Annotated in this window: 51 protein-coding genes and 1 tRNA gene (1 of these 52 running past the window's edge); 8 read left to right on the forward strand and 44 right to left on the reverse strand. The window is 56.3% G+C overall.

Annotation, left to right across the window (positions count from 1 at the left end):
- Positions 1 to 398: 398 nt before the first annotated feature.
- The gene (locus tag CVU69_10815; protein PKN11645.1) at positions 399 to 1,106 is read right to left on the reverse strand and encodes a hypothetical protein; all 708 of its coding nucleotides are present in this window, start codon (positions 1,104 to 1,106) and stop codon (positions 399 to 401) included.
- A gap of 117 nt (positions 1,107 to 1,223) precedes the next feature.
- On the opposite strand from CVU69_10815, the gene rpoH reads away from it, so the two are divergent.
- On the forward strand, positions 1,224 to 2,063 hold the full coding sequence (rpoH, locus tag CVU69_10820) for an RNA polymerase sigma factor RpoH (protein ID PKN11646.1): 840 nt from the start codon (positions 1,224 to 1,226) through the stop codon (positions 2,061 to 2,063).
- Positions 2,064 to 2,237: 174 nt separating this feature from the next.
- Here the strand turns inward: rpoH and CVU69_10825 are convergent, their stop codons facing one another.
- The 8 genes from CVU69_10825 to CVU69_10860 form a co-directional block, all read right to left on the reverse strand.
- Complete coding sequence (locus CVU69_10825; GenBank protein PKN11647.1) at positions 2,238 to 2,906, reverse strand: 4'-phosphopantetheinyl transferase; 669 nt, start codon at positions 2,904 to 2,906, stop codon at positions 2,238 to 2,240.
- Positions 2,903 to 3,892: a 3-beta hydroxysteroid dehydrogenase gene (locus tag CVU69_10830; GenBank protein PKN11648.1), complete on the reverse strand. Its 990-nt coding sequence runs from the start codon at positions 3,890 to 3,892 to the stop codon at positions 2,903 to 2,905. The genes CVU69_10825 and CVU69_10830 overlap by 4 nt, the downstream gene beginning before the upstream one ends.
- Positions 3,893 to 3,900: 8 nt before the next feature.
- Positions 3,901 to 5,571: a peptide synthase gene (locus CVU69_10835; protein ID PKN11649.1), complete on the reverse strand. Its 1,671-nt coding sequence runs from the start codon at positions 5,569 to 5,571 to the stop codon at positions 3,901 to 3,903.
- A 4-nt stretch (positions 5,572 to 5,575) separates the two neighbouring features.
- The gene (locus CVU69_10840) at positions 5,576 to 6,472 is read right to left on the reverse strand and encodes an alpha/beta hydrolase (protein ID PKN11650.1); all 897 of its coding nucleotides are present in this window, start codon (positions 6,470 to 6,472) and stop codon (positions 5,576 to 5,578) included.
- Positions 6,466 to 7,509: a 3-oxoacyl-ACP synthase III gene (locus tag CVU69_10845; protein PKN11651.1), complete on the reverse strand. Its 1,044-nt coding sequence runs from the start codon at positions 7,507 to 7,509 to the stop codon at positions 6,466 to 6,468. Before CVU69_10845 ends, CVU69_10840 begins: the two co-directional genes overlap by 7 nt.
- 101 nt (positions 7,510 to 7,610) lie before the next feature.
- Positions 7,611 to 8,273 (reverse strand): site-2 protease family protein, encoded by a 663-nt coding sequence (locus CVU69_10850; GenBank protein PKN11652.1) that lies wholly within the window; start codon positions 8,271 to 8,273, stop codon positions 7,611 to 7,613.
- 52 nt (positions 8,274 to 8,325) lie between these two features.
- On the reverse strand, positions 8,326 to 10,965 hold the full coding sequence (locus tag CVU69_10855) for a polya polymerase (GenBank protein PKN11653.1): 2,640 nt from the start codon (positions 10,963 to 10,965) through the stop codon (positions 8,326 to 8,328).
- Entirely contained in the window at positions 10,966 to 11,433 is a 468-nt protein-coding gene (locus CVU69_10860; protein ID PKN11654.1) for a hypothetical protein, read from the reverse strand.
- Positions 11,434 to 11,641: 208 nt separating this feature from the next.
- Here CVU69_10860 and CVU69_10865 point away from each other — a divergent pair, with 208 nt between their 5' ends.
- Positions 11,642 to 11,905 carry a 30S ribosomal protein S20 gene (locus CVU69_10865; protein ID PKN11655.1) on the forward strand — a complete coding sequence of 88 codons (264 nt, stop codon included), beginning with the start codon at positions 11,642 to 11,644 and terminating at the stop codon, positions 11,903 to 11,905.
- A gap of 53 nt (positions 11,906 to 11,958) precedes the next feature.
- Here CVU69_10865 and holA read toward each other — a convergent pair whose 3' ends face one another.
- The 21 genes from holA to rnc all read right to left on the reverse strand — a co-directional run bounded on the left by holA (position 11,959) and on the right by rnc (position 33,002).
- Positions 11,959 to 12,951 (reverse strand): DNA polymerase III subunit delta, encoded by a 993-nt coding sequence (holA, locus tag CVU69_10870; GenBank protein ID PKN11656.1) that lies wholly within the window; start codon positions 12,949 to 12,951, stop codon positions 11,959 to 11,961.
- 5 nt (positions 12,952 to 12,956) lie between these two features.
- Complete coding sequence (locus tag CVU69_10875) at positions 12,957 to 13,526, reverse strand: hypothetical protein (protein PKN11657.1); 570 nt, start codon at positions 13,524 to 13,526, stop codon at positions 12,957 to 12,959.
- Positions 13,480 to 16,026, reverse strand: a complete 2,547-nt coding sequence (locus tag CVU69_10880; GenBank protein ID PKN11753.1) for a leucine--tRNA ligase — start codon at positions 16,024 to 16,026, stop codon at positions 13,480 to 13,482. The genes CVU69_10875 and CVU69_10880 overlap by 47 nt, the downstream gene beginning before the upstream one ends.
- A 155-nt stretch (positions 16,027 to 16,181) precedes the next feature.
- The gene (locus tag CVU69_10885; GenBank protein PKN11658.1) at positions 16,182 to 16,400 is read right to left on the reverse strand and encodes a translation initiation factor IF-1; all 219 of its coding nucleotides are present in this window, start codon (positions 16,398 to 16,400) and stop codon (positions 16,182 to 16,184) included.
- A 97-nt stretch (positions 16,401 to 16,497) separates the two neighbouring features.
- Positions 16,498 to 16,878: a response regulator gene (locus tag CVU69_10890; GenBank protein PKN11659.1), complete on the reverse strand. Its 381-nt coding sequence runs from the start codon at positions 16,876 to 16,878 to the stop codon at positions 16,498 to 16,500.
- Positions 16,879 to 16,898: 20 nt separating this feature from the next.
- Positions 16,899 to 17,723, reverse strand: a complete 825-nt coding sequence (locus tag CVU69_10895; GenBank protein PKN11660.1) for a diguanylate phosphodiesterase — start codon at positions 17,721 to 17,723, stop codon at positions 16,899 to 16,901.
- Positions 17,724 to 17,770: 47 nt separating this feature from the next.
- Positions 17,771 to 18,838, reverse strand: a complete 1,068-nt coding sequence (locus CVU69_10900; protein PKN11754.1) for a chemotaxis response regulator protein-glutamate methylesterase — start codon at positions 18,836 to 18,838, stop codon at positions 17,771 to 17,773.
- The gene (locus CVU69_10905; GenBank protein ID PKN11661.1) at positions 18,838 to 19,719 is read right to left on the reverse strand and encodes a chemotaxis protein CheR; all 882 of its coding nucleotides are present in this window, start codon (positions 19,717 to 19,719) and stop codon (positions 18,838 to 18,840) included. The genes CVU69_10900 and CVU69_10905 overlap by 1 nt, the downstream gene beginning before the upstream one ends.
- The gene (locus tag CVU69_10910) at positions 19,720 to 21,696 is read right to left on the reverse strand and encodes a hypothetical protein (protein PKN11662.1); all 1,977 of its coding nucleotides are present in this window, start codon (positions 21,694 to 21,696) and stop codon (positions 19,720 to 19,722) included.
- A gap of 59 nt (positions 21,697 to 21,755) precedes the next feature.
- On the reverse strand, positions 21,756 to 22,658 hold the full coding sequence (locus CVU69_10915) for a hypothetical protein (protein PKN11663.1): 903 nt from the start codon (positions 22,656 to 22,658) through the stop codon (positions 21,756 to 21,758).
- A gap of 15 nt (positions 22,659 to 22,673) precedes the next feature.
- Complete coding sequence (locus CVU69_10920; GenBank protein ID PKN11755.1) at positions 22,674 to 23,168, reverse strand: chemotaxis protein CheW; 495 nt, start codon at positions 23,166 to 23,168, stop codon at positions 22,674 to 22,676.
- A 44-nt stretch (positions 23,169 to 23,212) separates the two neighbouring features.
- A complete protein-coding gene (locus CVU69_10925; protein ID PKN11664.1) occupies positions 23,213 to 23,584 on the reverse strand; it encodes a two-component system response regulator in 372 nt (123 codons plus the stop codon).
- 18 nt (positions 23,585 to 23,602) lie between these two features.
- A complete protein-coding gene (locus CVU69_10930; GenBank protein PKN11665.1) occupies positions 23,603 to 24,364 on the reverse strand; it encodes a hypothetical protein in 762 nt (253 codons plus the stop codon).
- Between the two features lie 3 nt (positions 24,365 to 24,367).
- Entirely contained in the window at positions 24,368 to 25,183 is an 816-nt protein-coding gene (locus CVU69_10935) for an ATPase (protein PKN11666.1), read from the reverse strand.
- On the reverse strand, positions 25,176 to 27,242 hold the full coding sequence (locus CVU69_10940; GenBank protein ID PKN11667.1) for a chemotaxis protein CheA: 2,067 nt from the start codon (positions 27,240 to 27,242) through the stop codon (positions 25,176 to 25,178). The genes CVU69_10935 and CVU69_10940 overlap by 8 nt, the downstream gene beginning before the upstream one ends.
- 5 nt (positions 27,243 to 27,247) lie before the next feature.
- Positions 27,248 to 27,619 (reverse strand): response regulator, encoded by a 372-nt coding sequence (locus CVU69_10945; GenBank protein ID PKN11668.1) that lies wholly within the window; start codon positions 27,617 to 27,619, stop codon positions 27,248 to 27,250.
- Positions 27,620 to 27,637: 18 nt separating this feature from the next.
- A complete protein-coding gene (locus tag CVU69_10950) occupies positions 27,638 to 28,909 on the reverse strand; it encodes a diguanylate cyclase (protein ID PKN11669.1) in 1,272 nt (423 codons plus the stop codon).
- Positions 28,910 to 29,033: 124 nt separating this feature from the next.
- Positions 29,034 to 30,344: a ribosome biogenesis GTPase Der gene (locus CVU69_10955; protein ID PKN11670.1), complete on the reverse strand. Its 1,311-nt coding sequence runs from the start codon at positions 30,342 to 30,344 to the stop codon at positions 29,034 to 29,036.
- Between the two features lie 28 nt (positions 30,345 to 30,372).
- Positions 30,373 to 31,287, reverse strand: coding sequence for a GTPase Era (locus tag CVU69_10960; GenBank protein PKN11671.1), 915 nt, complete (start codon positions 31,285 to 31,287; stop codon positions 30,373 to 30,375).
- Between the two features lie 12 nt (positions 31,288 to 31,299).
- Positions 31,300 to 32,313: a radical SAM protein gene (locus CVU69_10965; GenBank protein PKN11672.1), complete on the reverse strand. Its 1,014-nt coding sequence runs from the start codon at positions 32,311 to 32,313 to the stop codon at positions 31,300 to 31,302.
- Positions 32,310 to 33,002, reverse strand: coding sequence for a ribonuclease III (gene rnc / locus CVU69_10970; protein PKN11673.1), 693 nt, complete (start codon positions 33,000 to 33,002; stop codon positions 32,310 to 32,312). Before rnc ends, CVU69_10965 begins: the two co-directional genes overlap by 4 nt.
- Before the next feature lie 198 nt (positions 33,003 to 33,200).
- On the opposite strand from rnc, the gene CVU69_10975 reads away from it, so the two are divergent.
- Positions 33,201 to 33,275 (forward strand) — tRNA-Thr (locus CVU69_10975).
- A gap of 71 nt (positions 33,276 to 33,346) precedes the next feature.
- On the opposite strand, the gene CVU69_10980 is transcribed toward CVU69_10975, so the two are convergent.
- Positions 33,347 to 33,988, reverse strand: a complete 642-nt coding sequence (locus CVU69_10980; GenBank protein PKN11756.1) for a hypothetical protein — start codon at positions 33,986 to 33,988, stop codon at positions 33,347 to 33,349.
- A gap of 235 nt (positions 33,989 to 34,223) precedes the next feature.
- On the opposite strand from CVU69_10980, the gene CVU69_10985 reads away from it, so the two are divergent.
- From CVU69_10985 to CVU69_11005, 5 genes are read left to right on the forward strand one after another with little or no spacing between them, the layout of a single operon-like run.
- Entirely contained in the window at positions 34,224 to 34,859 is a 636-nt protein-coding gene (locus CVU69_10985; GenBank protein ID PKN11674.1) for a dTMP kinase, read from the forward strand.
- On the forward strand, positions 34,856 to 35,839 hold the full coding sequence (gene holB, locus CVU69_10990; GenBank protein PKN11675.1) for a DNA polymerase III subunit delta': 984 nt from the start codon (positions 34,856 to 34,858) through the stop codon (positions 35,837 to 35,839). The genes CVU69_10985 and holB overlap by 4 nt, the downstream gene beginning before the upstream one ends.
- Positions 35,840 to 35,892: 53 nt before the next feature.
- On the forward strand, positions 35,893 to 37,200 hold the full coding sequence (locus CVU69_10995; GenBank protein PKN11676.1) for a hypothetical protein: 1,308 nt from the start codon (positions 35,893 to 35,895) through the stop codon (positions 37,198 to 37,200).
- 2 nt (positions 37,201 to 37,202) lie between these two features.
- Positions 37,203 to 38,729, forward strand: coding sequence for a methionine--tRNA ligase (locus CVU69_11000; GenBank protein ID PKN11677.1), 1,527 nt, complete (start codon positions 37,203 to 37,205; stop codon positions 38,727 to 38,729).
- 25 nt (positions 38,730 to 38,754) lie between these two features.
- Positions 38,755 to 40,140, forward strand: coding sequence for a radical SAM protein (locus CVU69_11005; GenBank protein ID PKN11678.1), 1,386 nt, complete (start codon positions 38,755 to 38,757; stop codon positions 40,138 to 40,140).
- Position 40,141: 1 nt separating this feature from the next.
- On the opposite strand, the gene CVU69_11010 is transcribed toward CVU69_11005, so the two are convergent.
- The 13 genes from CVU69_11010 to CVU69_11070 all read right to left on the reverse strand — a co-directional run.
- A complete protein-coding gene (locus CVU69_11010) occupies positions 40,142 to 41,116 on the reverse strand; it encodes a transcriptional regulator (protein ID PKN11679.1) in 975 nt (324 codons plus the stop codon).
- A gap of 587 nt (positions 41,117 to 41,703) precedes the next feature.
- Complete coding sequence (locus tag CVU69_11015; protein ID PKN11680.1) at positions 41,704 to 42,336, reverse strand: flagellar motor protein MotA; 633 nt, start codon at positions 42,334 to 42,336, stop codon at positions 41,704 to 41,706.
- Between the two features lie 87 nt (positions 42,337 to 42,423).
- A complete protein-coding gene (locus CVU69_11020; GenBank protein PKN11681.1) occupies positions 42,424 to 43,863 on the reverse strand; it encodes a hypothetical protein in 1,440 nt (479 codons plus the stop codon).
- Position 43,864: 1 nt separating this feature from the next.
- On the reverse strand, positions 43,865 to 44,362 hold the full coding sequence (locus CVU69_11025; GenBank protein PKN11682.1) for a biopolymer transporter ExbD: 498 nt from the start codon (positions 44,360 to 44,362) through the stop codon (positions 43,865 to 43,867).
- Positions 44,359 to 44,838 (reverse strand): biopolymer transporter ExbD, encoded by a 480-nt coding sequence (locus CVU69_11030; protein ID PKN11683.1) that lies wholly within the window; start codon positions 44,836 to 44,838, stop codon positions 44,359 to 44,361. Before CVU69_11030 ends, CVU69_11025 begins: the two co-directional genes overlap by 4 nt.
- Positions 44,831 to 45,472, reverse strand: coding sequence for a flagellar motor protein MotA (locus CVU69_11035; protein ID PKN11757.1), 642 nt, complete (start codon positions 45,470 to 45,472; stop codon positions 44,831 to 44,833). Before CVU69_11035 ends, CVU69_11030 begins: the two co-directional genes overlap by 8 nt.
- A 74-nt stretch (positions 45,473 to 45,546) precedes the next feature.
- The gene (locus CVU69_11040; GenBank protein ID PKN11684.1) at positions 45,547 to 45,888 is read right to left on the reverse strand and encodes a hypothetical protein; all 342 of its coding nucleotides are present in this window, start codon (positions 45,886 to 45,888) and stop codon (positions 45,547 to 45,549) included.
- Between the two features lie 9 nt (positions 45,889 to 45,897).
- Positions 45,898 to 46,608 (reverse strand): hypothetical protein, encoded by a 711-nt coding sequence (locus CVU69_11045; GenBank protein PKN11685.1) that lies wholly within the window; start codon positions 46,606 to 46,608, stop codon positions 45,898 to 45,900.
- A gap of 166 nt (positions 46,609 to 46,774) precedes the next feature.
- Positions 46,775 to 49,897, reverse strand: a complete 3,123-nt coding sequence (locus CVU69_11050; GenBank protein PKN11686.1) for a hypothetical protein — start codon at positions 49,895 to 49,897, stop codon at positions 46,775 to 46,777.
- A complete protein-coding gene (locus CVU69_11055; GenBank protein ID PKN11687.1) occupies positions 49,894 to 51,783 on the reverse strand; it encodes a hypothetical protein in 1,890 nt (629 codons plus the stop codon). The genes CVU69_11050 and CVU69_11055 overlap by 4 nt, the downstream gene beginning before the upstream one ends.
- 4 nt (positions 51,784 to 51,787) lie before the next feature.
- Positions 51,788 to 52,312 (reverse strand): hypothetical protein, encoded by a 525-nt coding sequence (locus tag CVU69_11060; GenBank protein PKN11688.1) that lies wholly within the window; start codon positions 52,310 to 52,312, stop codon positions 51,788 to 51,790.
- A gap of 36 nt (positions 52,313 to 52,348) precedes the next feature.
- A complete protein-coding gene (locus CVU69_11065) occupies positions 52,349 to 57,481 on the reverse strand; it encodes a flagellar motor protein MotB (GenBank protein ID PKN11689.1) in 5,133 nt (1,710 codons plus the stop codon).
- A gap of 52 nt (positions 57,482 to 57,533) precedes the next feature.
- Positions 57,534 to 57,671 carry the 3' portion of a hypothetical protein gene (locus tag CVU69_11070; GenBank protein ID PKN11690.1) on the reverse strand. Its footprint extends 8,286 nt past the window's final position, so 138 of the gene's 8,424 nt are visible here — the last part of the coding sequence; its start codon lies beyond the right edge, outside the window; its stop codon occupies positions 57,534 to 57,536.

Here is a 57,671-nt window from a genome sequence, read left to right on the forward strand (position 1 = left end):
GCAGTCGAGCACGTCTTTCGGTATGGCCATCGGTTCCTCCAGTGGTTACGGGTTGTAACCGACGATGACCATTTACACAAAGTTTTTTACACCCTCGTTCTTGACTCGAGGCCCGTTCCAGCCAACGTAAAAACGCCGCCGACCAGCATCTAAAGCTGATCAAGGCGGCGTTATCTCGACTGCGTTCCGGTTTTGATACATTTGATCCCTACCTCATCAAAATGCCATTCAATCCATTAAAAAGATTCAAACTTGTACCGCAAAAAAAACAATTATGAAAGACAAAATCTCCCCTCTCACAACCTCACAGTAGGGGCACCCCCCTGTGGGTGCCCGGGTTCATGACACAAATCCGGGCGTCCTGTAAACGAATCGACCGTCGGTGATGCAGCTCGGGATTATAGACCATCGCCCCCTCCCCGTCCCGTCATCTTCTCGTACAACCCCCAGGGATTTCTCCGTTTGATCCAGACCGGAATAACGAGGATAAGGATGACAAATGCGAGGCCGAGGAAGATCTGAAGGAAGATATTTCCGGAAAAGAAACTCATGCCGTAGTAGTTGAGGATGATGGTGCCGGGGGTCATTCCCGCCAGGGTGCTCAGGGCAAAGGCTTGCAGCGACATGCGCGTCAGGCCGGCGCCGTAACTGACGAGGGCAAAGGAGAAGATCGGTTCGAGGCGGGCGAAAAGGACCGCAAAGATCAGATGGCGGTCGGCGATACGGTCGCAGAAGGTGATCTCGCGATGCAGGACACGGGTGATTGCATCGCGGCCAAGGGAGCGGGCCAGAAGGAAACAGACGATTGCGCCGAGCTCACTGCCGATCAGGGAGTAGATCGTCCCCCAGAAAGGGCCAAAGAGGGCACCGCCGGCGATGTCGAGAGGGGCGTTGGGGACGACGGAGACCATGATCGCAACGACACGCAGCAGGATAAAGGCCAGGGGCGCCCACCACCCTGTTCCTTGCAACAACTTCGCAATCCAGTCGGGATCAAAGAGTTCCGGCGGCATCGCCCACCAGACCAGAAGGCCGAGGGCGATGAGAATGAGGATAAGGATTGTCGCCTTGATCCAGGGGAGAAAGTTGTTTGGGGAATGTGCCATCTAGCGACCCGGCTCCAGAAAAAAACAATAAAATTTCGCTCTCCCCCTTGCAAAAGCCTCTGACTCTGACTATATTTAGCACTCAAATACCAAGAGTGCCAACGGAGGTTTTTCAGCATGGAATTAGCGCAACTTTCCTTGATGCCCGACACCCTGGATCGTTACATGAGTGAGATCAATCGACTTCCGCTGCTGTCGCGGGAGGAGGAGACCACTCTGGCACGACGCTGGCGCGATCATCAGGACATTGACGCCGCCCACCAGCTCACCTGCGCCCATCTGCGTTTTGTCGTCAAAATCGCCAACGAATACCGCTCGTACGGCATGCGCCTGCTTGACCTGATTCAGGAAGGGAATATCGGCCTGATGCTGGCGGTGAAAAAATTCGATCCGGAGCGCGGCATTCGCCTCATTACCTACGCGGTCTGGTGGATTCGCGCTTACATCCAGAACTTTATCATCCATTCCTGGTCACTGGTCAAGATCGGCACCACCCAGGCGCAGAAAAAACTCTTCTTCAAACTCTCCCAGGCCCGCGAAGCGATCCGTAACCTCACCGGCGACGCCGATGCCGAAGAGATCGGCCGCGCCTTGGAGTTACGCGGCAGCGCCGTCGAAGAGATGAGTGGCCGCATGTCGGGCCGCGACAGCTCCCTCGACCTCGCCCGTTTCGAAGGGGCGGAAGAGACCTTTCTTGATCATCTTCCGGATGAGCGGGAAAATCAGGAAGAAGCGCTGATGCGTCGTCAGGAAGAGACCCGCCGGGAAAAAACCATCGCTGCCGCCCTCTCGGCCCTCAATGAACGGGAGCGGCACATCGTCCATGAACGCTTCCTCGCCGAAGTGCCGCGCACCTTGCAGGATGTTGCCGATGAATATGGTATCACTCGCGAGCGGGTCCGCCAGCTCGAAAAGAACGCCATGGAGAAATTGCGCAAACTGCTGGCGCCGGCCTGAGAGAATAAAGCTAACAAGACATTTGCACACGGATCTGACGGATATAACGGATCAAGACAGATAAAGCGTGAACCATTCAATTGTTTAAAATCCTTTTCAATCCGTCCAATCAGATTTTATCCGTGTGCTCAATGCTCCAAAAAGGAACGATGGTCCCCTGACCTTCGTTCCTTTTTATTTTTCCTCTGTCGCCTGCCAGCGCCGCAATGTCGGAATCTCTCCCGCACACGCCACTGTCCCGACATAACCCGGTGCAATCCAGAATGATTGCAACCGCCAATCCCCCGCCTCTTGCTCTGCTGAGACAGAAAACCCCCTGCCCTGCCCTTTGAGGAGCGCTTCCTTGCGCGTCCAGAGCCGATAGAATCGTCGCCGGCGCTGTGCCGTCGGGGCGGCCAGGAGGAGTTCATTTTCGGCTGAGGTAAAGAACCGCGCGGCCAACGCTGCATAATCGAGGGCGGGATCGATCCTTTCGAGATCGACGCCGACCGCCGCATCGGCACGAAGCGCAAGGACCGCCCAGGCGCCGGAGTGGGACAGGTTGAATTGCAGGGCGTTGCTTGTCAGCGCCGGCTTGCCGTGCATGCCGCAGGTGAACTCTATAGCAACCGGATCCGAATGCAGATAAGAAGCGAGAATCTGGCGCAGACGGCCGCGGCCGACGATGAAATCCTGTGCTTTGCGGCGATCGAGCAGGCGTTTGGCGCGTTGCCATTCGTCGGCGCAAAGGAGGGTGTGGAGGAGGGAGATTTCTTCAGATGAAATCGTGAGGGGAATGCGCCAGAGGTGAACCTCCCCCGGCGGCAAAGAGCGCGTAACGGGCGGCGCAGGCCAGAGGGTCATCGCGCCAGCCACGCTTGCAGTCTCTCCATCCCGGCATCGAGGGAGACCAGGGGTTGATAACCGAAATCGCGGCGGGCGGCACTGATGTCGAACCAGTGGGAGGTGGAGAGTTCACGGGCGACAAAGCGGGTCATGCGCGGCTCGCCCGTGATCCGCAGCGCCGCGTAACTCTTCTCCAGCGTCCAGCCGATGGCGTAGGCAAGGCGCGGGGAGATGGTGCGGGTCACCGGCGGCAGACCGCCGGCAGCGAGGATGCGATTGACCATTTCCCAAAGGGGGATCGGTTCTCCCTGCGACAGGAAGTAAGCACGACCGGCGACTTGCGAACCGATCGCCAGAGCATCGGCGGCAAGGAGATGGGCCGCAGCGGCATTGTCGATATAGATGGTATCGACCAGACAGGGGCGCGTGCCGATGCGGCGCAGCGCCCCCTGGCGGCCGCGGGCAAGGATGCGCGGCACGAGGTGGTTATCCTCCGGCCCCCAGATCAGATGCGGGCGCAGGGCGACGGTCGCCAGTTCGGGACCGTTGCTGCGCAGGACGAGAATCTCCGCGGCGGCTTTGGTCTGCGGATAAGGGGCATGAAAGTGGCGCGGATAAGGGACCGACTCATCGACCCCTTCCATGTCATGGCCGTCAAAGATGACACTCGGTGAACTGGTATAAACGAGGCGGCGGACGCCGTGACGCCGGCAGGCGTCAATGACATTTTGCGTGCCGACGACGTTGGCCTGATAAAAGTCGGCATAGGGTCCCCAGATCCCGGCCTTGGCGGCGACGTGATAAACGATGTCGCAGCCGGCCACCGCCGCATCGACCGCCACCGGGTCGTGGAGCTCGCCGCAGCAATGTTCGACGCCGAGAGCGGCCAGCTCCGGATGGGGGGTGCGCGAAAAGGAGCGGACAACATCGCCGCGGGCGCGCAGCAAGCGGACAATCGCTTTGCCGAGAAAGCCGCCGCCGCCGGTGACCAGCGCCTTTACCATTGGGCGATTCATGAATCGCCCCTACATTCTTTTTCCGCCCAAATCGCCAGCTTTTCGCGAAAAATCTTGGCATTATGGCGGATATCGACGGGGAAGGCGGGATGAAAGAGGATGGTTGCGATCGACCGGGTCTGGCTATGCTGTTGACCGAGAACGCGGAGTTCGGCAGCAATCGCCCCCTGCTGCGCCGGATCGATCCCTTTTTCCAGTTCGACACAAAGGACCGGACGCTGACTGCCGATGGGGCCGGTGCCGACCAGGGCGGTGCGGTAGACTGCCGGGTGGGTGTTGAAGATCCCTTCACAGGGGATGGTGAAGAGGGGACCGTTTTCGGTGACAACCCGGTGCGACTTGCGACCGCAGAACCAGATTCGCCCGCTTTCGTCGCGATAACCGAGATCGCCCATGCGGTGATAGAAGCCGCCGGCCGGATCAGCGATCTTGGCCAGCGCCGTCGAAGTCGGGCGATTATGATAGCCCCGCGTCACCTGCGCCCCCTTGACGGCAATCTCGCCGATGGCACCGGGGACCACTTTCAGCGCATCATCCCAGCAAGGAATCGGCTGGTCACTGATGGTAATGATCTCCAGCTCGATCCCCGCCACCGGTCGGCCAACACAAACTCCCCGCCCCTGTTCGGTGAGAGCGCGGGTCTCGCCAAGGATCTCGGCACTGCCGATGGAGCAGACCGGCAACGCTTCGGTGGCGCCGTAAGGGGTGAAGATCTGCGCCGGGGCGTCGAGCATGGTTGCAAAGCGTTCCAATACCGTTGCCGGCACCGGCGCGCCGGCGGAGATGACCCGCTGCAAACTCGGCAGCTTGATCCCGTGTTCACGGCCGTAAAGGCTGACGCGATTGATCAGGGCCGGCGAGCCGAACATGCTGGTGATCTGGAAGGTCTGAATGGCGGTGATGATCTTGCGCGGATCGACGAGGGCCGGCCGGGTGAAGTCCATCTCCGGCAGGACCGAGGTCATCCCCAGAGCCGGGGCAAAGAGGGCAAAGAGGGGGAAGGTCGGCAGATCGATTTCGCCGGGCTGAATATTGTAAAGGTCGCGCAGCGCCGCGACCTGGGCGCTGAAGTTGCCGTGACTGTAGATGGCCCCCTTGGGGACGCCGGTGCTGCCGCTGGTAAAGAGGATCGCCGCGGTTTCGTCGACGGCGGTGGCGGCCATGGTATAAGGGCTTGGAGTCGGGATGGTCGCAAGGGCCCTGGAAAGGGCTGTCCCCCCCCAAAAACGGAGCGAGCCGACGGTAAGGAGGATCTTGAGCGTCGGCTTCCCCCAGCCAAGGAGACAGCGGGCGAGGTGGGCCTTGGGGATGCCGACAAAGGCGGTCGGCTCGGCCTCGGCGATACAGACCTTGAGATTCTTGATCCCCATCCCCGGATCGATAAGGATCGGAATCGCTCCGACCTTGAAGAGGGCAAAGGTCAGGGCAAAGAATTCCTCGCTCGGCGGAACCATAAGGACGGTGCGGACGCCGCGAACGATGCCAAGGGATTCGAGAGCGTGGGCGATGCGATCACTTTCCTGATCGAGTTGGGAATAGCTGGTGCGGGTGTAGCGGACCGAGCCGTCGGAATTGCGGCCGACCGGGCAATAGATCGCCGCGGTCTCAGGCTGGAGCCGGGCCATCTCCGGCAGGTGGGCGGCGATGTTGGTGAAAGAGCTCACCATCCTCTTATTCGGGGCTGGACAGGGGGTGGTGACTCAGGAACTTCTGGATCAACGGGATAACCTCTTCCTGGGCGTCTTCAAGGATGTAATGGCCGCAATCGGGGTAGGAATGGACCTCGGCATCCGGGAAGCGCCGCTGCCACTCGTCGCGGAAGTGGTGATCAAAGACAAAGTCGCGCTCCCCCCAGCAGATCAGCATCGGCAGCGTTGCAAAACGGTGCAGCCCGTCCGCCACTTCCTGAATCAGCGCATAACCGGGGTCTTCCGGCTTGAGGGGGATATCCTGGACAAAGCGGAGCGTGGCGATACGATGGTGCCAGGTGTCGTAAGGGCTGCAATAAGCATCGCGCAGCTCTTTGCTCAGCGGGTGACGTTTGCAGCCGACGCGGGCGGCGAGGCGGGCAAAAGCATTGAGCCCCTGCACGAGGAAGACGCCGAACTGGGTGTCGCGGCAAATCTGCAGAGCGAGGGGAAATTTCTTGGCCGCGGGGAGTGGAAAGGCACTTGTGTTAAGAATGACCAGCCGGGCGATGCGCTCGGGGTGGCGCGAGGCATAAGCCATACCGATCATCCCCCCCCAATCGTGAACAACCAGGGTGATCTTCTCGCGCAGGCCAAGAGCTTCGAGGAGGGCTTCGAGATCATCGACGCGCTGCTTGAGAGTGAAGGAATAGCCGGAATCGACCGGTTTATCGGAAAGGCCGCAGCCGATGTGATCAGGGACGATCACCCGATACTGGTCGCGCAGAGCAAGGACAAGGTTGCGGTAGTAAAAGGACCAGGTCGGGTTGCCGTGAACCATGACCACGGTTTCGCCCTGACCTTCATCGAGGTAGTGGTACTTCAAACCACCCAGGTCGTGATAATGGGCCGTAAAGGGATAAAGCGATTTCTTTACCATTGGATCCCCAGCATCAGACAGTTGAGACCGCTGCCGATGCCAAGAAAGCCGACAATATCGCCAGGAAGGAGGACGTCGCGCTCCTTGGCGAGAGCCGCGGTCACCGGCAGGGAGACCGTCCCCATGTTGCCGAGGAATTCGTAGGTGGTGAAGTCCTTCTCCAGCGGTACGCCGATCGTCTGCAAAATCAGCTTCTGGTGGGCATTGCCAACCTGATGGCAGATAACCTTATCGATCTGCTCAGTGCTCAGATCGAGCTCCTTGAGCAGTGCATCCCAGGTGCGTTTGCCGAGTTCGACGCCATGCTTCATCACCGCCACCGCATCGGTCTGCATGTAGGGGACGTGGTTCTCGACGGAGTTGGATTTGATCCCCCAGCGGCAGAGTTTATGGTGCTGCGGCTCGGCGAGATTGACGCCGCCGAGGAGCTTGGGACGCCGGGCCGGGGTAAAGGAGCCATCAGTGAGGAGGACCGCCGCCGCCCCGGAACCACCGGTAAAGGTGGCCAGCGAGGTGGTAAAGAGCTCCATGCTCGGATTATCGTTCATCTTCTTGATCATGACTTCATTGATTTCGCGGGAACTCTCGCAAGCCACAACCAATCCGGCGCGAATCTGACCGAGTTCGATGCGATTGGCAATATCAAGGACGCCGTTGAGAATCCCGAGACAGGCATTGGAGATGTCGTAAATAGCGGCACCGCCGTGGACACCAAGGGCAGCCGCTACCGGACAAGCGGTGGCCGGCTCGAAGTTCTCGCGACAGACGCCGGCATAAACGACGGCGCCGATATCCTGCGGGGTGATATTCCGCCCTTGCAGAGCTTTGCGGGCAGCGGCGATCGCCCCCAAAGAGACCGGGGTATTCGGCTTCCACCAGCGCCGCTCGCGAATGCCGGTCAGGGTTTCGAGTTGCCCCGGCGCAATGTGCAGCGCTTCATACATCGGCTTAAGGCGCTGTTCCAGCTCCGTCGACGTCACAACGATCGGCGCCAATTCATAACCGACTGATTCTATGTAAACTCGTGAATATCTCATGAACCACCATTGAGGGGTAAATTGTTTTGGCTGTTATACCTGTTGCGGCGCCGGCAATCAAGAATTACCGCGAGGAGAAAAGAACTTTTGCAGCTGCCGGCTCAACGGCCAAAGAGAAAACGCATCGCCTGTTCCACGACCACCACCTGCTGTCCGGCAAAGATCACCAAGAGAAAATTCACCATCGGCGCGATCACCGCTTTCCATAAACCGGTAAAATAGATCAGGACAATGACCAGCAAAAAGCCGAACGGTTCAATCCGCGACAAGGTATAGGCCTGGCGGGGCGGAAGGAGTCCCATCAGAACCCGTCCGCCATCCAGCGGGGGTATCGGCAGCAGATTAAAGAGGGCAAGGAGGAGATTGACATACAGGCCAAATCCGAGCATCAGCGAAATCGCTTCGAGGGAACGGGATTGCAGCGACAGCATCCCGAGAAGATGCAGCCCCAGAGCGCAGAGCGTCGCCAACAGGAGGTTGGCGATTGGACCGCCGAGCGCCACCAGAATCATGTCGCGGCGGGGGTTGCGCAGATTACTGAAGGTCACCGGTACCGGCTTGGCCCAGCCAAAACCGAAGATCAGCAGGGTGATCGTTCCGACGAGATCAAGATGTTTCACCGGATTGATCGTCAAGCGCCCGAGCAGCCGTGCCGTCGGATCGCCAAAGTGGTCGGCAACCAGCCCGTGCGCCACCTCATGGGCAGTGATCGCGAGCAAAGCCGGGACGAGCATGATCGAGAGTTTGGCAAAGAAGTCTTCCATAAGTTCCTTTAATCCTTTAGCGATAGATCTTCAAAATCAATTCAGGAGAACATTAAAGCACAGAAGTGAAGCGCTTTTTCACAAAAGATATTTCATCGCTGCGACTCTCCACCTCGGCATCGAGACGGGCAAAGCGCAGGGCATCCAGAATTTCCCGATAAATCGGGCCGGGAGCAAACCCGAGCTTGTGCAGATCGTCCCCACTCAGCTCGGGATGAACCGTGCGCAGATGAATGAGGTACTGCGAAATCCAGCGGCGGATTTCGTCGTCAGCGCGGGCACTGAGATACAGGAGGACGGTCGTCGAGCAGGTCGAAAACCAGTGATAGATTTCACTGGCCCGCGGCACGGGGGAGCGCTTCTTCTTTCGGGTCAAACGGGCCAAGAGTCCATGCGCCTCAGCGCGACCGGCAAGAAGGTCGTGACGCTGACTTTCCGGCATCTGCAGCCGCGTGGTCATCTCCTCCATCGCGGCATCATCAAGATGGGAGGTCAGACAAAGGAAGTAGAGCTGCCACGCCTCGATCTTTTCGCCGGTATACAAGAGTTGGAACCAGTTCAGCGTCTGTTCCGCCGCCACAAAGAGCTTGGCAATCTTTTCACTTAAAACCAGATCCTTTTGCACATAGGGCAGGAGACCGTAGTTCGCAAGCTGCCGGAGAATCGGCAGCGGCTCTTCCTCCTGCAAAATGGTGATGAGCTCGTTACGCAGCCGCACACCGCTGATCCTGGCGACAAAGCCGAGCCGGACCGCACTGCGCAGCAGGGATTCGGTGTGAGGACCGATGTGGAAGCCGAGACGCTGCGCAAAGCGGATGGCGCGAAAAACCCGGGTCGGGTCTTCGATAAAGCTGAGATTATGCAGAATCCGGATCACCCGGTTTTCGAGGTCAAGTTGTCCGCCAAAGAAATCGTACAACTCCCCGAAACGCCCTTGATTCAGGGCGATGGCAAGAGTATTGATGGTAAAGTCGCGGCGGTAAAGATCGAGTTTGAGGGAGGCCTCCTCGACACTGGGAAGCGCCCCCGGCTGCAGATAGTACTCCATCCGCGCCGAGGCCACGTCGATTTTGAAGTGGTCAGGACAGATAACCACCGCCGTGCCGAATTTGGCATGCGTTCGTACCCGCGCCGCTAAGGCCGCAGCCAAGGCCTCGGCAAAGACGATCCCCTCCCCTTCGACGACCAGATCGAGATCAAAATTCTTTTTGCGCAACAGAAGATCCCGGACAAAACCGCCGACGAGATAGACCGCCACCGACAAACGATCGGCGACGGCTGCGACGGCTTCCAATAGCTCGATGATTTTCGACGGCAGACGGTCGCGCAGCAACCGTTCGATCGGACGGCGCTTGAAGAGGGCGCCGCCATGCACCGCGGCCCCCTGCACCGGTAAAGCGCGCTGCCCGGAGACGAGGTGACGCAACAGGTCGGTGCGGGTGATGGCGCCGACCAGTCGCCCGCTCTCGACCACCGGCACAAAACGTTGATCGCGGCGGGTCATCAACTCTTTGAGTTCGACGACCGGGGTTTGTGGCGCCACCGCAAAGAAGTCCCGATTCATGAATTCATCGATGGCGGTCTTTTCAAGTCCATGCTGTGCGGCCTTGTCGACCGTCTGACGAGTGAGGACGCCGACGACTGCCCCCTCAGCCAGGACCGGAGCGGCATTGACGTTGTAACGAGTGAGAAAATCGCGCGCCGCCTGAATCGTCGTACCGCTTTCCACGGTTTTCACCGGGACGCTCATCAGATCCTCGGCCCGCCAGAGCGGAGTGACATGCCGGCTCAAGATCATCGGCAGCATCTCCAGAACCTGAATCAAGGTAAAGTTGCGAACCGTGGCCGAGGCGGCCTGGGCGTGCCCGCCGCCGCCGAATTCAGCGAGGATATCGTTCATCGGCACTTCGCTGCGCCGCGAACGCCCGACGAGAATCAGCCGGTCCCCCATCCGGATCACGAGAATAATCGCGTCCAGACTCTCCATATCCTTGATTTTATGGGCCAGGGTGGCGACATCGCCGACAAAATCCGGCGAACTGGCATGTGCAATACTGACGTCGATGCCGTTGATATTGAGAACCTGCCGGGACTGAATAAGCGCATGCAGGAGCTCAACCTGATCCGCTGTCATCTCTTGCACGAGATTTTCAGCAACGATGCCAAGCTCGGCACCATGGCGAAGGAGAAAAGCGGCGGCAAGATAATCGCGCTCGGTCGTCGAGGTAAACTGCAGGCTGCCGGTATCTTCATAAAGACCGAGCATCATGGCGGTCGCTTCACCCGGTGTCGGGACGATCCCCTGTTCCTGAAAGAGTTCAGAGAAGATCGTCACCGTCGCCCCGACCGGGGCGATCCGGGCGAGTACCGGGCTGAGTTCAGTCTCCTTGCCGGGGTGGTGATCAAAAATATGCAACTCTACCCCTCTCCGGCGAGCAACTTCGGCAAAGGGACCGATGCGCTCCAGTTGGCTAACATCGACGAGGATCAGGCGATCAATGGCCGCCAGATCGACCTCACGGATCTTGCTGAAGAGTGCGGCGCAATCGTCGTGCTGCGCAAGGTAAGCGCTGACTCCCTTCTCCTGTGCGCCGGGAAAGACCAGCAGCGCTTGGGGATAAAGGCGGCGTGCCGCGACCATCGCCCCGAGACAATCGAAATCCGCATTGACATGGGTCGTAATCAGATCCATTCACGCCGCCTTTTCATGATGGAGAAGAAAGATCTTGGTCGCAATACCAGCGCCGCCGGAATAACCGGTCAGGGCGCCGTTGGCGGCGATCACCCGATGACAGGGGAGGATGATCGGCAAGGGATTGCGGGCCATGATCCCGCCGACGGCTCTTGCGGCAGCGGGCTGACCGGCACGACGGGCAAGTTCTCCGTAAGTGATTGTTTCCCCATAAGGGACATCGCGCAAAATCGTATAGACCTGCGCCGTAAAACCCTGCCAGCGGGAAAAATCGATTGGGACCGTAAAGGTTTGCAAACTGCCGGAAAAATATTGCCTTAACTCTTGCCGCGCCAGCAGGAGGTGCGGATTGTCCGGTTCCTGATCAATGATCTCACCTTCATCCCACACAAGAGAATAAAGCCCCTGAGCGCCGGCTACCAGCCGTATCATTCCGATCGGAGTATCAAGGGCGCAGCATGGAGACATAAGTTTTCTTTCTGAAGAAAAATATATTTTCTTGACAACAAAAAAAGAAGGATTATTATTGATTAATTCATTGTATTGACAACGTAACTTACTGTTTAAATGATAAAATTCAAGATTAATTCAATTATTTTAACTTGACAGCGATCCATTCTAATGCTATATGCATACACAACATTGACGACATGTCTACTATTCGGAGGTAACGACCTTGGCTAATCACAAATCATCAGAAAAACGGATTCGGCAGACCGCCGTACGGACCGCCCGTAACACTCATATCCGTTCCACCATGCGGACCTATGTCAAACAAGTTCGTGAAGCTGTCGCTGAAGGGAACATTGACGGGGCAAAACTTGCTCTGGCAAAAGCGGTCCCCTGTATCGACAAAGCCGCGACTAAAGGGGTGATTCACAGCGCCACTGCCAGTCGCAAGATTTCACGCCTGAGCAAACTGGTCAACGATTTGACCTGATCGACAAATTATGCGTGTTGTTCCAGGGTCATTCGCAAGAATGGCCCTTTTTTTTATTCGCTGCACAGGGACAGAACCAGGCCTTCGAGCATTGCCGCCGGGTGGGCGCCCGCCGATTTAAGAGCGAGGTCGGTCGCCAGCAGACGCTCAAAGGCCTGTCGCATCTGCTCGCCAGTGAAATTACGCGACTGACGGATCAAACCATCAAGAAAATAAGGATTCACCCCCGCGACCTTGGCGATTTCGCCCTTGGAACGCTTCTGTGCCACCATCTCCCCGACTTTACATAAATTGCGCATATGCCGCGTCACCATATTAAGAACCAGGAGAGCGGCAAGTCCTTCGTCGAGGATGCGCCCTACCAGCGCCACCGCCTGGGCTGTCTGCCGCTCACCAATGGCATCATTCAGCGCAAAGACCGTCTCCTGCCGACTCCCCGTCACCACCGCTTCAACATCGGCGACATCGGCGAGTTTTTTCTCACCGAGGTAGAGAGCCAACTTGATCAGTTCAGTCTCGACTTCCTGAAGATTGGCACCGACACGACGACAAAAAAGGGTAAGGCCGGCATCGGTCAAAGTCAGATGATTTTGCCTGGCCAGATCACGAATTGCTGCCGGCAGCTGGTTGTCATACAACTTCTTAAACTCAACCAACTCGCCATGCTTCTTGAAATCGATGAAGAATTTTCTCCGGGCATCGATCTTTTCGCCGACAAAGATCAAGAGGGTCTCAGGCAAGGGATGTTGCAGATAGCTCTGCACACCTTCAAGCTCGGCGGCAACAATCTGGTGGGCGCCTTTGACAATCACAACCCGGCGCGCAAAGAAGACCGGATAAGTACGAACCGTATCAAGGAGTTTGGCGGCAGAAAATTCTTTGGGGTGGAAGATGGTGAGATTAAAATCCCGTGCGTCCAAAGGGATCGCTTTGTCGAGAAGGTGATGGAGGGTGCGTTCAAGGAGGAACTGCTCCTCCCCGTAAAGGAAGAGAAGCGGAGGGAAGTGCCCGTTCGCAATAACCCGCTCAAGCTCGGCGACAGTCATGCTCTTTACTTGCCTCCGCTCCAGAAGAGCGCATCTGTTACCTGAATATAAAGATCATTCGCCAATCGCTCGGCACTCTGCTGCAAGACCAGATCGGGATCGTTGCCGGTATAATCCTGGCTCGTCGCTAATGTCCCGCGCCAGACCATTTCGCGCGCGGCGCCAGGATGGCGCAGGGTCGAGCGTACGGCCAGATCCGCTTTGTAAGCACTGATGGTGTCAGCCTGACTGTAGGCAATCGGCGCGGTGTCATAAAGGGTGATCGCTCCACCGAGGACGAGATCGGCCTGAGCAGGATTTTCGACGATGGAGAAGAGGGGACTGCGGGCAAAACGTTCAATGATCTGCACGGTCAGGACATCGTTGGTAAAAGCGCGGTGCGTATCGTTGGCAAAGAGCTCGATATAAAGACGCGGACGTTCGGTCGCCGCAGATTGCCGGCCTTCGAGGTGATAGCCGCAAGCGCCGCAAACAAGGAGGAGCAGAATCGGGACCAGCAACTTGATCAGCAAACCCTGTCGCATCCGCTTAACCGATAACGATATTAACGAGGCGGTTCGGTACGACGATGACATTACGGATGGTTTGTCCGGCCAGCGCCCGTGCCACGTTGGCTTCAGCCAAAGCCTGCACCTTGACTTCGTCATCACCAAGATCAGCGGTCACGGTAATCCTGCCGCGCATCTTGCCGTTGACCTGCACAACAATGACCTTTTCGTCGTCGATGATCGCCTCGGCATCCCACACCGGCCAACCCGCCGCCTCCAGGCCCCCGGTATGGCCGAGATGACTCCACAACTCTTCGGTGACATGCGGCACAAAGGGAGCAAGCAGACGCACAACAGATTCCACCGCCTCACGCATGACCGCCGGGTGAGTGGTCTTGCCTTCAAAGGCGCTGATGCCATTGACCAGCTCCATGATGGCAGCGATAGCGGTATTGAAATGGAAGCGGCCGTCGATATCCTCGGTGACCTTGCGGATCGTCCGATGGGTCAGACGCCGCAGGTTGCGGGCGAGCCCGTCCTGTTCAAAACCGTCAGCGACTAGATGACGATGTTCAAAGACCAAACGCCAGACCCGGTTGAGAAAACGATAACAGCCGTCAACACTTTGATCATTCCACTCCAGATGCTTCTCCGGGGGGGCAGCAAAGAGGGAGAAGAGCCGGGCGGTATCGGCCCCGTACTGGGCAATCAGTTTATCCGGATCGACAACATTCTTCTTCGACTTGCTCATCTTTTCAGTGCGCCCTGCCAAAGCAGGAATTCCACACTTCGAACATTGTCCGTCGACGACCTCTTCCGGATAAAGCCAGCCATGGGTGGAGCAGGATTGTGTCTCCTTGCAGACCATCCCCTGCGTCAAAAGATTGGTGAAAGGTTCATCCGCCGCCAGAAAGCCGAGATCGCGCATGACCTTGCAGAAGAAACGGGCATAAAGAAGGTGCATGACCGCATGCTCGACGCCGCCGATATATTGATCGACCGGCATCCAGTAATCGACTTGCGCCTTATCGACCGGCGCATCCGTCGCCTGCGGAGAACAGTAGCGGGCAAAGTACCAGGAGCTCTCGACAAAGGTGTCGAAGGTATCGGTATCGCGCCGCGCTGCCCTGCCGCACCTGGGGCAGGCAACCTCGACAAATTTCGCTGACTTGGCCAGGGGGCTGCCGCCTTCGCCGGTAAAGGGGACATCGGTCGGCAGGATGACCGGGAGTTCCGACTCCGGAACCGGGACCATGCCGCAATCATCGCAGTAGATGATCGGGATCGGTGTTCCCCAGTAACGCTGGCGGGAAACCCCCCAGTCGCGCAGCCGATAATTGACCGTCTTCTTACCGATTTTGCGACGCTCCAGGGCATCAGCAATCGCTTCTTTCGCCGCATCATTGGCCAGGCCGTCAAAGTCACCGGAATTGACCAGATGGCCGGGACCGGTCCACGCCTCGGTCATTGTCTCCGGGTTAAGCAGCACCCCTTGTGGTTCAATGACCACTACCATCGGCAGATCAAACTTGCGGGCGAATTCAAAATCGCGTTGATCATGGGTCGGTACCGCCATGACCGCACCGGTGCCGTAATCCATCAGCACAAAGTTGCCGAGATAGATCGGCATCTTATGCGCGGTGACGGGATTAATGCAGTAAGAGCCGGTAAAGACCCCTTCCTTCTCGAAATCGTCACTGCTCCGTTTGATCTTGTCCTGAGCTTTTACTTTGGCGATGAAAGACTCAACTTCGGCAAGGCGCTCCGGCACTGTCAACTCCAGCGCCAGAGGATGCTCGGGAGCAAGGCTCATAAAGGTGGCGCCGAAGAGCGTATCCTGCCGGGTGGTAAAGACCCGGATCGACTGCGATTGGCCGGCGACGGGAAAATCGATTTCACAACCGGTGCTACGACCGATCCAGTTGCGCTGCATGGTCAAGACCGTCTCCGGCCAGCCCGGGAGATGGTTGGTCGCTTCGAGCAGCTCTTCGGCATAAGCGGTAATGCGGAAGAACCATTGCTCCAGCTCTTTTTGCTCAACCTTACTGTCACAGCGCCAGCAACCGTCATCTTCCACCTGCTCGTTGGCGAGAACGGTCTGGCAGGAAGGGCACCAGTTAACAAAGGAACTCTTTTTATAGGCGAGCCCTTTTTCGAACATCTGCAAAAAAATCAACTGCTCCCAACGGTAATAATCCGGGTCGCAGGTCGCCAGTTCCCGGCTCCAGTCATAGGAAAACCCCATGGACTTGAGTTGGGTGCGCATATTGGCAATATTTTCGAAGGTCCACTTTGCCGGGTGAATGTTATTCTGAATCGCCGCGTTCTCTGCCGGCATGCCGAAAGCGTCCCACCCCATCGGATGCAGGACATTGAAGCCGCGCAACCGCTTGAAGCGAGCCACGACATCGCCGATCGAATAGTTGCGAACATGCCCCATGTGGATGCGGCCTGAGGGGTAGGGAAACATTTCCAGGAGATAAAACTTGGGGAGAGATGAAGACATATCGGCAACAAACGTTGACTGCTCGTCCCAGAATTGCTGCCACTTCTTTTCGATATCCGCCGGGGTATAACGCTCCTGCATCTTCATTTCTCCACTCAACTTTGCTTAAAAGCCCCAGAAAACAGGAATACCGGCCAGGCCGGTATTCTCGCTAGACAATCAGGACAAAGAGAACAGGGTCAATTCATCCCTCGGTGCAATGACAGGCCCCATCATGTTACAGTACAAAATCCTGACTATTTGGCGCGGTAGGTAATCCGGCCACGGGTCAAATCGTAGGGAGAAAGTTCAACGGTGACCCGATCACCGGGAAGGATACGGATATAAAACTTGCGCATCTTTCCGGAAATATGCGCCAAAACAACATGACCGTTGTCGAGTTTGACGCGGAACATGGCATTAGGCAAGGGCTCAATGACCGAACCTTCTACTTCAATTGCTTCTTCTTTAGACAAACGTTCCTCCGTCAAACACAGGGTGTAGATCCAGACAAGGTTGAGTGTATAGCATGATTTTTCTGTAGATTCAACTTGTTTGCTTTACTTAGCACGTTTAGGCGGGCAGATTCAGCAAGCGCCTGGTCACATCGAGGATCTGGGTTGTCTGGATCGGTTTGGTAATATATGCGTTGGCTCCCAAAGCAATCGCCCGCTCTTTGTCTTCGCTGGCGCCCTCGGTGGTAATAATCACGATCGGCACCGCCGCATAGTTGGGGTCGCTTCGCACCAGACTGACCAACTTGAGGCCATCCATAATCGGCATATTGATGTCGGTGAGAATCATGTCAAATTTCGTCGCGGAGAGTTTTTTCAAACCGTCAACCCCATCCCCCGCCTCGACAATATTGAGTCCCCGGATCCGCTTCAATGCAAAGACGATCAATTGCCGCATGGTCGGAGAATCTTCTACGATCAACACATTATAGTTAGACATAGTCTTGCTCCTGGTTACGATTACTTGGTCAGAAGATCAATAAAACCCTGAATTGTCGAGAGCTTGCGTTCCGATTCCGAGTAAAGCTTGGACGAGAAGATAGCTGTCGCCGCATGCCCCGCCAGAAGCGTGAAGAGCTCATAATCAACCTCGGCAAATTTGGGCTTTTGCACCAAAAGTTTATAGATCACAATGACGCCGATCACGCGCTCTTTGATCTTCAGGGGGATAACGACAAGGGGGTGATAAAAATCCCGCTCATAGTTATCCATCTGATCGATAAAGTAATTTTCACCGGTCTTGGCCATCTGCCCGACCAGACCGTCACCGATGGCGATCGAAGGAACTTCGGAGATCTCCAACCCCTCGGTCATTACCGCCTGCAGTTTATTGGTCTTTTCATCGAGCAGCATGATGGCAAATTCTTCGGCGCCAATCAGATTGATGACAATTTCAGTAATGACCTGTAAGACTTCGCGAAAATCGAGGGTGGAATGCAACTGATAGGAAGCGATGTACAGATTTGCCAACATGTTGTTTTCGCTTTCGATTTCAACATAGCGATTGGCAAAGTTGGCATTCTCTTCTTCGACCTTCCGGGCGCGTCCGAGAATCTCTTCCTTTTGCTGTTCGAGTTCCTCGATCCGTTTTCGCATGCGGATGGTTTCCTCGTTATCAACATTACTGCTGCCGTTCTTTAACTGACCTTCAAGCTGAAGGAGAGAGAAACGCAGCCGCTCATTCTCCTTAAGCAGATCCTGGGTAAAATCCGCCCCTCTCTTAAAGACCTGCAGGAACTCTTCGGCGCGGCGACTTGCGCTCTTGTCATCGTCCTGTTCACTCATAAAGTGATCTCCTTCCTTATCGGTACAAGAAATTGGTTGCTATAAATTTAAAGACCGCTCTTGCGCATTATTTCTCCACAGACCAAGGCAAGAGGGACAACCGTATCGACACATCCAGTCGCAATCGCCTCCTTGGGCATACCAAAGACCACACTGCTCTCTTCCGATTCAGCAATCACGGTCCCCCCCGCCTTTTTTATCGCCATAACCCCTTGGTGGCCATCATTTCCCATCCCGGTGAGAACGACCGCAACAGTTTTGGCGGCAAAGGTTTCCGCGGCTGAGGTAAAGAGAATATCGACAGAAGGAACATACCGCTGCTCAGGGGAGGGATTGACCACTCTCATCCGGGTCTCCTGCCCACTTCGCTCAAAGACCAGATTCTTCCCGCCGGGAGCAATAAAGACCTTTCCCGGCAGGACCAGATCCCCATCGACGGCCTCAGAGATCGTCAGTGCCGAAAGTTTGTTCATCCGCTCGGCAAAGGCTCGGGTAAAACCCGGGGGCATGTGTTGGGCGATGGCAAACGCCACCGGCAGAGGCTCACGAATGGCGGAAAAGATCGTTTGCAACGCTGGCGGCCCCCCAGTCGAAGCGCCGATAACGACCATGGCTGTCGTTTGTTTGGTACTCGGAGATTGCCCGCCACTTTTATGGGTGGCGGCAGACAGCGGCACCACGCTCTCAACCTGGCGGTTCCGTTGCAGCACCTTACTCATATCGGTTCGACCACCTGAGAGGACCTTGCGTACCAAATCTTCTCGGATATTAAAGAGTTCGGGAGAGATTCGTGCCGAGGGTTTGGCGACAAAATCGACAGCACCGAAATCGAGGGCACGGAAAACATTTTCATCCTCGGAGCGCGCCGATATGACAATTACCGGGGTCGGACGTCCGGCCATAACGATACGCAGGAAGGTGAAGCCGTCCATTCGCGGCATTTCCAGATCCAATGTAATGAGATCGGGTTGTAAATCAAAGACTTTACGTAACCCTTCTTCACCATCACACGCATAACCGACGACCTCAATGCCGGGGACTGCTTCCAGCATCTTGATTATCGTCCGCCGGTTGAAGGCGGAATCATCAACGACGAGGACCCGGATTGCCGGAATCATAATCCCTCCGGGAACAAAGACACACCGACAGGAGGCCGCTGGTAGACCATGTCATGAGTGAAATGGCGCAAGGAGAATTGATTCGAAATATTCATGAGGGACTCGGAATGGCCGAGGAGTAAAAATCCGTCCGGGCGCAAACGTTGATAAAATGTATCGATAACCCGCTTTTTCCCTGTTGCGTCAAAATAGATAATGACATTACGACAAAAGACAACGTCCATCTTACCAAGAAGAGAAACTTTCGTTGTGTCAAAGAGGTTAAGATGACTAATTGTCACCAGATTCTTGACGCGGTCGACGATCTTGTATTTACCTTCATGTTCGACAAAAAAGCGCCTCAGGTAATCTTCGTCGGTCGTCCGGAAAGACGAGGTTCCGTACACCCCTTTACGTGCAAGATTTAAAACCCTTTGGCTGATATCGGTACCGATAATTTCAATATGCCACCCCTGAAAGGCCGGCATATCGAGGAGGAGCATCGCAAGGGTATATGGTTCTTCCCCGGAAGAACACCCCGCGCTCCAGATCCGCAGACGCCGCTCCCCTTCCTTCTCTTTTTGAGCCCGGATCTCCGGCAGTATTTCCCGGACAAAGGTTTTAAGCTGAAAATCTTCGCGGAAAAAATAGGTCTCGTTCGTAGTCAGGGTATTGACGACTTCAGTCAATTCGTTTTCGCGCTGGGGACTATAGCGAAGAAGATAATAATAATCTTTAAAGTTCTTAAGCTGGAGTTGCTGCAACCGCTTAGAAAGTCTTTTTTCGAGGAGATAGCGGTTCTCTTCGTGAAAGTACAGGCCACAGTGCTGATAGACAAGGTCACGCAGCAAACGGAACTCTTCATCCGGCAAGGGGATATCCGGAGCAAAGAAGAGCATCTAGTCGCTCTCCCCTGCACAGGGGAAGGAACTCAGTCCCTGGCGAAGAGCAATACAGACTATGTCTTCTTCTTCTACCTGCAAGCGCTGATGCAATAGGATCTGTCCCTCTGCTGTCCCCCCGTGACCGATCATCTCCGCCACCTTCTGCCGGACCAACCAGTGCCGGTGTCCCAACAACTTCTCCCCCCACTGTTCAATCCAGAAAGTTTCTGACGATGTTGATAATTCCTTCAACAGTACCAGAACGACATCGTCGTCAGCATGGTCAAGTTGAGCGGCAATCTCCTTCTGATCAAATGGTATGTCCTCCTTTATCAAAGTCTCCACTGCCGCTATCACCACCAGTCCAACCGGGTCACGTAGACCACTGCGGACGGCGGCCAAGGCCTCGACACCGCCGAAACACCCGAGCGCGCGGACAGCTGCAGCCCGAACCCAGGGATCCACGTCCTGCAATACTAACGTGAGCGGCTCGATCAAGGAGCGAACGGCACTCACAGCCAGGGCTTCAATGGCCTGGCGCCGAACATCACTCTCCTCATCTGTTAATGCCAAGGTCAGCGCCGGACAATGATGCGGGTTACGTCCATCGAGGTAGCAAATAGCCGAACGCCTGACCAGCGAGGATTCATCCTTCATCGCCAGCAACACTACGGCCTCTGACTCCGCCCCGCCAAGGCGGCCCAAGACTTGAAGGGCAGCCTGGCGAACCGGTGGCTCAACATGAGTAAAAACATTGCGCACCAGATCGATGACTGAAGCGTGAAACCTCCTCGCAATATCCACCAAACCATCAACCGCCGCCTGCCGGACATCATCTTCAGGAACTTCAAGATAACCCGCCAAAGTGGCAATATCCTCGATCCTTCCCAACTGTCCCAAGGCGCGGAGAAGAATGCTCCGCAGAAAATCGTCCGCCGCTTTCAGTTCAGAAACGAGCAGATCGACAGCACTTTCAACCCCCATTGCGCCAAAGAGATAAGCAAGATACGCTTTTTTCTTCTCGGATGCACCGGCCCAGCATTTGGTGAGATCGGCAATGACATCATGCCCCCTTGCGGCCAGGATGGTGACAACATCATCAGCAAGGCGGTCGTCGTCAAGATAAGACGCCAGAAGAACGGCACGCTCCTGATCACACTCCCTGCCAAGGATGACCAGAGCCGCTCTCTGCACTGGCAGTGACGAGCACGCAAGTAACGCAGCGACCCTTTCCAGGTCGGTTGCGGTCAACTGTCCGGTCAGAATCTTCTCGCCACAACGGGACACCAGGCTCTGTAATGCCAGAATCGCGGCCTCTCGGACATTGCGCATCGAATCATGTAATCCGGCCACCAAGGGAGAAACAGCTGTTTCGTCACCGATCCGGCCCAGAACATCAAAGAGAGGTTTTTTCAGTAATCTATTTTCACCCAGACCGACAAGACCCGCTACGGGAATCGCACTGCCAATCCGACCCAGAGCATCAAGGAGGCTGAACTGCACGAGAAGATCAGGCGTCGACAAGGAGTTGACCATAAACGGAACGGCACTGGCATCCCGAATCTTGCCGAGATTTTCCGCCGCGGCAGCACGAACGTTGGTCTCAACATCATTCTGCAGCAAATGCAACAGTAATGGCGTCGCCTGCCGATTGCCGATATCGCCCAAAATATCAAGAATGAATTTACGTACGTCAGGGTCGGCTGAATCGGCGGACCGGATCAAGATCGGCAGGACCGGACCTCCTAGTTTTACCAGGATTTCAGCCGCCGCATTCCGCAGACCAGCATTTTCTTCATCATAAAGAAGGACAAGGATGCGCTCAGCAGAGGTAACGGCACAAGGTAGGGACAGGAAGAGATTGATCGCCTCCTTGCGAATTCGCCAACTGTTATCACCCAGCGCCGCACAAACCAAATCGACGCGCTCTTCACCATCGTAGCGGTAAAGGCTTTGCAGCCCGCTTAAGCGAACCTCTTCGTCTGTCGACATAAGAGCAGATTGTATCAATTGGCAACGATTCACAACAAATGACTCCGTAAAGCTACAGATTACAAGCGATTTTCACGGCGAAAATGTTCGATTAATTCGTTAAATGCGTCATCGAGAATCGCGATACGACGGGGGACACTTTCTGGAATCCGTGTCAAAAAGTGTTGACGGCCTTCGGCTATCTCCGCAGCAAAGAGTTCAAAGAAATTCCCTGAGTGAATCCCTTCTTTCACCTTGGCCTCATCGTACAACGAGATGTCGGAGGCGATAATTCGTGCCAAGCGTTGCGCCTTCGCCAACTCGACAAGCTCCATGGGAGCAAGGAGACTCTCTGACTCTTCGGCATTTTGCAACCGGGTCTTAAGTTCATCTATCTCCAGGGGGGTCGGTACCTCCTCTTGAGCAATCGCCCCCCCCTTCACTTCGTGACAACTTCTTTCAATTAAGTTATTGATTTTCGTGATTAAATCAAGGGGAATATGGTGTTTTTCTATATAATCATCGGCCCCGTAAAGTGTGGTTGGCCGGCGCTTGTAAGCCATTTTGTTGTAAACCGAGCTTAAAAGCATGATCTTGACACCTTCAAGACCTGGACGTTTGCGGACCTTTTCAACCACTTCAAAAGCAAAGAGACCGGGAAGAGCCACATCAACAATGGCAACCTGTGGGGGATGGCGCTCCATAAATTCCAAGGCGGTTTCACCGTCATGACACGACTTCCACAAAAAATTATGATTGTCAAGAATGCTCCCGACGGTATCACAGAGAACCGGGTCGCTGTGAGCAATAAGGACTTGCGGGGGGGTCGTTGCCGGCCTGTTTTCGCTGCTACTCGCCCTGACCGGGACCTCTGCCATAAAAGATTCGTTGCAGTGACTGCAACGAATCTTTATCCGCTTCCCTGAATACCTGGCAGCATCGATACGAACACGTTTTCCGCAATGGTGACAACTGATAATCATGAAACCCTCGATGGCTTATGGCAGGGAAAGAGCAGAACGGTCATCAGCCATGCCAGATGGAGGAATGAAATCGATCATTCGCGACAAGGACAAAAAACGCTCCAGATCAAGGATCATTAAAAGATCGTCGGCACGGTGTGCGACTCCAAGGAAGATATCAGTCTCCTGCCCCTGAAAAAATTTCGGCGGGGGCTGTAATTCCTCCCGGACATAACTGCTAACCTCGACGACCTCATCGACAACCAGAGCAAAAAGACGGCGGAAGACCAGACAGATGACTATTCGTGTCAAGCGACCGTCAACAGTTGTTGCAACGCCAAAACGCTTACGTAAATCGATGACCGGAATCACCGCCCCCCGCAAATTGATGACCCCCTCAATAAAAGGCGGAGAATTAGGGACCGTGGTCACCTTGATCGGACGAATAATCTCTTTGATGCGCAGAATGTCGATGGCATAAAAAGCGGTGCCAACACGAAACGTGGCGAGTTTGACCTCGACACGAACCATCTTTCCATCCGTTTCCTGCGGAACATTCTCTCCCAAAGGGCCGATCATCGGTTTAAGAACCGCTGAATAGTTTCAATCACCATCGCTGACTTAAAGGGTTTAGTAATGTACCAATCCGCCTTGACCTCTTCCCCTTTCGCCATATCTTCCCGCCCCTTTTTTGCGGTGAGAAGAACGACGGGAATATGACTGGTCAAAGGATTTCCCTTGATCTGGCGACAGACTTCAAACCCATCGATTTCAGGTAACATAACATCAAGGAGGACCAGATCCGGTTTCTCCGTTTCAATGCATTCCAAGGCGTCTCTACCATTGCGCATACTACAAACCTGATAACCGCGGGAGGTCAGTAAAATGCTTTCCAACTTAAGCAGACTCTCCTCGTCTTCTACCACCATAATTTTTTGCTTTGCCATGGTAAGTTCCCTTTCTCCTCATAAACCATTCGAATCAATCGTTAAAACATTTGCTATATTCAGCAATATCAGTACTTTTCCCTGAACCCGCCCAACACCGTCGAGTAATGCCCTATCCTGGCCCGAAAAGATTGCCGGTGGCGGCTCGATCCCCTCTTCTTGAATAGAGGTCACTTGCGTAATCCGGTCGATCAAAAGGCCGGCAAGGAGATCGCCCTCCTGACAAACAATAATCCGTGAATTTTCGTCAACCGTCGCCACCCCCAATCCCAACCTTCTTTTGAGATCGATGATGGGAATAATATTGCCGCGCAAGGAGATGATCCCGAGAAGAAAGTCCGGCACCCGGGGGATGGCTGTAATCTCACGAGGCTTAAGAATTTCACGAATCATACTAATGTCAAGGGCATAATCTTCGCTCCCCAAAGAAAATGCCAGCCAACGTCGCGAAGCGACTTCAACCCTTGCCTCACCGATGGAGCTCTCGAGCAGAAGATCCTCCGCCTGCGGCACCCAGGAAAAGAGTTGATCGAGACGATCGTCGCCAACCGCAAGCAGCTCCCTCTCCCCACCCGGAGCCGCTGCCGAAGAATCCGCAACCGGAGCGGATGCCATCGCCTGAGGGGATAACGGTTGTATCACCAACGGGGACGGGGACAGCGACCCTGCTGCAGACGCGGCCTCCTTAGAAACAACCGCATCAGACAGGGGTTCCGACCCGGATGTTTTGTGCTCAGACATACCATCCCGGGCTTTCTTTCTGATTTCAGCAATATTCATCGATCATCCGCTCTTAGCGACAAGGTTAAGTTCACTGAGGATTGCGTCGAGAATCTTCGGGCCAATGTGTCGGGCTTCACGACCAAAACCCTCAAGCAACGCCAGGGAGGCAATGTGATTGATGCGTCGGGGCACACCGGAGGAAAACCGGTAAAGAAGTTCCACCGCTTCCGGTAAAAAAAGTCCCGGCGCCCCACCCGCCACCGCCAAACGAAAATCGAGATATTCACCGGTCTCGACCAGCGATAACGGTTTTAGAGCGTATTGCATGCCAATCCGTTGCCGCAAGGGTTCATAGGCGTGATGCGCAAGGCGTCGTCGTAACTCCGGTTGGCCCATAAGAACAACACTGAGAAGATTGCGGTCATCCAGCTGGAAATTGGTGAGGAGGCGAATTTCGTCAAAAGTTTCTTTGTAAGGGACGAGTTGAGCTTCATCAATCACCAGGACCGGACAGATTCCTTTTTCATAAGCAGCATAAAGCGCCCCGCCAATTTCTTCCAAAAGATCGGTCTTGAATCGCGACGGCTCGACTATATCAAGGCGAAGCGCCAAGGTTCGCAAAAATTCGATGGGCGTTAAGCGCGGATTGACCAGAAGAAGAACCTTGTAATCGTCGCCGAGTTCATCCATTAAGGCGCGGGAAAGGGTGGTCTTACCGCAACCGATATCCCCGGTCAGAAGGATCAGGTCCCGCTCTTCAACGGCATGGATCAAACGCGCCAATGCTTCCCGATGCGTCCCACTTAAAAAAAGAAAACGCGGATCAGGAGTCTTACTGAAGGGCCGGTCCTGCAAGCCGTAAAAAGCCTCATACATGCCGCGCCAGTTCTCCCCGCAACGCTTCATTCATCAAGCCGCCGACATCAAGAACCAGAATCGTTTTCTGATTGCCAAGATCGGCGGCGCCGGCAATCCCCCGCACAAAAGAAAGTGCCTTCCCCAGAGACTTAATGACGACATCCTGCTGGCCAATCAACTCATCGACCATGATACCGATCCTTTTTTCAGCCATGCCGGTGACGACAACGAAGGAGCGGGCACTCCCTTGCTTCTCCGCAGCGGGGAGGGCAAAGACTTCCGTTAGACGCAACAGAGGCAACGTTTTCTGCCGTAATTCCATCACCTCGCGGCGCTCGATGGTCCGGATCGCCGACGCATCGATCATCAACGTTTCCAGCACCGAATTGATGGGAATGGCGTAACTTCGGCCGCTGACCCGCACAATCAATGCCTTGATAATGGCCAGGGTAATCGGCAGGGTGATCGTCATCAAAGTGCCGCGACCGAACTCGCTGTCGATCTCAATCGCTCCGGAGAGAGCAGCAATGTTATTCTTGACGACATCCATGCCGACCCCGCGGCCCGAGAGATCGGTCACTTCATCCCGTGTTGAAAAACCGGGAAGAAAGACCAGATTGTAAATATCTTCCTGACTCAACTCTGCTTCAGGAGAGATCAACCCGCGTTCGATCGCCTTCTGCCGCACTCGACTGCTATCGATACCGCGACCATCATCACCGATTTCCAGGACGACATGATTCCCTTTTTGCGCCGCCCACAGCGTAATTGTCCCTTTTTCGGATTTTCCCGTAACGACACGTTCTTCCGGCGTTTCAATGCCGTGATCAACGGCATTACGAATAATATGCATGAGCGGATCGGAAAGATCTTCCACGATCAATTTGTCCAACTCCGTCTCCGCACCACGGACATCAAGAGTAATTTTCTTACCTTGTTCGTTGGAAGCACGCCGGATGATCCGCACCATCTTGTCAAAAATCTGCGAAATCGGCACCATCCGTACGTCCATGACCCCTTGTTGCAGCTCTTCGAGACGGCGCTCCAAGCCCCGCGTCGCTTTTTGCAACTCCGCGGTTAAATCATTCGGCACCTGCTGCTTTAATTGCACAGCGATGGTGGTAATTGCACTTTTGGACAGGACCAGTTCACCGACTATATTCATCAAATTATCGAGTTTATCGATGTCAACCCGCACGGTACGACTTAAGGAACGCAAGGAAGCGGCTCGCTCTTCCTCGTTGTTTTCCCCTTCTTTGTTCACGATCTCAACTTCGACAGGCCGTGAGGGGTGTGATTTAGCCGGGAGCCCCAAAGGAGCGACAACTTCGGCCGCAGAGTAAAGACAGACGATCTTTATGTCTTCGGATTGCAAAACCCCGGCAAGCTCTTCGCCCGTACTGCGCGTACCAAAAAGGAGCTGAAAACCGATATGTCCGGGAATGTCTCCAGCCGAGGGCAAAGTACTGAGTACCTCTCCGTACTGTTTGAGGTGGTCGGTCAGCGCCGCAAGCTCCACATCAAAGCTCATCAGGCTGAAATTGACTGCAACCCGCAGGATATTCTTGCCGTTCTTGATGCTTTCGTTAAGACGGTGCTCTTCGTACTCCGTCAGCACCCGAAGAATAGCAGGATCGATCCCTTCTGCAGGAATCAGCGGCGCAGACGGTTCATCACCACGGAGGAGGGCATCGATGCGCTGGATGAAAGGATTAATATCGAGGGTGAAATCTTCGGATTCGGCCTTGCCGTGGACCAGACGGGTCAACACCTCCAGCAAGGAGAAGAGGATCTCGACCAAATTTTCCGAAAGCGGCACTTTCCCCAGGCGTAAACTGTCGAGCAGATTTTCCATGTGATGGCACAACTCACACAGATCGTCAAAACCGAACATTCCGGAGATCCCTTTGAAGGAATGTGCACCGCGAAAGATGGTATTGAGGAGTCCCGGGTCAACTTCTCCTCCATTCTCGATGGCATCACCAAGGGTCACCAGGTCAAGATTAAGCTGTTCAAGAATTTCTTCTGATTCGGCGAGAAAATCCTTGATGGCGCGGGAAGAATTCGAATCGCTCAAGGTCTCTATTCTCCAAGATATTGACGGATCAGGGACTGAAGTTCTTCCGGGGCGAAGGGTTTGACCAGATAGGCGTTGGCACCAAGAGTCATTCCTTTTTCCCGATCGCGAGCACTACCTTCGGTGCTGATAATGAAGAGTGGGGTCGTTCGATAATTCGGGCTCTGACGGATAAAACTTACCAACTCAAGGCCGTTGATGTCGGGCATATTAATGTCCGTAATCACCAAATCTACCTTTTCGTGGGGTAATATCCTTAACGCTTCGAAACCGTTTCCGGCTTCAATGACTGTAAAGTCTCCGAGCGCTGCGATCGTCGAAGCGATCAGGTAGCGCATCGTGGGAGAATCTTCTGCTACCAGAATTTTCTTCTGCACGCCAGGTATCCTCCTTACTTAGACCAACATTTCCTTGCTGCGCAAACGGCGTTCGAGCAAGGCCTTTTCCATCGCCAACCCTGCCTGCGACAAAAAGATTTCCAAAGATTCCGTATCGCCGATGACTTTTTTTTGCGGGGCATTATCTCCGTAAAGAATAGCGACCACCTTCCCCTCGCTGATAATCGGCCCGACAAAAATCTCAGTCGCCACGCCACTACCAAGTTCTTCGACCAGATAACGATCCCATTCCCCCGTACCGGTAACCGTCTTAAGGGGGGTCCAGGATTGGAGTACCTGCTCAAAAACCGAGCCGGCATTGCGGGGAACGCGCATCCGCCGCACTCGCTCATCAGCAGAAATTCCTCCAAGCGCTTCCATTCCGAATTGACCGAGCCCGACAATTTCGTATTCTTTCACCAAAAATATCACGGCACGATTCATCAATTCACTGGCAAAACGCAACACCAGCAGAATAATCCCGCCCCCTAAAGCCGGATTATTCAGCTCTTGCAACATACCGCGCAGCAGATGCAATCCCGGCGTTTCCGGGCCTTTATCACCGCGCTGTGCAGGGCTATCTTCACCAAGTTCCAGACGCAGTTCAGCACCGAGATTAAAGGTCCCCGACTGATCTGCGCCTAAAGAATTCTTGGTGTCGGCGAAGGGGTTGAGAGGGAAAGATTCCTTGGCGGGGGGTGAAGCCGCGACAGGGGCAAAGATACTGGCAACATCAAGGAGCGGCTCATCTCCGACAATATCGAGGGATTCGCCACGGTGCCGCCGTTCGTCAAGGATCCGACTCCCCTCCATCGCCAACCACTGGGGGTTGATCCCCTGATCGAGCATAAATTGTAGTGGGTCGAAACTTGTGGCGGCTTCTTCATTGCTATCGCCAAGATCGAAAACAAACGTCCCCTCATTCCAGGTAAAAAAACTATAAACAATTTTTTCGATCTGTTCCTTGACGAGGGTATCGATAGTCTCCTTGGGTACGCCGTGTTTTTCAGTGATAATGGTGCCGAGACGCTGATCAGGGTAGACAGTACGCTGCAACTCCGCGGCCTGCTTGATGACGTCAATATCGACAATCCCGCGGCGCACCAGGAGGTCCCCGATATTTTCCCGAAAATCGGTGGAGACCGCCCGGTTGACCTGTCCATTTTTGAATATAATTCTCCCCTCGCGATTTGGACCGCGCAGAAGGAGTTCCCCCGACTTTCTGCTGAGACTGACAATTTGCAGGATATCGCCGAGGCCTAGATCTTCAAGATTTCCAACAAGGCTCATAGAGGACCGGACTCGGTTACGGCAGCAAGAAAGAGGTTGACGTTGATGTTGCGTAACGACTTATTATTAAAAAGAAAATAAAATATAGCCTACGCAGGAAGCTAAGTAAAGCATTTTCCCCGGCCTATTGCCGGGCGCGGAAACTCAGTCGCAATGGCACACCGCCAAAGTTAAAGGTTTCTCGAATTTGATTCAGCAGGTAACGCTCGTAGGAAAAATGTACTTCCTCGGCCGAGTTGGCGAAGATCACAAAATGCGGCGGACAGGTCCCGGTCTGGGTCATATAAAAAAGCTTCATCCGTCGGCCGCGCACGATAGGCGGCTGATGCAGACGAATAGCATCTTCGAGCATACGATTGAGCTCCGGAGTGGACGCGCGGCGACTGTACTGCTCGGCGACGACCTCCACCTCCTTCATGATCTTTGTCACCCGCTGCCCGGTCACCGCCGAAACAAAGACGATCGGCACTTGCGGCAGGAACTTGAAAGCGAGACGGAGCTTCTCGACAAACTTGCCCATGCTCGCATTATCTTTTTCGACCAAATCCCACTTGTTGACGACAAGAAGTATCGCTTTGCCCCGCTCGTAGGCATAACCGGCGACGGTGACATCCTGATCAGTCACCCCTTCCTGCGCATCGATCACTAAAAGGACAAGACTGGCCCGATCCATCGCTTTGAGGGCCTGAACGATACTGAATTTTTCCAGGTGCGCCGAGACCTTCCCCTTGCGACGAATTCCCGCCGTGTCGACGAGGAGATAGCGTTTTTTATTATAGGTAAAGGGCGTATCGATACTGTCGCGGGTCGTCCCGGCCAGCGGATTCGCCACCATCCGCTCCTCCCCCAGCAACTTGTTGATCAATGAAGATTTGCCGACATTCGGCCGGCCGATCACCGCCAGACAGGTCATATCTTCGATGTCTTCTGCCGTCGTGGAATGGGGCAGCTTGCTTAAGACCACATCGATGAGTTCACCCACGCCATGGCCGTGCTCCGCCGAGACCGGATAAAGTTCTTCTGCCGCCAGGGCAAAGAAGTCCACCATCTGCTCTTCCTGCCGACTGCCGTCGATCTTGTTGACCGCAAAGAGGATCTTTTTGTTCGAACGCCGCAGAATCCCGGCCACTTCACGGTCCGCCGGAGTCAACCCCTGCCGGCCATCAAGGAGGAAGATGATCAGGTCCGCTTCCTCGACCGCCAACTGCGATTGTTCACGCATCTGTACGAGGAGCCTCTCTTCACTGACCGGCTCAAAACCGCCGGTATCGATCATGGTAAAGGGCGCGCCGTAACGGGTGACCACCGCATAATTGCGGTCACGGGTCACACCGGGGAAGTCATCGACAATCGCTTTGCGTTGCCCGAGAATTTTATTAAAAAGGGTCGATTTCCCGACATTCGGGCGGCCGACGATAGCGACAATGGGGAGCATGATCAAACCTGTCTTTTGCTAATAAGTATTAACTGTGGTAGCCGAATTCGCGCAACATACGCTCCGAAGCTGTCCAATCTTTTTGTACCTTGACAAAGAGTTCGAGATAAACCCGGCAACCGAGGAATTTTTCAATATCACGCCGCGCTGACTGGCCAAGGGCGCGGATCATCGCCCCCTGCTTGCCGATAACGATCCCCTTGTGGCTGTCACGGGCGACATTAATCGCCGCCTTGATCACCACCAGATTGCGCTCTGGCTCTTCGCTAAACTCCTCCACGACCACCGCCACCATAAAGGGAATTTCATCGCGCATCTGCCGCAACAGCTGTTCACGCACCATCTCAGCGACGATAAAGCGTTCAGGCAGGTCGGTGACGGTATCTTCACTATAATATTGCGGACCTTCCGGCAAAGCATCCTGCAGCATCTTTACCAAAAGATCGACGCCGTCCCCCGTCGCTGCCGAGATCGGGACAAGGGAGGCAAAAGGATACTTCGTCGCATAAGATTGCATGATCGGCAAAAGGCGCTCACGACTGAGGGCATCGATCTTGTTGATCACCAGATAGACAGGGCGGCCACAGTTGCGCAGATGTGTAAAGATCTTCTCTTCGGTGGCGTTGTGCGGCGCATGATCCGTGGCATCGATCAGGTACAGAACCATATCGACTTCACCGCAAGAGCTCATCGCCTGTTCGACCATAAACTGGTTCAAGCGATCCTTGGCTTGATGGATCCCCGGGGTATCAAGAAAAAGGATCTGCCCATGATCAAAATGAGCTACACCGAGAATACGGTTCCGCGTCGTCTGGGGTTTGGGCGAAGTAATCGCAATCTTTTGCCCAAGAATACGGTTAAGCAACGTCGACTTGCCGACGTTCGGTCGACCGATGATCGCCACCACGCCGGAATGAAATTTTTCTTTTATTTCTGCCTGCATAGAAAGCTGTCCTTAATCTTTTTCTGAAAAGAGTGAATAGAATACGCCGGCACTCTCGATCGTCTCGCGGGAAAGAGTCTCCGAGCATTCATAGGTTAACGGGCCGTAACAATTATTTAATTCATTAAAATTACTGCGGTGCTGGCCAAAGACATCCGCGAGATCAGCCGGATGGAGGCGAAAAAAGCGATCGCCCCGCTCCGCCAGAAGGGAAATCCGCTCAAACCAGAGACGCGAACGAATCAACTGGCCAAAGGCGGGATGATAAGGGCCGGCAACAACCGCAGCGCCGCTGTCAAGGTTCTCATTCGCCATCAGGCCAAAGCGGATGACCGGAACATGAGCAGCATGCGCGCGCCGGAGCATCGCCGCACCCAGCTGCACTGCTGCAGACAACGAAAGAGGCGTGTACTCTCCGGATTCGTAAAGATTTTCAAGGGCTGTCCCGCGCAGGACAACAGTCGGATGGATCCGTAAAAAATCGGGTTGCAACGCCAGGGCCATCCGTAGCGAATGCAGCGCCTCTCCGGCATCCGCACCGGGGAGGCCGGGCATCAGATGGAGACCGACAGCGATTCCTTCCGCCCGCAGGAGGGGGAGAGCTTGTGCAGCAGCAGCGGCGCCATGACCGCGTCCTGCCCGACGCAGCACCTCGGGATCAAAAGATTGACAGCCCAACTCGACTGTCGCCACCCCGGCCGCGGCAAGTCGTTTGGCAATCGCCGGTGTGACGGCATCCGGGCGGGTTGAAATCCGCAGGGCCGCGATCCGCCCCGCAGCCAGCAACCCGGCACCGAGTTCCAGCCAGCATTCCTGTTCAATCTCCGTTAAAAGAGTAAAACTCCCGCCGTAAAATGCCAACTCACCATCCCCGTTTTGCGGCAACGAGACCCGTAAGCTCTCAAGGGTCGCGGCGGGATCAGGCTGGCAGACACAGGCGCTGGTCAAAACCTGGGCACAAAATATACAACGATGCGGACAACCGGCATGAGGGAGAAAGATCGGGTAAATTGATCTCCGGCTCATCTTTGCAGCATTTTGAGGGCGGCCCCTGCCGCTGCCTGTTCCGCTTCTTTTTTGCTCCGCCCTTGACCAACACCCAGCACTTGGCCGGGAGTACGAGCTTCGACGACGAAGGTCCGTTCATGTTCCGGCCCCTCGGTCTCAATTAAAACATATTCTGGCGGCGTTTGTTGCAACGATTGCAGATACTCCTGCAACTGTGATTTAAAATCACTGTTGCCTTGCTGCAGCGTCTTCTCAATCATTACCTGAGTAAAAAGGCGCAGAATCACCGGACGGACGGCAGCGATTCCTCCTTCCAGATAGATCGCACCAAGCAGAGCTTCAAAAGCGTCGGCCAGAATATTCTCTTTATCGCTTCCTCCGGCTTTAACTTCGCCTCGTCCCAACTTCAGAGCCGCGCCAAGATTGATCTGCCGCGCAAGTTGCGCCAGAGTGCCGGCATTGACCAGTTCAGAACGCAAGCGACTTAATTCACCTTCCGGGCGCTGGATATCCCCGATAAAGAGGGTTTCGGCAATGACCAGCCCAAGAATTGCATCACCAAGGAATTCCAGACGCTCATTATCTGCACATCTTGTCCGCTGTTCGTTGGCATAGGAGCGATGCGTCAGAGCTTCATCAAGTCGTGCTGTATCGGAAAAATGATATCCGATCAACGTCTGCAACTTTTCACGATTTTCGGCTATCATACGATCTCACCCTTTTAAACCTTTATGCATTTAACAGAAAGGCAGAGGAGAGTAAACACCTATTTGGCAAAATCAATCGTCCCGACAAGAGGATGATTGACACGATTTTATCTTTGCTGTAAACATATTGACCCGTTGCCAGCTTTTCAGGGCAACAGGGGAGGAATCCTCCCCGATATTTATATTGAAAGACAGTTCGCCGTTGTGGCTCAGGGGTAGAGCAGCTCACTCGTAATGAGCAGGTCGTCGGTTCAATTCCGACCAACGGCTCCAAAAAAGTAAAAAGGTTACAGGCGCCCGCCTGTAACCTTTTTACTTTTTTGGAGCCGTTCCGAAAAACACATCTACCCTTTGGGGACGACCACGATCTCGATCCGCCGGTTCAACTGACGACCATACTCCGTATTATTGTCGGCTACCGGTTTTCCTTCTCCGAGACCCAAAGTGGTCACCCGGCCGGCCGCAACCCCACGCGCTACCATCAGATTTCGAACCGCTGCCGCCCGCTGTTCAGAAAGCGTCTGATTCGCACTTTCCGAGCCGACGCTATCAGTGTGACCGATCACCGTGACATTGGTTTTATCAAATTCCTTGACCACGTCAGCAAAGCGATTCAAATCGTTTTGCGCCTCGCCTTGCAGCAGTGACGAACCGACTTTAAACTGATTATCAGAGCGAAACGAAATATTAAGATTGTTTCCGTCACGTTCAACATTTACCCCTTCGACCGACTTCAATGCTTCACGCATTTTGGCTTCCTGCTTATCCATATAATAACCGATTCCCGCCCCGGATCCGCCGCCGACCGCCGCTCCTATCCCCGCCCCGAGCAGAGTCCCCTTGGTGTCCCGGCCGGCAGCCTGACCAATCAACGCCCCGGCAGCTGCTCCCCCCGCCGTCCCGTATAATGCCCCCTTCTGGGTCTTGGACAGAGGCTCGGCACAAGCGGTCAACAGCACTAGACTACAAATCGCGATCGTCATGATCTTCATCATTTTTTCAGCTCCTTCTTCACGGTTCAGAGACAACTCCCGAGAAGTGAAACCCTCGGGAAACATTTTTGACTGTTCCTTTTTTAGCACAAAATACCAGTTTCGTGACAAAAAATGTTTGTATCAACCACACGGTCAAGTCCCTATACCTTCTTGCTCCTTGATCTTTCCCTTGATTCAAGTGTACTTGCTCCCTATAATAGGACGATTTACGGGATATGGGCGAACAATGGCAAAATTAATCACATGCGAAGGGATTGAAGGCAGCGGCAAGTCGACGCAGATTCTCCACTTGGCCGCCCATCTCCGCGGCCAGGGACGCGAGGTTGTTGTCACGCGCGAACCGGGGGGCTGCCCAATTGCTGACGCCATCCGCCGCATCCTTCTTGACCCATCCAACCAGCAACTCTGCGCCACGGCCGAACTCCTGCTTTACGCCGCCGCCCGCGCCCAGCACGTTGAAGAGGTCATTCGCCCGGCTCTGGCTAAAGACGCTATCGTCCTCTGTGACCGCTATATCGACGCCACCATCGCCTACCAAGGGTTCGGCCGCGGTCTTGATCTGACTCTGATCAAACAACTGAACCAGGTGGCAAGCTCGGGACTCCTTCCCGATCTGACCCTGCTCTTCGATCTTCCCGTCGCCATCGGTTTAGGGCGTGCCCTGGCCCGCAATGCCGTTGCTATGGAGAACGAAGGGCGCTTTGAAGCTGAATCCCTGGCTTTTCATCAGCGCGTGCGGGACGGTTATCTGCAGGGGGCAAGCCAGGAAGAACGTTTTACCATCATCGATGCGACGGGAATCCCTGAGCAGGTCACCGAACGGGTGACACGCAGCGTTGATGCCTTTCTCGGCGCGTCATGACCTACAGCGGCATCCTCGGCCATGAGCGGCAAAAAACGATCCTGAAACGGGCGCAGAGTTCGGGACGCCTGGCGCATGCCTATCTCTTTGAAGGGCCGGAAGGGGTCGGCAAACGCCTCGTCGCCCTCGCTTTGGCGCGCTCCCTTTTTTGTGCCACCCGTAACGGTTGCGGTGAGTGTCCGGCCTGCCGCAAGGTCGATCACCAGAACCATCCGGATCTGCATATTGTCGAAGCCGACGGTAATACCATCAAGATCGAACAGATCCGGGCACTGCAAAAGGAACTTTCTTTCCGGCCCCTCGAGGGAGAGCGCAAGATTTGTGTCATCGAGGCCGCCGAGAAGATGAATACTTCCTCAGGGAACGCCCTCTTAAAGACTTTGGAGGAACCGGCGGGTCACGCCCTCCTCATCCTTTTGACCTCCCGGCCGGATGCGGTGCTGCCGACCATCCGCTCCCGTTGTCAACGGCTCCCCTTTTCGCGCCTGCCGACGGCAACGATCCGGCGGGCGTTGACCGAGGCCGACGCCGGGAACGAAGCGCACGCGCATATTCTCGCCACCCTTTCCGACGGTTCTTTCCATAAAGCCCTGGGACGGGATCGCGACCTTTATCTGGAGCGACGCAAAGTCATTCTCAAAGCCGTGACGGCCCTCAGTCACGGCAGTTATCTCCCCCTCTTCGAACTGGCGGCGGAGCTTGCCGAAGAGAAGGAGCGGCTGAGTGAAATCCTCGACATCCTCCGCGCTTTTTATCGGGATCTTCTCCTCTGCCAGCACGGTTGGCCGGAAGAGGATCTGATCAATCGCGACCTCATCGAGAAGGTCCGGCGCATTGCCGCCCAGGAGAGCCCGCAAACACTGCTCCGCAAGATCGAAGCGATCAATGCCGCCTATTTTTACCTGGAGCGCAATGTCAACGGCCAATTGGTCTTTGAAGTTCTGTTGATGCGCTTGACTGCAACCCAGAGCCAACATTGAAAAGACGCTCCTTCTTTTCTGTGAATGACTCGATTCCCGGATAATAACTCAACATGCCAGATATTGAAGAGAATACCGATAGCGAGAAAAACACGACTGTGCCCGACGCCTCCCCTTCCTTCTTTACCGAGGAGGAAGAACCGGCGCCGGCAACGACCCGTTTGGTCAAAATCAAATTTCGTCCCGCCGGTCGCCATTATGACTTTGCCGCCGGAAGCATCCCCCTCACCAAAGGGGACCGGGTCGTCGTCGAGACCGATCGCGGCCGCGCCCTCGGTACGGTCGTCACTTTCCCGCGCAATGTGGCCGACCATGATCTTCCGGAAGGATTGAAGGGGGTACAACGCCTGGCCGGTGCTGACGACCTGGCGATGGCTGCCAACTTCAACGCCAAGGAAGAATTCTCTCTCCGTTTTTGCCGGGAACGCATCGCCGAACGGAAGTTGGCGATGAAACTGGTGCGCGCCGAATATCTCTTTGACGGCTCGAAGATTATCTTCTACTTCACCGCCGACGGGCGGATCGACTTCCGGGAGCTGGTCAAAGATCTCGCGCACTATTTTCACACCCGCATCGAAATGCGTCAGATCGGGGTACGGGACGAAGCCAAACTGATCGGCGGCATCGGTATCTGCGGCCGTGAACTCTGCTGTTCCTCCTATCTCACCGAGTTCGCCCCGGTCTCGGTGAAGATGGCCAAAGAGCAGGAACTCGCCTTGAATCCGAATAAGATTTCCGGGCAGTGCGGGCGACTCCTCTGCTGCCTTGCTTATGAGTATGAGACCTATTGCGACATGAAAAAGGCGCTGCCGAAATGCGGGCGCAAAGTGACGATCGAGGGTCGGGAAGGGGAAGTCATCAGCCAGCATATTCTCCGCCAAACCGTCACCGTCAACTTCGGCCCGCAACAGCGGATCGAAATGACCCCGGAAGAAGTCGAAAAGGGGATCATGCCGCAAAAGTTGGCCGCGGCAGGGAGTGCCCCGCCGGAACGGCCGGAACGTTCGTCGGGTCAAGCCGTTCCGGCGCGCGCCCCGGAACGGCCGAGTCGTGACGGCCGGCAGCAGCGCCAGCGCCCCGGCGGCCATCCCCCCGAGGTGAAGGCACAGCCGTCCCAACCTGCAGCCCGACCGCAAGGATCAGGGCGGCAACAGCCTCCCTCCAGACAGAGTCGACCGGCGCCGCCGGTGGCGACGGAAGTAAATATACAGGTCCAGCCGCCGCAACCGATTAAACAGGTCACGGAATCCGCCGCAGAGAAAAAGCCGGGGGAGCAGGAAGTCCGGCGCCGGCGGCAGCGTAATCGCCGGCGTCCACCACGCAAACCGGGCGGCCCCACTACCAACGAATCAGGAGAATAACCATGGCGAAACGATTTTACGTCACGACCCCGATCTACTATGTCAACGACGTTCCCCACATCGGCCATGCCTACACCACCCTTGCCTGCGACGCTCTCGCCCGCTACAAGCGTTCGCGCGGCTATGAGGTCTTCTTCCTGACCGGCACCGATGAACACGGGCAGAAGGTGGAGAAGGCCGCCGAAGCCAAAGGCGAAACCCCGCTGGAATTGGCGGATCGGGTGATGATGCGTTTTGCCGCTCTGTGGGACAAGCTCGATATCAGCCACACCGACTTTATCCGCACCTCGCAGGAACGCCACAAAAAGGGGGTGTGTGCCCTCTTTGAAACGATTCAGGCCAAAAACGATATCTACCTCGGCGAGTATGTTGACTGGTATTGCACCCCCTGCGAATCGTTCTGGACCGAAACCCAGCTTTTGGACGGCAACTGCCCGGATTGCGGCCGGCCGACACAAAAGCTTTCCGAGCCGTCCTACTTCTTCCGCATGAGCAAATACCAGCAGGCGCTCCTCGACCACATCGAAGCCAACCCCGACTTTATCCAGCCCCGCTCGCGGCGCAACGAAATCGTCAATTTCGTCAAGGAAGGGCTGCGCGATCTCTCCATCTCCCGCACCACCTTTTCCTGGGGAATTCCCGTCCCCAAGGATGACGCCCACGTCATCTACGTCTGGTTCGACGCGCTCAGCAACTACATCACCGCCCTCGGCTACCCCGACCAAGGCGGGAACTACGGCAAGTTCTGGCCGGTGGACGTGCATGTCATCGGCAAGGACATCCTGCGCTTTCACAGCGTGTACTGGCCGACCTTCCTCCTCGCTGCCGGTCTGCCGTTGCCGAAGAAGGTCTTTGCCCACGGCTGGTGGACAGTCGAAGGGCAGAAGATGAGCAAGAGCCTGCTCAACGTCGTCGAGCCGAATATGCTCGTCGATCGCTTCGGCGTCGATGCCATCCGCTACTTCCTCCTGCGCGAAGTCCCCTTCGGCCTTGATGGCGACTTTTCACAATCGGCCCTGACCTCCCGCATCAACTCCGACCTCGCCAACGATCTCGGCAACCTGGTCAGTCGTTCCACCGCCATGCTCCACAAATATTTTGGCGCTGCCCTCCCCGCCCCTGCGGCTCTCGCTGAATTTGATCACGACTACGTCGCCCGTTTTCCGGCGGCCGTCAAAAATCTCGACGAGCAGATGGATGACCTCGCCTTCAGTAAAGCCCTGCAAACGATCTGGGAACTGGTCAGCGCTTCGAACAAATACATCGACGATTGCGCACCCTGGACCCTTGCCAAGGATCCGGCCCAACAGGAACGGCTCACCACGGTTATCTACAACCTCATCGAAGCGATCCGCCTTATCGCCCTGATGGTCGGCCCCTTCATGCCGACGACCGGAGCTAAAATCCTGACGATTGTCGGTTGTGATCCCGCCAGCACCCTGGAAGCAAACGATCAGTGGGGCGGGCTGCAGCCGGGAACGCTTATCGAAAAGGCGGCCCCGCTCTTCCCCCGCATTGAGATCGAATAAGGCTGACATGGACCCCGGAAAAGTCATGCCCTTGCTCCCGGCTTTGGTCGACACCCACGCCCATCTCGACAACAGCCAGTACGATAGTGATCGTGCGGAGGTCATCAAGCGTGCCCGCCAGAGTGGGATCAGTCAGATTCTCACGGTCGGCTGCGACCTCGCCTCTTCACAGGCGTCGATTGCTTTAGCGAAGGAACACCCGGACATCTACGCCAGCGTCGGCATCCACCCCCACGATGCTTTAGAAGGAAGCGACACCGGGATCGCCACGTTGCGCCATCTGGCGAAATCGAACCTCAAGGTGGTGGCGATCGGCGAGATCGGCCTCGATTTCTATCGCGACCGCGCCCCCCGCGATGTGCAGCGCGAAACCTTTCGCCGCCAGATCCGTCTCGCCCGCGAAGTCAGTCTGCCCCTGATCATCCACGACCGCGACGCTCACGACGAAGTCGAGACCATCCTGCGGGAAGAGGGGGCAAAGGAGATCGGAGGTGTCCTCCACTGCTTCAGCGGCGATCTCGCCATGGCCAAACGCTGTCTGGAGATGGGTTTTTATCTCTCCTTCCCCGGCACCATCACCTATCCCGCCAATAACGCCGCCCGCGAAATCGTCAAGATGATCCCCGACGACCGCCTCCTCATCGAGACCGACTGCCCCTATTTGAGTCCGGTACCGCAACGGGGCAAACGCAACGAACCGGCCTTTGTCCGCTACACCGCCGCTGTGATTGCCGAACTGCGCGGCATCAGCACCGAGGATATCGCCCGCCTGGTGCGGCGCAACAGCTATGATCTCTTTCAGATCGGCACCCCGGCAGGGGCGCAGATCGCCTACACCATCCGCAATAGCCTTTATCTCAATATCACCAACCGCTGCACCAATACCTGCACCTTCTGCCCGAAATTCTCCGGCGGCATGGTCAAGGGGCATCACCTCCTCCTCAGTCACGAACCGGATGCCGCCGAGGTGCGCCGCGCTATCGGCGATCCGAGCCGCTACGACGAAGTTGTCTTCTGCGGCTATGGCGAACCGCTGCTGCGGCTTGAACTGGTCAAGGAGATTGCCGCCTGGCTGAAAAAACGCGGCGTGCAGGTACGGGTCAACAGCGATGGCCAGGCGAATCTGGTGCATGGCCGCAATATCGTACCCGAATTGGCCGGCCTGGTTGATACCCTCTCCATCTCGCTCAACGCCGCCGATGCCGCCACCTACCAAAATCTCTGTCACTCCAGCTTCGGCGAGGCCGGATACGAAGGGGTCAAAGCCTTTATTCGCGCTGCCCGCGGCATTATTCCGAACGTCATCGCCAGCGTCGTCGCCTTCCCCGATCTCGATCTTACCGCCTGCCGCCAAGTCGCCGCCGAACTCGGCGTCCCCCTGCGCGAACGCGCATACGACAACGTCGGCTGATTCACTCCCCCTGCCCTGAGTAGCATTGCCCCATCCGTTTGATCTCCCCAGCTACCTGCTCCCGCAGCCAGATCGGCGCCAGCACTTCAACCTCGGCGCCATGCCCGAGAATGCTCATGAGGATCTCGGCCGGATGGCTCGCCGGCAGGGTAAGGAGGAGTGCGCCGTCTTTGTCATGGGTAATCTCCTGATCGGGATGCCAGATCTGACCTTTGACCAAGCGACTGCGCTCCGGCGTGAAGCGCAGCGTCACTGAAAAGCTGTCACGATTCTGAAAAATCCCGAAGGTGCCGGTCAACAGGGGCTCCCACTCGGCGCGGGGACGATAGCTGAAGGTCTCGCTCTCAACGACCAGCGCCGCCATGCGCGGCAGGACAAAGTCACGCCAGTCGCGGCGCAGCCGGCAATAAGCGATAAGATGCCAGGTACCGAGATAATTGACGAGATGATGGGGTTCGACGCTGCGCCGGGCGGGATTTAGCTGAGTGGGCGACTGATAGTCGAAGCTTAGGGTGCGCGCGCCGAGCAGCGCCTGACAGACCCGCTGAAAATCGTCATTTTTGGTCGGGACAAACTGGTTCCAGCGAAAAGAGAAGGCTTCATCCGGCGCGAGCGTACCGGGGAGATGGCGGGAAAGGATGCCGCCGAGCTTGTTGACGACACTGGCGAGCTCTCCTTCGAGATGGCCGGCGGAAGCGTCCGCAAGGAGCCGGCGCGAAATGAGGAGCGCCCCGAGTTCCCCTGCCGAGATTCGTGCCGCCGGCAGTTCGAAATCAGCACGATAGTAGTAACCGCGGTGCAGCGGCTCATATTCCAGCGGCGCCTGCAGCCGGTCCCGAAAGTATTCAATCGAACGCTGCGCGGTCTTAGCCGAAATCTCAAAGCGTTCGGCGAGGTGCGCGGCATTGGGATAGAGATTCTGCCGCAACTGCTGGTCGAACCACAGAAAGCGTTCGAGAAAGATCTGTTCACCCATTTAATTCTCCGTAATGTTAAAGATCATCGTGAAAATATCCCCTTTGCAAGCGCAAGCGGGTAACTCAAATTTACCGATAAACTTGATATTTTTTCTTTTTATTTTAACTTTTAACCAGTTGGCAGATGGTGCTGGAGGATAAAATTAATTCAAATAAAGAGAGAAAGCTATGAAGAAACAGATGAAAGAGCTGCAACAACTCAAGGGGATCGGGGAAGTCCTATCACACAGCGTTTAGTCGAATCCAGCTATGACAACATTGCCAAGGTTGCCAGCGCCGAAGAAAAAGGCCTGGAGAGAATTGCGGGGATGAACCCGAAAAAGGTACGGGCCGTTGTTACCGAGGCCAGAAAGATAATGGGGGAAGCTGAAAAAAGTCAGCACACTTGGAAGAAGAACTAAAGACGACAGGTAAACCGCAATATTAAACCATGACGAAAAGGGCCAGGCTTAAAGCCCGGCCCTTTCATTTACTGGTGCTGTCGTGCGCAGTTTTACGACATCGGCGCTAATTCAATGCGCCGGTTCCTGGCCCAGGCGTCCTCGCCGTGCCCCGGATCGAGGGGGACGCAAGCCGAGTGCGGGGATCAGGACAAGTCAACACGCCTGGCAGAATTAGAGATGATATTCAGCGCCTTCACTGAGGCCATTTCGAGGCTGTCGACGATCTGGGCGGTGGTGGTCGTCAGCATGGCGTGGGTGATCAGCAGCGGAATCGCGGCTATCAGACCGAAGGCGGTGGTATTCATGGCGACAGAGATACTGGCGGACAACAGGTCGGCCTTTTCGGCGGGGTTGGCATTGGCGACGGCGGTGAACGCCGCAATCAGTCCCATGATCGTACCGAGCAGCCCGAGCAGGGTGGCAATATTGGAGAAGAGCGCCACATAAGGGGTCCGTTGTTCCAGATCCGGAATGATCTCCATCATGCTCTCTTCCATGGCGATTTCGATGTCTTGCCGCCGCCGGCCCGACCCGTGAACCGCAAGTCCCATGCTCAGCATTTGCGAAAGCGCGGAGTTATCCTTTTCTACCATGTCCCGGGCCTGATCAAACTCACCCTGGACCAGCACCGGATGGAGCAGATTCCACATGTTACGGCTTTTGATCTTGGTGCGGCTCAAATGATACCAGCGCTCACCGGCAATCCCCATACCGACCAGGAACACCAACAAAATTGGCCACATAAACAACCCGCCATCGAGAAAAAATGCAATCATTGTCTTACCTCCTGAATATTGTGATTGGCTCGTTAACTTCTTGATCGCTGCCTAAGGTCTTGTTGTTCTTGTTGCCCCGGTCAGTCCCTAGCCGGCGGGGAGGAAATCAATCGGGTACAAAATGGTGGTGGTGGGGACCTTCTCCTTCGGTCCGAAGTTGAACTTTTTGACGCGGTCGACAATCTGGGCGACCAGCTCCGGTGAAGCGAGATCGGTCGACGGCACCGTACAGGCGGAGACTTCGCCCCCCGGTTCGATGGTGAGGCGCAGGATCATCTTGCCGCGCAGGGTCGGATTCTTGCGCAATTCGGCGTTATAGATCCGGTAAAGCGTTGCCTTGTATTTATCGAAAACGATCTGAATCTCTTCATCGGTGCGGGCCGGACCGGTTCCCGAGCTCAGTGGGCGCGCCTCTTCCGTCAGCCCCGCTACGGTACTTTCGACGCGTGCAACCCCCACACCGCCAAGACGATTGCCCGTGCCGCTGCCGCTACCGCTGCCGCCGCCGGTTCCACTGCCAGTACCCGTCCCACTACCGATATTGCGACTGACGGCAGAATTGCCAATACCACCGGAACCGCCAGCTGACTGCATGGCCACCAGCGAACGACTGGCCTGACCTGCCGCCCCGGATTGACTGATCAGACGGGACTGAACGCCGAGCTTCGGCACGGGAGTGACGTCCATCAGGTCGCTAAAGGTCTCCTTGAAGGCCAGAATCCCTGTACTCTCCGCTTTATTACTCACACTTGCTGTTTCGACGGGCGTTGTGGCGGGTTTGGGCCGCTCATTCTTCTCTTTATCCTGTGGTGCTTTTTTCTGATCTTGGTCGGGCTTCTTTTCTTCTTTGGAGGCCTTCGGTAGCGGCGCCGGTTTGGCCTGCTCTTTTTTCACCAGCATGGCCAGACGTTCCGGAATCTCAACCACGGCGGTGCGGTCCGGTACCGGCAGTCTCCACAGAGGAATCAGTGCGCCAAAACCGATCGAGAGCAGGACAGCGACCAGCAATGCCAGATGGTAACGTTTTTCCCCTTCATCCTTGTTGTTCCAGGGCATAACCATTTCGCGAAAAGGGAGGGGCGAAACCTCCCGCTCCACAAGGAACTCTTCATTTCGGCGCTCCTCACGGGCATAGGCCTGCCGTACCTCTTCGTGCAGAAAATTCAGTTCATGATGTTGTTTGTTGATCTGTAGCTTGAGAGCGGCGTGCTTTTCCTGGGTGCCGCGAATCTCCTCTTCAAACCCGGCAATATGCTCCCGAAGCCGGTGCAGATGCCCGGCGACATACGGTCCTTCGAGCAGTTCATCCCAGAAGAGCGGCCCGGCGCCCAATTCACCGAGCGTATCGAGGGCGGTACAGACGTCGCGCAGGGCGTCGAAGCGGCGTTTATCTGCTGAAAACAGTTCCATTTCTTCCACGATGGTGCGCAGATCACCTTCTAGCCGCCGGAGTTTTTCATCTTCCTGCTTGATCCGGGCCTGGAGTGGAGCCAATTCATCTGCTAAAGATGTCTTTGCGGCACTCATATCAGACCTTTGCCGCTTTCTGGATAACGGCGAGTGAAATCTTCCCGTATCCGGAATCCGTGCAGGTGGACATGACTTTTTTCAGCACGCTGAAGGGAATCGTTTTGTCCGCAAGAATAGTGACTTCCCGGTTTTCCACGACCTCAAGAGTGCTGCTCCCGATAATGCTGCGTTCGAGAGACTTCAGCCGCGCGGTGATCGGTGCGATCAAATCACTCCTGGCGCTCAGCAGCTCGGCGGTGCTGATCACGGCCTCCCCCTGCACAAGCACAAGGTCATGACTGATCATGATCACCACCGTGTTCGCCCGCGGCTTGGCCTCGACCACCGAGTCGGGCAGCTTGATCTGTTTGGGCGCCTCCACCACTTCACTGGCGCCGGTGTTGAAGAGGAGGAAAAAGACCAGGATGGTAAAGACATCCATCAGCGAGGTCAGATTCAACCCCGGCATCTTTTTCCGGTTGCGCCCCATCCGTTTTATGCGTCGGCTATTTATCATGGCGCATCTCCAATGGATATATTGGGGAAGAGTTCTACTCTCTGCGTAGCAACACTTCCGGGGGTTGCTATATCGGTGCTACGGACTGCGTCCATGATCTGAATCAGATAGTCGTATTCGATCTTCGGTTCCATCAAAACTGTCGCATCCTCCTTCTCCGGATATTGGTTTTTAAGGCGGACGAGGAGTTCGGACAGCTTCTTCATATCGTATTGATCGCCTATTTTCGGAATCGCCGCCATGACATTTGAACCATCAGCGATCTCCAGGCCTAAATCACGGATGATCACTTCGATGGTGAAATTCGGCTTATCGGGCGTTCCGCCCGCGCCGGTCGGCACACTCAATTCCATGATGGTGACGCGCGAAAAGACTGCGCTTATCAAAAGAAAGGGGATCAGCACCACCATCAGGTTCAAAAAGGTAGTGACATCCAGCTCCGGGGGGATGTGGGGTTTTCTCTGGCGCTTAGCCATGGTCAACTCGCTTGGCGGAATGGGAGATAATGTTCAGCGCTTTCACCGCGGCCACCTCCAGACTATCGACGATCCGGGCTGTGGTCGTCGTCAGCATGGCATGGATAATCAGCAACGGGATCGCGGCAATCAAGCCGAAGGCGGTGGTATTCATCGCCACGGAAATACTGGCTGACAACAGGTCGGCCTTCTCGGCAGGATTGGCATTGGCGACGGCGGTAAAAGCCGCGATCAGCCCCATAATGGTGCCGAGCAGTCCGAGCAGGGTGGCAATATTCGAGAAGAGAGCGACATAGGGAGTCCGCTTTTCCAACTGCGGAATGATCTCCATCATGCTCTCCTCCATGGCGATTTCGATGTCTTCCCGGCGGCGCACGGCTCCCTGGTACGCCAGCCCCATACTCAGCATCTGCCCGAGGGCGGAGTCGTCTTTGTTAACCATTTCCCGGGCATTGTCGAACTCACCCCCGGCCAGCACCGGTTGCAGCGACTCCCATAATTTCTGGTTTTTGCTTCTGGTGCGGCTCAGCTGAACCCAGCGTTCAAACGCGATGGCCACGCCCACGGCAAAGACGAGGAGAATGGGGTACATGAACACGCCGCCACTCTGAAAAAATCCAACCAACGAATAAATAGAATCCATACGTACTCCTCCACGATGCGGTTAATCAAAAAGCAAACTCCCGAGACACCCCTAGGCCAATGTCATCAGTGCTCCCTCCTTGCGCTCTCCATACTGACTTCGAAAAAATCCAATTGCCGCATAAACACTTCTCGATCCACGGGCATGGCGCTTTCGGTTAACATCATCGCCAGACTTGTCTCCACCCCGATTTCAGAGCTTTTCCAGGGGACGATGTACAGGGCTTTCGGGGCTTCATCGTTGCCGACGATCGACATACCGGAAATCATCTTAGCCTCCGCACTCCCCTCGACCGCAACACTCCCTTCGGCCGCAACACCCTCCTCGACCACAACAGCCTCCTCCGCCTTGACCACGAAAGCCGGCACGAGCGCGAGGCACAGGATGAAAACTAAAGCTCGATACATATCCGCTCCTTAACGTTTTAGCCGCACGTGCAGATCGGCCACCCATATTTTGACTTGCTCATCCATCGGCACAGCGACGCTGTAGTTTTCGTAATGTTCGAGGGCACACCCCGGATCTTGCAGATAAAGATCGCAGAGAATCCCGAGATTTTTATGGAGCGGGCTATAGTCGGGAAAAGCCTGCAGACTCGTTTCATAGATCGTCCTGGCTTCGGCAAAGCGACCGGCCTTACGCAGCAGCAATCCATATTCATTGCTCGCCACCGGGTGGGCTGGAATCAACATCAGGGCGGCTTGCAGAGCGTCTTCGGCCTGCTCGGGCTTGTTGCCATGCATGCTGGCAATCGCCAGATTGATATAAGGGGCGGTCACGCCGGGGTCTTGCTTTATCACTTTTTCCAGCAGGCGACTCGCAGTCTCATAATCACCGGCCTGCATCATGACTACCGCCCGTTCGAAATCTTTGACCGCCGCCGCATCGAGACTGGGGATCTCCTGGATGACAAACCCTTCCCGCCCTTCGTCGAGACGCGCTACCGAGGAGACCGCCGGCACGGGCGGCTCGGGAAGGACGACAACGGGCGGAACCTTGACCCCGCTGGTACACCCCGCCAGGGTGGCCAACGCCAGGACCAGAACGGCGAAGCCGGCCAGGCGGCGCGCCGGGGTGCGCGGAAAGTGTTGTTGATCAATCATCTGCATTGCGGCACCGCTTTCCATTTATTTTCATGCTTTCAATGCTTACATCCAGCACACGGATGACACGGATCTGACGGATAACATCGAAAGAAGCAAAATCAGACGAGTTGTCTTTAACCGTTCAAATGCTTTAATCCGCCTTGATCCGTTCCATCCGTTAAATCCGTGTGAAAAATAGTCCTTCTAATTACTTCACCACCATCTCCGGTGACATCGTGGCCGCCGGCAGCGGTTCAACGCTTGGCTCCTCGGGAGCCGGCACCTCTTCGGGAACCGGCGCTTCGTTCTCAAGCGGCACCGGGACCGGCCGCTCGATTTCGTAGGTGAAGCCGCTGAGCGACGAAAGGATGGTGCTCGGTTCTTCCGGCCGGGAGTAGCGCGCCGGGACGAAAAGGGCCAGTTTCTTAAGACTCTGATCGATCCAGTGGTTGTAGATCCCGACGGTCAGCAGTTTCAGATTCTGCTCATGCACTTCGATCGCCTTATCCTCAAAGGGATAAGCCTGCTCTTCGATGGCTAACTCGTACTGCTCGAGCTCTACAGGAGCCAGCCCCTCGGGACGTTCGGATGCCAGCAATGCTTTGCAGAAGTGAGCGTAGATCTCAGCGAGATAAAAGGTCGCCGCCGCTGTCACCTCCCCGACTTCATAGTCGAGAAGCTTATTGAATTCCTGGATGGCCGTCTTCATGAGATCGCGCTTCTTGCGTAAATTGACATCGAAGGGCTTGACCAGCCTGACTTCCGCGAAACTGGCAAATTTCGGTTCCGTCAACACCAGGGCTGCAGTGGCGGCAAGGTAGCGGGTACGGACAGTTCGCGCCTGGCCTGCTGCCGCGTCGAGGCTGACGATCTCTTGAAGTTCTCCCAGATAACCTTGTTGATCGTCCTGCTCCTTGAGAAGTTGGGCAATCTTGTTGCGGGTTTCGAGGTTAAGCTCCAGCGGTTGCGGGAAAACGGCAACATAGCGGCGATAGACCAGCAGGGTGCGGGGCTTGTTTCCGACTTCCGTATACAGTTCTGCGGCGAGCAGCAACGCCTCCCGTCTGACGTCATCATCAGCGGACTCGCTTTCGATGCGTTCATACTCATCAGCGGCCAGGGCGAGCTGACCGGCCTCTCGATAAACATAGGCGATCTTCTTGGTCACTTCCGGCTGCAGCGCGTCGCCGGGGAAGAGGTCGCGGAAGGACAGCAGCACCGTTGCCGCCTGCTCCCAGTCGTTGAGCTGGATCAGAGCAGCCGCGGCGTCGTACTCCGCAGTCACCCGGATTTTGGACGTTGGAGCCATCCGCCCCACCCGCAAAAAGTGGTCGGCCGCGGCGCGATAATCCGCCACTCCATTCGCCTGTTCACCTTGCTTGTATATCGCTGCCGCCAGATTATCGATCAGCGCTTCGCGACTCTTGTCCCCGGCGGGGAGGAGTGTCAGCACATGAACGTAAGCGGTTTCCGCTTCGCTGTAGCGTTGCAGCTCGTAGGTGGCGTGACCTACCACCAGCCAGGCGGCGCGCATAAACTCCACCCCGGCGGCAGGGAAGGTTGCGATCAGCTTGCGGGCGGCGGCCACGGCCGGTTCATAATCGCGCAGGTCGTAGAGATCATCCGCGGCCGCGCCCAGAACCAGCGCCGCCTTTTCATGCTCCGGATAAGTATCGGCAAACTGCAGCGAGCTGCGGACGACCTCCCGCTTCACCTGATCCCGGGCCGCGGGGGCCGCGGCACCAAGGTGTTCGCGATAAGCGAAAATGGCGGCGTAGCCGGCGGCTGCGGACTTCTCGTGGTGCGGATAGCCATAGGCGGTCTTCTCGTACTCGACCGCAGCCAGGGCGAAGGAGCGGTTTTCCAGAAGAAGGTCCGCCAGCATATAGTTAATCGCCGGCGACTCGGGGTCGCTCGGGAAGGAGGTGAGGAATTCCCGGTACCAATGCATGGCTTCGGCGAAGTTGGTCTCTTTTTCCTTGAGCTGCAGCGGGCTCTGATAAAGCGAGTGGTAATGATTGGCAAGATCGGTGAGGTTCGTTTTCAGCCAGACCAGAACTTCCGGCCGGTCGGCCGGTGCGAAATGCTGCCAGTATTCGGCTTGGAGCCCGTAAGTGCTGGCGAATTGTTTTTTCGCGTCAATGACCAGGCTGGGGAACGCCCCGGCGAGATGGATTTCGATCACCCGCATGGAGAATTGCGGTGATACATTGTGGAAGGGATTACGGCTGACAAAGGCGTTGTAGGTAGCGGCGGCGTCAGCATAGCGACGTTTGCCGTAGTAAAATTCCCCGAGGTTGCTGTAGATGCCGTCTTCATAACTACGCTGGCCGTGGAGGGTGAAGTACTCGACCACGGAGTTGGCACCGCCGAGATTGGAAAAGCTCAGACTGATGATCCTGAAGGTGTCATCGATGCGCTGGCGTTCCGGCACATCTGCGGTCTGGGCAAAGTCGTAGCCGACCGAGACCTTGTAGTCGAGCAGGGCAATAAAGCGGTGCAGCGCCTCGTCATAAAGGTCCTGCTTGTAAAAGGTCCAGCCGAGTTTGTAGAGGGCGAGCTGATAATAGGAGGAGGTGTCACCGATGCTGACGATGCTGCCGTAAGCCGCCTCGGCCTCCAGATAATGCCGGCGGGTGAAGAAATATTCGGCGCGTCGGAACTGCACTTCATCGATATAACGGGATTGGGGATAAGTCCGCACCAACCGGTCCATAACCTCCATGGCCGCTTCGACCTGCCCCAGCTCTTCATAAGCACGGGACATCTGGTACAGCACCTGGTCATTGCGTTCGTAGGCGGGATGATCGTTCAGCAGTTTCTGGTAGAGGGCGATGGCTTCCAGAGCCCCGGCCCGTTCCAGGTCATCCCCACTTTCGGCAAGCCCGTTCGCTGCCGCGACCGGGCCGGACGGCGGGCTCTGGGCCACTCTTTGCTCAAAGTCGGCCGGTGATTCACCCGGCAGCGGTTCCGCTGCCGTGGCCGGTGCCGGGGTGTTGGCCGTCGCGCGTTCAGGAGGCGGCAAAGCCCTGGCAGTGGCCTGCCGCGCGGCGACGGTATCGCCGGCCAGCAGACCGTATTCTCGTTCGACCTTCAGATCTGCCAGGCGACGAATCGCTTCGGCCGTCAGGTCAGAATCGGGCGTTTCTTCCAGGAAGCGCCGGTAACCCTCCATGGCTTTATCGAGGCCGCCTTCGACCTTCTCTTCTTTGATTTCAACCTGCAGGTGACGCAACTTGGCAATCGTATCCTTACCCCCGCCGGACTGACAAGCACTCAGGAGCAGCGGTAGCGCCAATGCGCTCAAGCGAAGCCAATTCGTTGCCTTCATTGCTCGACACCCTTCTGGAGTTGGGTCTTGCTGGCCCGATCGTAACTATCAGCCAGGGCGAAGCGCGCCTTGACCTGATATTCATCCAGACGATCACGCCGTTTGCTCAGTTCATTCACCGCCATGATCTCAAGCATGCTCCCTTGCCGTGCCATCAGCACCTGCGTCTTTTCCCGGGCAGACTGGATCAGCAGCCGCTGCTGGCGGATCGTTTCGTCATAACCTTCATAGCTCTGAGTGGCAGCCTGGCGGGTGCGGACAAAAGCGGTGTATTGCTGGTTGAGCAGATCCACTTCCTGGTTCAATGCGCGCAGGTGCTGATGGGCATCGGTAAAACGCTGGTCATATTCCGTCGCAATATTCCAGGCCAGCACTCCCCGCAACCGTCTGATCCGGTCGTCAATCTCGGGCGCCGCTTTGCTACCACTGGAATTGAGTCTCTGCTCCAGATACGTCAACTCTTCGCGACTGATCCGCTCCCCGGCGGTAGCCAGATAGTCAGGACGAGGCGCCACCAGCATGCTCTGCAACCGTTGTTCGATGCGTTCCCGCTGCTCCAGACGCAGACGCATCTGCGAGTCCAGTCGTCTGAATTCCCGGTCGATCTCGGGAAGCAGGGGTTGATAATAAGCGCGGCGCGACTGAATGAGATCTTCGTAAGCATCGAGGGCGCCTTGCCAGACCGACAATTTTTTCAGTAACTCCTCCAGATCAAAGTAGTTCTTGAAGGATTCCTGGAAGTCGTGCGAGGCCATCAACTCCAGGAGATAGTAGGTCTCGGGGGTCTCGGGCAGCTCGCGCAGCTTGACCACCCAGTTGGCATCCTGCTTCAGTTCCTCCCGCACCAGAGCCCGCAAAAAGTTCCCTTCACGGATACTCTTGATCGAGGCGCTGAGCTTGTCGATTTCACTTCCGAAGGCTGCAAGAGCACTGCTATAAAGCCGGGCCGCGCGACCATGCACATTCAATTTTCCATAGGCAAACGGCAAGGCGAGCAGGGCTTCCTGCACGGCCGGATCAGTGACTTCCCGTTCCGTCAGAATGCTCCAGGGAACCAGCGCTCTCTCGAAGTTCCCGGCAGATGCGTCGGCCCAACCCGATCCGAGCAGCGCCCGATTAGAGAACGGACCATTCAAACGGACCCGGTCCAGGACCAGCTTGGCGCCTTCGTGCTTCTGCTCCTCCAGCAATTTGTAGCCCAATACCAGGTTCGATTTATCCTTGATCGCCAGGGTGGCCGGAAGAGTGCTGACAAGCTGGCCAGTACGGTCGAGAGCCTTGCGACCATCCTGTTCGTTGTTGTTGCGCAACAGAGCAATCCCGAGATTGTACGAACTGAACCCTTCCAGACTCTTCTCACTCTGCAGCTCCTTGAGAATACGGACCGCCTCGCCATTGCGCCCGTTGGCCAGAGCGATATGCGCGCGTAAAAAAGCCAGATCGTCGCGGATCTTGACCGGAACAACGCCGCGAATCCGCTGTACGGCCAGCTGGGCATTTTCCGGCTGGTCTTTCTGGAAGTAGATCCGGGCCAGGCGGAAAATGGCCTCGTTACGGACCACGTCCTCGACATCCCCCTCAATGACCGCGGTAATAGCGCGACCGGCCCGATAGTGCATCCGGTAAGCCAGTTCAAAATCCCCTACGGAAAACTCGGCCTGCCCGACATGGGAGTAAAGGGAGTCGAGTTCGGGCTCATCAAGGCCGCGGTACTGCCAAAGCTCACTGTCGAGTCGGGCAATCGCCTCGAACCAGTCCTCTTGATAAGCGTAATACAGAGCCTCGCCGAAATAGAGGTCCTTCAGGTCTTCAGGCGTGGCTGTGCTGGCCGCCAGAACTGGCGTGACGAACAACAGGGAAGCCAGTAAGACAAGGAGTCTGGACATGGAGCTACCAATCTTTCAGGGTGATGGTTTGCGCACCGGGACCGGCCAGATGAATTTCAATCATCTTGGGGCCCACATCCTTGCTGAACTTGAAGCTTTCGCTGCGGCGCAGGTCGGCGCCGCCGGCGGTTTTTCCGGTGAGGATAATCTGCAGCTCATGCTCGCCGGATTTGATGTTGCCGGTATAGATGCGCTGTACGCCTCCCTTCTGCAGAGCTTCAAGTTCCTTGAAGGTATAAAGGTGATGGGTGACCGGCGCGCCGCCCAGCTGAATCTCCATCGCATCGAGGCGGAACTTCTCGTTGCTCTCCAGCGACACAAAGACGCTCACCTGAGTGGTGGAGGGATAAAGCAGCTTTTCTTCGAGGAGACTCAGCTGCGCCGCGATCCCGAGAACATCGGTCTTGATCTCCTGCACCTGTTCATCCAGACCCTTGATCTGTTCTCTGGAGACTTCCTCCGCAAAAACGGGAAAGCTCAGAATCAATGTCGCAATAGCCAGAACAAACCCTCTTAAAATTTTCCACATGACTGCCACCTGTTGTGAGTGTGTTGTTGAAGGCATTTACATCTTCCCGATGATATTGATGAAGAGTCCCTGGTGCCGATAGTCATAGCTGGTGAGATCATCCGAAAACTTGCTTAAGTTGTAGCCGGCCCCGACCTTGAAGTGATTGCCGAGATGACGGTAAAGACCAAGCAGCGCTCCGTCGAGGCGATCCTCGGCATCAGGCAGATCGAGACGGCGCCACTCAGCGAGGGCATCCCAGTGCGGCAGGAAATTCCAGTCGGCGCGCAGCACCGTCAGGTGCGCCCGACTGGTGAAGAACTCCCGGTCGATGGGATCGAGACTCACCTCGCCCTGGCGATAGGCATACTTCGCCCCGACGGTCCAGCGAGAGGTCAGGTCATACATGACATCCGCAGCCAGAATGTGGCTACGCTGCAGAACCCCGGAGCTGGACGATCTTTCGAGCAACATCCCCTCGGGGGTCTGTACGATGGTCTCCCCGGCGCCGGGGATATTATAGAAATAGGTGTATTTGAGCAGGGCATTGAGACGGTCATGACGCACCGGGCGATAGGCGTAGCCCATGACCGCTTCCGTGTAGTTGCCGTCGTAAAGCTGCCCGAGGGAACTATTGCTGCGGGCGAGGTTGAGTTTGCCGATGAGGCGCCAGTCCGGGGAGAGCTGGTATTTGAGGCTGTTTTTCAGCAGCCAGGTCGTCCGCTTGGCGGTGCTGACAAAGAAATTGCCGGCGGTGTCGGTGCCGAGATGTTCGCTATCGTCGACCCGATATTCCAGGGCACTGGCGATCTTCAGGCGATCAAACCCATAACCGACGCTCACCCCCATTGCTGTGCGCTTGATTTCAGCACCGCTCTGAAAGTCCTTGAGGGTGCCGAAATCGAGCTTGGCCCCGAGGTTAATGCGGTCCGTAGGAGCAAGATCGACGCCGGCGGAATGCATCAGACCGGTCGGGGTATCACCGTGGGTATAGCGCTCTTCGAGGTAGATGCTCACACTGTCGGAATAGCGGTTGCGGAATCCATAGGCCAGGCTCCCTTTCCGGGCGCGCAGACCGTTGTCCGTCCGCTCGTTTTCAAGGGCATAGTTGAGGTAGAGGTTGGTCCGGTCGGAATAAAGATACTCGGTGCCGAGGCGGCCGCTTGCCCCCAAGTCGCCGGTGGAAACCTCACCGGTCACCTTGAATCTTTCCGTCAGACGATAACTGCCGCCGGTCCCGATGCGGAAATTGTCCTCGCGGTTGCCGCTGCTATGCAGGGAATCCTGCACAAATCCATAGCTGCTCCAAAGGGCCCGGGAATCGTACAGCACCTGCACCACCAGATCGGTCCGGTCGCCTTCTTCCTGGGTCGGGGGTTTGACCGGGGATTGGTCATTGCGGTGGTCGTGCCGGACCCCCGAACTCAAGGTCCAGTGCTCGTCTTTGCGGAAATCGAGGTTGACCTCGTTGGCCACGGTCTCGAGGACGTCACGCTGGCGGCGCGTATCGCTCTTGAAACGCATACCCAGACGGTCAGAGAGGGGCAGCATCGCCGTGCCGCCGTAGTTGGTGACATCGCGATCGGTGCTCAGGCCCGGCGCGGCATAGCCCGCTTCCACGTCCTGCCAATACAAGGTGAAGCGACCTTTTCCTTCCGCAAAAAAGTCCCGCAGGCCGATACTGGCATCGACCCGACTCGCCAGCGCCTCTGCATGCGAAGCATCCAGGGGATCAGCGGGCGTGAAGAAGAAGCCGCCGTCCATCGAGGTGGAGGAGAGCAGCCCCGGACCTTCACTGCGGCCGCTCTCCAGTTTGAGCCAGGACTCCGAAGACTTGCGGAGGGTCACATCCGCGGCCTGCAGAGTATTCTCACTCCCGGCCTCCTCAAAACGGCTGCCGGTCAGGCCGAGCTTGACATAGTCGCTCAGCCAGTAATGGCTGCGGCCGCCGGTCGCCAGGGTATCGAGATCTTCGAAGCCGGGGGTGAATTCATAGCGGGCCACCAGATAAACGGGGTGGCCGCTGAAAGAGCCGCTGTGCACCAGCAGGTTGTCGTCTGCGGTTCCGGAGAGGGGTTCGGCCAGCAGGATCCGTCCCTGCAGGTAGTCGATGTCGTAGTCGATTGCCGGGGTGAGATTTTTCACCCCGAGGACCATATTGGAATCCTTGTCGCGGATCTCGATGCGCAGGCGCTCGGAACCGGTCAGGATGTCCTGTTGCCGCAGGTAGTAAAGGGAGCCGCTGGTGCCGCGGAACTCGTCGCGCCCCCCCACCGTCCCCGGTTCGGCGGCAAAACCGTCGAGCAGGAAACGCGCCTCACCAAAGCTGGTGGTGTCAGGGGTCTGATAATGCAGATTCGCCCCGTACAGTCCGCGATCGACGTGCGCCAGGTTGTTGTCGGTATAACCGACCTTGAAATTCCCCCAGAGTCCGTAGCTCCTGTCCTTGCTCAGCCTGGCGTAGAATTTCCCCATGGTCGGGGCATCTTCCGTCACCGTACTGTCGTCACCGTAGGTCGGCATGTGGTAATCCGGATCGATGCGCCGGAATAGGGCTTCCGGGGATTTGTCCATAAAATTGCTGAAGATCTCGTCGAGCGGTCCCTCGCGGGTGTCGGCACTCGCCGTCAACCCCCACCCCGCGCCGAACTTGCCGGTGGTATAGAAAGCCAGGCGACCCTGGGCACTGAAATCCTCACTGTATTGCGGCTTGTCCGGAGCAAGCAGCTGCGCCGGGCCGTTGGTCTTGTTGGCCGACAAGGTCAGATCGGCGATGCCGACATAGAACCAGTCGCTCTGTTTCTGGGCGAAATCCCGCAGGAAGAGTTCGCCGTTGCCGGTCGGGTCGAGAACCGCGACCTCGACAGTATGGCTCCCCGTCGGCAGGATCTCTTCGGCGACAAAGCGCCCCTGCGCGTCGACCGGGACAAGGTGGCCGGCCAGCCAGACACTGTAGCCGGGGGGAATGGCCGTCCCCTGCGCCTGCACCGAACCGCCATGCAGGGGAATGTTGCGCCGGGCGATGCGGCTTTCGCCATAACCGGCCAACAGTTCACGATCAGAATCGGTCGCAGCGATGGCCGGATCGACCTGGTCGAGCACCCAGAGCGGTTGGGTTTCGGTCTCATCGAAGTTCCCTTTGGCGTCATAGACACGCACGAGATAATTGAGTGTCCGTCCCGGCGCGAAATCAGCTGAAAAGCCGGACTCGAAATCGGGCTGCCATGCGGCCAGGCCATCTGCATCCATCGTGACGACGGCAAGGGGGAGATCACGAATCGACTGCTCTTCGGCAAAGATCCGGACCTCGGCCCGGGCGATAAAGCTGCGGTAGTTGCTGTAAAGGCGAAAGCGCACCAGGTTTTCGTCCTGATAGCCGATGGTGCGCGGCCAGGCGGTCACATTGAGGCGCGGTTCCAGCTTGAGGTTGTCATATTTGAACTGAATGTCGGCGGCATCAAGGGCGACGTCGATACAGCGCTGCACATCCGGCACCGACTTGCCCGGATCATCCAGCGGCTTGCCGTCAACGGTAATGCGCATGAGATTGAGAGCAAAGGGATTGGCGAGGGCGACCTCGCGGTTGAGGCGGGTGATCTCCACCCCTTCGTAATCATCGAGGGTAACCAGTTCATCATAGACGATCTGGACCTGGACCCGGGAGGTATCCGATTCGACAAAGCCGGCGTTGACCACATCGTCGGACTGGACATAGCCATGCCCTTCAAACTCCACCTGCTGCTCCGTCAAGCCGATTTGCCCGGCCACCGCGGCTGTCGCCCGACGCGCCCGGGAGGTGGAGAGACCGATGTCATCCCCATAGACGGCGGCGGTGCGGCGATCAAGGCGTTGATTGCTGGTATAGCCGACAAAACGCAGACGCACCTTTGTCCGGTCACTGATCTCCGCCATGAGCTGCTGCAAACGCTCGGTGTAACCGGCAGGCAACAGCGGTTGGCCGTTGGCGAAGAGGATCGGCGAGATCGGTCCGGACGGCGAATCGTAAACGCGGGTAACAAGCTCGGCACCGGGAGCGTCCGGGCACAGCTGCGGTTCATCCGGCAGCTCCTGGAGCGCATCGTCATACCAGAACTCCACTTCAACCCGCCGGTTGAGCGCCCGGCCCGCCGCCGTAAGATTGGCGGTGGCCGGTTGCGCCGTCCCCATCCCGACGCTTTCAATGGCGGTATTGTTTAAGCCCAGGCCCTCCTGCACCGCCAGAGAGACCCGCCGGGCAACAGCCTTGGAAAGGCCGAGGTGATTACCGTAGATGCGCTCGTCCCGGTCGGGAAGCGGGGTATTGTCGGTGTGAGCGATAAAGCGGATCACGACATGATCCTTACCGCCGAGATTCTGCAGGGCCTGCCGGACCTGATGGAGGAATTCCGGCGGCACCTCGACCATCCCTGCGTCATAATGCAGCGGGGAGATCAGGTTCTTGACCCGGGCGCGCCGTGCGTGGCCTTCCTGGTAACGCAATTTACAGACCGTTTCGGTCCGGCACACCTTGAGACGATTGACTTCCCGGGCAACGACCACTTCCTTTTCGACCAGCTTCTCGCCGATCTCGTCATACCAGACCTGCACTTCGACCCGCCGGTTCAGCTGTCGTCCAGTCTCGGTCTGATTGCTGGCAACAGGCTGACTCTCTCCGAAACCTTCGTAGGAGATCGCTTCGGGGGGGAGACCCAGCGCACTCTGGAAGTATTCAGCGGTGGTGCCGGCCCGTTCGCGGGACAGGCCGGTGTTGTCGCCGTAGCGTTCCTGCAAGGCCGGGCTTAGACGCAGGGAATCGGTGTGACCGGCAAAGTGCAGGCGCACATTGCTGCGATCGCGCATGCTGTTGAGGACATCACGCAGCCGCTCCAGATAGTCCTCGGGGATTTCCGCCTCACCCAGATGGAAGTGGATGGGCGGGACGACATTTTCGAGCTTGATCGTCTGGACATCCGCTTCCGCCACCTCCCGCATTTCCAGGCGATCACCTTGGGCCGCGGCATAGGCGGCATCATCATGAATCCAGGGGGTGAACGCCTGATCCCCGGGCAGGTGCATCTCGACCGACTGACCGCGCGCCACTGTTTCCCTGACCTCGACGGTCGGGGAGGGAGTCTCGGCGCGTGCCGGGGTCGCGACGCCAACGGCTGAGACAACAAATAAGAATAGAAAGGCGGCACTAGGCTTCAACATTGATTCCATCTTTGGTAAGAGGAAAAGGGCATTCCCAGAGGAGGTGAGTCCTCTACGGCGGGCCACTGCGGCGCCAGAACACTTCGGTTTCAATATCCAGACGATATCCGCCAGCGGACAGCACCCATTGTTTCGCGACTTCCTTCTTCAAGGCTTCAAGACGCGCCTGGACCAGTTCTTCATCTTCGAT

Source organism: Deltaproteobacteria bacterium HGW-Deltaproteobacteria-4 (genome assembly GCA_002841765.1).
Taxonomy (GTDB): Bacteria; Desulfobacterota; Desulfuromonadia; order Desulfuromonadales; family UBA2197; genus UBA2197.

Excerpts from the sequence above, each read along its gene's own strand:
- CVU69_10815 (PKN11645.1), bottom strand. The coding sequence starts at position 1,106 with ATGGCACATTCCCCAAACAACTTTCTCCCCTGGATCAAGGCGACAATC.
- rpoH (PKN11646.1), top strand. The coding sequence starts at position 1,224 with ATGGAATTAGCGCAACTTTCCTTGATGCCCGACACCCTGGATCGTTAC.
- CVU69_10825 (PKN11647.1), bottom strand. The coding sequence starts at position 2,906 with ATGACCCTCTGGCCTGCGCCGCCCGTTACGCGCTCTTTGCCGCCGGGG.
- CVU69_10830 (PKN11648.1), bottom strand. The coding sequence starts at position 3,892 with ATGGTAAAGGCGCTGGTCACCGGCGGCGGCGGCTTTCTCGGCAAAGCG.
- CVU69_10835 (PKN11649.1), bottom strand. The coding sequence starts at position 5,571 with ATGGTGAGCTCTTTCACCAACATCGCCGCCCACCTGCCGGAGATGGCC.
- CVU69_10840 (PKN11650.1), bottom strand. The coding sequence starts at position 6,472 with ATGGTAAAGAAATCGCTTTATCCCTTTACGGCCCATTATCACGACCTG.
- CVU69_10845 (PKN11651.1), bottom strand. The coding sequence starts at position 7,509 with ATGAGATATTCACGAGTTTACATAGAATCAGTCGGTTATGAATTGGCG.
- CVU69_10850 (PKN11652.1), bottom strand. The coding sequence starts at position 8,273 with ATGGAAGACTTCTTTGCCAAACTCTCGATCATGCTCGTCCCGGCTTTG.
- CVU69_10855 (PKN11653.1), bottom strand. The coding sequence starts at position 10,965 with ATGGATCTGATTACGACCCATGTCAATGCGGATTTCGATTGTCTCGGG.
- CVU69_10860 (PKN11654.1), bottom strand. The coding sequence starts at position 11,433 with ATGTCTCCATGCTGCGCCCTTGATACTCCGATCGGAATGATACGGCTG.
- holA (PKN11656.1), bottom strand. The coding sequence starts at position 12,951 with ATGACTGTCGCCGAGCTTGAGCGGGTTATTGCGAACGGGCACTTCCCT.
- CVU69_10875 (PKN11657.1), bottom strand. The coding sequence starts at position 13,526 with ATGTCATCGTCGTACCGAACCGCCTCGTTAATATCGTTATCGGTTAAG.
- CVU69_10880 (PKN11753.1), bottom strand. The coding sequence starts at position 16,026 with ATGCAGGAGCGTTATACCCCGGCGGATATCGAAAAGAAGTGGCAGCAA.
- CVU69_10890 (PKN11659.1), bottom strand. The coding sequence starts at position 16,878 with ATGTCTAACTATAATGTGTTGATCGTAGAAGATTCTCCGACCATGCGG.
- CVU69_10895 (PKN11660.1), bottom strand. The coding sequence starts at position 17,723 with ATGAGTGAACAGGACGATGACAAGAGCGCAAGTCGCCGCGCCGAAGAG.
- CVU69_10905 (PKN11661.1), bottom strand. The coding sequence starts at position 19,719 with ATGCTCTTCTTTGCTCCGGATATCCCCTTGCCGGATGAAGAGTTCCGT.
- CVU69_10910 (PKN11662.1), bottom strand. The coding sequence starts at position 21,696 with ATGTCGACAGACGAAGAGGTTCGCTTAAGCGGGCTGCAAAGCCTTTAC.
- CVU69_10915 (PKN11663.1), bottom strand. The coding sequence starts at position 22,658 with ATGATTATCAGTTGTCACCATTGCGGAAAACGTGTTCGTATCGATGCT.
- CVU69_10920 (PKN11755.1), bottom strand. The coding sequence starts at position 23,168 with ATGGTTCGTGTCGAGGTCAAACTCGCCACGTTTCGTGTTGGCACCGCT.
- CVU69_10925 (PKN11664.1), bottom strand. The coding sequence starts at position 23,584 with ATGGCAAAGCAAAAAATTATGGTGGTAGAAGACGAGGAGAGTCTGCTT.
- CVU69_10930 (PKN11665.1), bottom strand. The coding sequence starts at position 24,364 with ATGAATATTGCTGAAATCAGAAAGAAAGCCCGGGATGGTATGTCTGAG.
- CVU69_10935 (PKN11666.1), bottom strand. The coding sequence starts at position 25,183 with ATGTATGAGGCTTTTTACGGCTTGCAGGACCGGCCCTTCAGTAAGACT.
- CVU69_10950 (PKN11669.1), bottom strand. The coding sequence starts at position 28,909 with ATGAGCCTTGTTGGAAATCTTGAAGATCTAGGCCTCGGCGATATCCTG.
- CVU69_10955 (PKN11670.1), bottom strand. The coding sequence starts at position 30,344 with ATGCTCCCCATTGTCGCTATCGTCGGCCGCCCGAATGTCGGGAAATCG.
- CVU69_10960 (PKN11671.1), bottom strand. The coding sequence starts at position 31,287 with ATGCAGGCAGAAATAAAAGAAAAATTTCATTCCGGCGTGGTGGCGATC.
- CVU69_10965 (PKN11672.1), bottom strand. The coding sequence starts at position 32,313 with ATGAGCCGGAGATCAATTTACCCGATCTTTCTCCCTCATGCCGGTTGT.
- rnc (PKN11673.1), bottom strand. The coding sequence starts at position 33,002 with ATGATAGCCGAAAATCGTGAAAAGTTGCAGACGTTGATCGGATATCAT.
- CVU69_10985 (PKN11674.1), top strand. The coding sequence starts at position 34,224 with ATGGCAAAATTAATCACATGCGAAGGGATTGAAGGCAGCGGCAAGTCG.
- holB (PKN11675.1), top strand. The coding sequence starts at position 34,856 with ATGACCTACAGCGGCATCCTCGGCCATGAGCGGCAAAAAACGATCCTG.
- CVU69_10995 (PKN11676.1), top strand. The coding sequence starts at position 35,893 with ATGCCAGATATTGAAGAGAATACCGATAGCGAGAAAAACACGACTGTG.
- CVU69_11000 (PKN11677.1), top strand. The coding sequence starts at position 37,203 with ATGGCGAAACGATTTTACGTCACGACCCCGATCTACTATGTCAACGAC.
- CVU69_11005 (PKN11678.1), top strand. The coding sequence starts at position 38,755 with ATGCCCTTGCTCCCGGCTTTGGTCGACACCCACGCCCATCTCGACAAC.
- CVU69_11010 (PKN11679.1), bottom strand. The coding sequence starts at position 41,116 with ATGGGTGAACAGATCTTTCTCGAACGCTTTCTGTGGTTCGACCAGCAG.
- CVU69_11015 (PKN11680.1), bottom strand. The coding sequence starts at position 42,336 with ATGATTGCATTTTTTCTCGATGGCGGGTTGTTTATGTGGCCAATTTTG.
- CVU69_11020 (PKN11681.1), bottom strand. The coding sequence starts at position 43,863 with ATGAGTGCCGCAAAGACATCTTTAGCAGATGAATTGGCTCCACTCCAG.
- CVU69_11025 (PKN11682.1), bottom strand. The coding sequence starts at position 44,362 with ATGATAAATAGCCGACGCATAAAACGGATGGGGCGCAACCGGAAAAAG.
- CVU69_11030 (PKN11683.1), bottom strand. The coding sequence starts at position 44,838 with ATGGCTAAGCGCCAGAGAAAACCCCACATCCCCCCGGAGCTGGATGTC.
- CVU69_11040 (PKN11684.1), bottom strand. The coding sequence starts at position 45,888 with ATGTATCGAGCTTTAGTTTTCATCCTGTGCCTCGCGCTCGTGCCGGCT.
- CVU69_11045 (PKN11685.1), bottom strand. The coding sequence starts at position 46,608 with ATGGAAAGCGGTGCCGCAATGCAGATGATTGATCAACAACACTTTCCG.
- CVU69_11050 (PKN11686.1), bottom strand. The coding sequence starts at position 49,897 with ATGAAGGCAACGAATTGGCTTCGCTTGAGCGCATTGGCGCTACCGCTG.
- CVU69_11055 (PKN11687.1), bottom strand. The coding sequence starts at position 51,783 with ATGTCCAGACTCCTTGTCTTACTGGCTTCCCTGTTGTTCGTCACGCCA.
- CVU69_11060 (PKN11688.1), bottom strand. The coding sequence starts at position 52,312 with ATGTGGAAAATTTTAAGAGGGTTTGTTCTGGCTATTGCGACATTGATT.
- CVU69_11065 (PKN11689.1), bottom strand. The coding sequence starts at position 57,481 with ATGTTGAAGCCTAGTGCCGCCTTTCTATTCTTATTTGTTGTCTCAGCC.